Raw genomic sequence first — 57671 nt, forward strand, 5'->3', positions numbered from 1 at the left:
CTTATTGGTTGCTCTATAGTCAGTCCTAAATAAAAAAGATACGAATATGAACATGCGATACTGGCAACCATTTTCCTCGATTGCTGTACCGTTGCTGACAGAGGCGGCGCAAAATGTACGCCAGTATTACTGTATCTCTTTTATAGTGAATCGACTATATCATTTGCCAGATTAACAACAACTGATATAAAAGTTCAATAAAGCGCTTGACCCTAAAATTGATTTATTGTTATATTCAATAACGATACATAATAAATCATTTTAAAAAGTTGTTTTAAAGTTATTTCAAACATAGCTGGATTGATTAAAACTGACCTTTTTCAATTCTCGCCATGATTATAAAGGCGACTATTAACGGTCATCATGTAAAAAAGATAAGGATATCTTATGCACCACGTTCAGCAACTCATCAATGGTCAATTTACTCAGTCCAATACTGATGAATGGATTGACCTCACTGACCCTGCCACTCAAGAAGTCATTGCCAAAGTCCCGCAAACCACGGACGACGAAATCAATCAAGCCATTGCAGCGGCACAGACAGCGTTTGAAACATGGCGCAAAACACCCATTACCACACGCGCTCGGATATTTTTGACCTATCAAGCGCTCATTCGTAAGCATATGAATGAGTTGGCAGAGATTCTGACCGCTGAGCAAGGCAAAACCATCGCCGATGCGCGCGGTGATGTGTTTCGTGGTTTAGAAGTGGTTGAGCATGCAGCCGGTATTGCCAACTTACAAATTGGTGATTTTGTCGAAAACGTTGCCTCTTGCGTCGACACTTACAGTATTTGGCAGCCGCTTGGTGTTTGTGCGGGTATCACACCATTTAACTTTCCTGCCATGATTCCGTTGTGGATGTTTCCGATGGCAATTGCCACGGGTAATACTTTTATTCTAAAACCTTCTGAGCAAGATCCGATGGTAACCATGCGTTTGGTGGAACTCGCAGTGGAAGCGGGCGTACCTGAAGGAGTGTTAAATGTGGTTCATGGGGGTAAAGCAACAGTCGATGCCATCTGTGATCATCCAGACATCAAGGCCGTTTCTTTTGTTGGCTCGACCAGCGTTGGCAAACATGTTTATGAGCGCGCGAGCAAATCAGGTAAACGTGCCCAATGTATGATGGGTGCCAAAAATCATGGAGTCATTTTACCTGACGCCAACAAGGAGCAAACGCTCAATCAGTTGGCAGGCGCCGCCTTTGGTGCTGCTGGTCAACGCTGTATGGCATTGTCCGTGGTAGTGCTAGTAGGCGCCGCTGGAGAATGGATTGATGATATTAAAGCCAAAGCAGAGGCATTGGTGGTGTCAGCTGGCAAAAATGACAAGGATTTAGGCCCATTGATTTCTACTGCGGCCAAAGCGCGGGTCGAGCACTTGATTGGTACAGGCGTAGAGGAAGGGGCAAGCTTGATACTCGATGGGCGCGGCATCACGGTTGAAGGATTTGAAAAGGGCAACTTTGTGGGGCCTACTATTTTTGATAACGTCACAAGCGACATGCAAATTTATCAACAAGAAATATTCGGTCCCGTACTGTGCATTATGCGCGCTGAGAGCTTAGATGAAGCGATTGCACTGCTTAATGCCAATCCACACGGCAATGGTACCGCGATATTTACCCAGTCAGGCGCAGCGGCGCACAAGTTCCAACAAGACATTCAGGTTGGTCAAATTGGTATTAATTTACCCATTCCTGTGCCGTTACCGATGTTCTCATTTTCAGGTTCGCGCGCTAGCAAACTTGGTGATCTTGGGCCTTATGGCAAGCAAGCCGTGCAGTTTTATACACAAACGAAAACCGTCACTGCGCGTTGGTTCGATGATGAGGCAAGTCGCGGCGTCAATACCACTATTTCAATCTAATCGTTAATCCACTATATTAAATGGCTTTCACGATTGAATAATGACTGCTCTGGTCTTATTCGCCCTATTTGCTAGGCATGTACAAGGATGACACCATGGATTTTTCATTGACTGATGACCAGATTGCCTTTCGCCAAACGGCGAGACAGTTTGCACAAAAAGAGCTGAGACCAAACGCTGCCGAGTGGGATCGCAATTCCTACTTTCCAGTGGATGTAATAAAGAAGTCCGGCGAGCTTGGTTTTTTGGGATTGTATACCAACCCAGAGTATGACGGTTTGGGATTACCGCGCCTCGACTCTGCCATGGTGTTTGAAGAGTTGGCATGGGGCGACACGTCGGTAGCTGCTTATATTAGCATTCATAATATGGCAAGTTGGATGATTGGCGAGTATGGTAGTGACGGGTTATGTAAAAAGTATCTGCCTCAAATGGTGAGCGGTGAGTGGCTTGGCAGTTACTGTTTGACTGAGCCAAACGCGGGATCTGATGCCGCCTCATTACGCACCAAAGCGGACAAGCAAGGCGATTATTATATCCTGAATGGAGAGAAAACCTTTATATCAGGGGCAGGCTCGACCGATGTGTTGGTTGTCATGGCACGAACGGGTGGCGCAGGGCCAAAAGGGATATCTGCATTTGTCGTTGATGCTGATAGTGCGGGTATCGAATATGGTAAAAATGAGCATAAGATGGGCTGGAAGGCGCAGCCAACGCGGACCATTAGTTTTAAAGATGTCAAAGTACCTGTAGAAAACCTCATAGGCGAGGAAGGTCAAGGTTTTCGTATTGCGATGAAGGGATTGGATGGTGGACGGATCAATATCGGTATATGCGCGGTGGGTACGGCGCAGTCAGCGTTAGAGACGGCGACCAATTATGTACAAGAACGCAGTCAATTTGGCAGTCCAATTGCCAGCTTACAATCGGTGCAATTTAAGCTGGCGGACATGCTGACTCAAACCATTGCGGCGCGCCAAATGCTGTATTTAGCCGCAAGTAAAGTTGATAACAATGATGGGCAAGCGTCTACCTACTGCGCAATGGCAAAACGCTTATCAACCGATCTTTGCTTCGATGTGGCCAATGAAGCTCTGCAACTGCATGGCGGCTACGGCTACTTAAACGAATATCCACTTGAGCGTCATGTGCGAGATTTACGTGTGCACCAGATTTTAGAAGGCACCAATGAGATCATGCGAGTAATTGTCTCACGTCAATTGCTACAAGATGAAGCGCTGATTAAATTGCGCTAGTGTTTGCTCCTTTTATCGCCAATTCAACATAAAAGTTGGCACTACGGTGATATGCTCCACTGAGATGAATTTTCCTCGCTGGCGGTTCGCAGACGGGACAGGTGATTTGTAAAATTCATCCCAGTAGAACCGTACTCTTTATAATAAATAAAACCATGTCAAAACAAGGATGTTTTATGACGGATTATACCAACCTTAAACTATCAATCGATGGTCATACAGCCACTGTCACTTTGAACAATCCACCTGCGCATACATGGACGATGGAGAGTTTGCCAGCGCTTAAGCAACTGGTTGATGATCTGAATGCAAAAAAGGATGTTTATGCCTTAATCATTCATGGTGATGGCGAGAAGTTCTTTTCAGCGGGCGCAGATCTCAATAATTTTGCAGAAGGTAATAAGGGTCAGGCAATCAGTATGGCCATTGCTTTTGGTGAGGCTTTTGCAGCCTTGTCTGCGTATCGCGGTGTTAGTATCGCGGTTATCAACGGTTATGCCATGGGCGGCGGGCTTGAGTGTGCGCTGGCATGTGATATTCGGATTGCAGAAGAACATGCGCAGATGGCATTACCAGAGACAGGGGTTGGGTTGCTTCCTTGTGCGGGTGGCACACAAAATCTGCCTTGGCTCGTTGGCGAAGGCTGGGCAAAGCGTATGATACTATGCGGCGAGCGTATCGATGCCGAGACAGCATTACGTATTGGTTTGGTTGAAGAAATGACCGCCAAAGGTGAAGGTCTGGTAGCGGCACAAGCGTTGGCACAAAAAGTTGCTAAGCAATCGCCAGTTGCAGTGAGCGCTTCTAAAACCCTTATTCAAGCAGCCAGAAACACACCACCTGCGCAGAACCTGATCCATGAGCGTGAGGCCTTTGTTAAATTATTTGATACCCAAGATCAACGTGAAGGCGTGCAAGCATTCTTAGAGAAGCGTAAACCCACTTGGCAAAACAAATAAGCAAAATAAATAAGCAGAATAAAAAATAAGTAAGCAGAATAAACAGTATCAGGCTCAACCAGCATACGTTTTTTAACTTTGTAAGTTATTTTTAGGATAAAAGTAGATATGACAGAGATAAACAGGAAGGATGAGGCGAATAAGAAAACAGCGGTCGAACAACAAGCGCCCGTATTATTCGACACTGAACCCACAGAATGCGGTCATCTGATCGGAATCATGACATTAAACATGCCAAGCTCCTTAAATGCTTTAAGTGTTGAGATGTGCCAATTATTATCTGAGCAATTAGAGCAGTGGCAACAGGATGACCAAGTAGTTGCCCTAATATTGAAAGGGGCAGGCGATAAGGCGTTTTGTGCCGGTGGCGATATCCGCAGATTATATGACAGCATGTCTAACAGTGCGCCATTGCCGAATCCTTATGCAACAGAGTTTTTCAGTCATGAATATCGTTTATATCGACAAATGCATTTTTATTCCAAACCATTAATATTATGGGGCGATGGCATCATTATGGGCGGCGGCATGGGATTGATGGCAGGTTGTAGTCATCGTCTGGTTACCGAGCGTACGCGTTTTGCGATGCCTGAAGTGACCATTGGTTTGTTTCCTGATGCTTCAGGTAGCTGGTTTTTACAACGTATGCCCGCCAAAACAGGTTTGTTTTTGGGCCTGACTGGTGCGATGTGCAGTGGTAGTGATGCACTATTGACCAATTTGGCAGAATATGCGGTGGCCAGTAGTGATTATGACGCCATTATTCAGCGCTTAAAACAGAGCAATTGGCAACCAGCAGTCGGCGCGGGTCACATCGATAAATATGACAATAATAGTGCGCACAGTATTGCTAGTCGTGCGCTTGCTGCACAACCCGCCATAGATTTGCCGGATAGTAAGCTGGCTGCCTATTGGCGTCCCATTCAACAGCTAATGAACAAGGGTGGTTTGGCTGAGATTGATGCATTGTTACGAAGCGATGAGGCGCTCGCACAGCTGGATGCAGATTTTGCGGAAGATAGCTGGACACAGCGCGCGGTGGCAACGTACCGTCATGGCTGCCCAGTGACGGTAGCGTTGACGTATGCGCTTTATCAGAAAGTGACTGATTTGTCGCTTGAGCAAGTACTGTATTTAGAGACCAATGTGGCCGTACACTGTGCCGCCAATCCGGATTTCAAAGAAGGAGTAAGGGCGCTACTAATTGATAAAGACCGTAGTCCGCAGTGGTCACGCTCACTAGCCGATTGTTTGAATGCAGAAGGACACGCTTATATTCAGCAGCATTTTGACAACCCTTATCCCAAAGGTGATCATCCTTTAGAGGGTTGGTTGAGTGATAAAGCGCTAGGCAATCAGATAGTAAGTTAATACGTGGGCTTACTAGTCTTAGAGAATTATCCGATTTAAGCCACGTACAAAAACTGGAAGACTATATATCATATATAGCACGGTCTACATAAACAATCATCAAGGAGTGATGAGATGAGTACACAAGATAATAGTCAAACAAACCAAAGCACTAGTAAGCCAAATACAACCTTACCAAACATTGCCTTTATCGGACTGGGTAATATGGGCGCACCGATGGCGGAGAATTTATTGAAGGCAGGATATTCTCTGTCTGTCTATGACTTATCTGAAGCCGCAACCAAGCGCCTGCAGCAATCAGGAGCCAGCGTTGCTGATAGTCCTAAAGATGCCATACGCCACGCACAAGTTGTTATTAGTATGCTGCCGGCTGGCAAACATGTTCATTCTGTTTACTTGGGCGAAAACGGGGAGGATGGCTTGCTCTCAGAGTTACCTAAAGGCACGCTGGTCATCGATAGCAGTACGATAGCCGCCGCCGATGCTGTTACAGTGGCAAACGCGGCAAGTAAGCTTGGCTTAGAATTCTTAGATGCACCAGTCTCCGGCGGGACGGGTGGCGCAATCGCTGGGAGTTTAACCTTTATCGTTGGTGGCAGTAATAATGCCTTTGCCAAAGCTGAGCCGATACTCGCTGTCATGGGCAAAAACATTTTTCATGCTGGTGACCACGGTGCAGGACAAGTTGCAAAAATCTGCAACAATATGCTGCTGGGCATTCTCATGACAGGAACGGCAGAAGCGATCAATTTGGGTGTAAAAAACGGTTTAGACCCCAAAGTATTATCGGATATTATGCTACAAAGCTCAGGGCGCAATTGGACTCTAGAGGTCTACAATCCTTATCCGCAAGTCATGGAAAATGTGCCGTCTAGTAATGGCTACCAAGGCGGATTTATGAGTAAATTGATGCAAAAAGACTTGCACCTTGCGCTACAAACCGCTCAGGATACGCATGTCGAAACACCAATGGGTGCTAAAGCGACAGAGCTTTATGACGACCATGCCATAGAAAACGGCGATAAGGACTTTTCTAGCATCATGGGTCGTCACGATCATTCGGTACTGTCTTAGTATTCGTCTAGTCAGTTACTTGAGAGCCATCTATTCGCTAGGACATTATCGCTTTATATTGAGATAAAAAGTGTGTGTGAGATAACGCACTTAAAATATAAAGCAAAATATAAAGAATAAGAAGGCAAAAACAACAAAAGGTCTGTACGGATACGCCGTGCAGACCTTTTGTTGTTTATACTGGTATTTTTAACTTTGTAAATCGTATACAAGGGCTTGGATATCTTGCGCAGCTTTTTGCAAACGTGGCACATGAATCAGTAGCTCTTCTAACGACACTCGTATGGTCGGCGCGTGAATATAGAGTGACGCCAAATAGCGCGATTTTTTGTCTAATATAGGCACAGCGACCGCTACCATCTCAGAAATAAATTCTTCATTGTCTATTCCAATACCAGTCTTAGCGATACGATCAAGTTCAACATTTAACGCATCGATATCAGTGATGGTGTTCTTAGTGAACTTGTCGAGTGGTAAGCCTTGTAGAATTTTATTGCGACTGATGACAGACAGTTGGCTCAAATACAACTTACCCGTTGCCGTACACCACATGGGGGATTTTGCACCGACTGGTAAGTAGATTTGTAGCGGCAAGGTCGTTTGTGCTCGGTTGGTATAAATCATATGCATATGATGAGGAACCCCAATACCGCAGGTTTCTTTAACCTCGTCCACCAGCTTTTGCAAAATCATTTGGCGCTCATTAAAGAATAGTCGTTGCTGCCAAAGCTCTACACTTAGGTTTCGTACCCGCTTACCAGGAACGATGCCACCACCCATATCGACCATCAAAAACCCTTCATCAACCAAGTTTTGAATCAGCCTATGGATGGTTGGCTTAGGAATATCTAGATTTTGCGATAGCTCAAGTGGCGAGAGCGGTTGAGACGCATAAGATACCGCTTCTATAATCTCTAGCACACGGGTAATCGACGAAACTTTAGGCATATAGATGGCTCAATAATGGTAAAAAGAATAAAACATAGAACACTGCGACGCTTTCGTAATCAAAACAAACCGTCATAAAGTTAATCTTTTACTTCGCATAGTTTATTACTTGATGATGTTATGTGTACATATGGCTAATACTATTATATATCAACAATTGCTATACGTACTTACGTCATTAAAATTTTGTATACAAGTAATAATGGATACGTTAACTCACAAACTACAACAAACTGTATTATTAAGATATACAACTATTACTGAGTTGATTCCTAAAGTAGGTCATTATAATGACATATTTTGTAATACCCTTACATGAACATTAAGGGCTCAGGATTCATGTTTCGCCTTTTAAGTTACTTTAAGAGTATTCTGTAACAGAAAGTCGAAGTTTTACAGATTGGTGTAGTAATTATTACAATACCTATGCAATCTTTACACAACGGCAAATAAAAAGCGCGTCTATAGGGGTGACTTTTTGAGCCAAAATTGTTTTAATCTGCTCAACAAAATGATTGATTTAAAAAAAGCTAAATAATCATTTTTTATGGGCGATTTATTCCACACTTTAGGAGAGTACTTATGAAATTTATTAAATTAACAGCTATTTCTGCTGCCGTTTTGGCATCAACTGCTGCTTTGGCTGCTGAACCTGTTGTTGTCGTTGATGGTAACGATGCAGTTGTATATGAAGCAGAGCCTGTGGCAATGGGCTACGAAGCACAACAACCTGATGCTTACGCTTATAACGCTGATGCAGGCATCGTAAGCAACACAGCGGGTGCTGTTGTTGGTGGTACTAAGACTTTCTTCCAAACCGCTATTAACCCAGCATCTGTTAGTGCTGAAGTTGGTACTCTAGGTTACGGCGCTAACGTTGCTTGGGCAATGAACGAAAAAACTGAATTGCAAGCTGGTTGGGCAGGTGGCGATTCAGCTGACCTATTCGGCGGTGACTTTGATGCAGACGACATAAACTATGATGTTGATGCAGATTTTAGCAACCCGTATGTAGGCGTTCAGTACCGTCCTGCTGCTAACTGGTTCACAATGGGCGCTGGTGTTATCATTCCTGATAACGATATCGATGTACGTGCTAACGCCAATGATAGCAACTACAGAATTGATGATGTTGATTATGATGCAGATGAAGTTGGTACTCTAGAAGGTAACTTGGAGCACCGTAATAAATTAGCGCCTTATGCTACTATTGGTTTCCGTCCTAACATCACTAATAACTGGGGTGTATTTGGCGAACTAGGTGCAGCATATATGGGTAAAACGGATGCTACCGTACGTGCTGTTAACGGTACTGATACTGATACTGGTGCTAGTGCAGCCGCTGCTGCTGAACAAGAGCTAGAAGATAAAGATTACCTAGAGTGGTTCCCAATCGTTAAAATTGGTGCTACTTACCGTTTCTAATCTAACGACAGTTTAAATACTGTTATTAGATAAAGAACCAAAGTGTGAAAAACGACCCTTTTTAGGGTCGTTTTTTTTGGCTGAAATAAAGTAATTGTCTTCTTTTACGGTGCATAACGTAGTGATTATCTAAAAAACAACCACAGTTTGTTGGTCAGACAAAACGGTTATACGATAGTGCGACTTGGGATCAGAGATGATAGTTGGAGAAAGTGGCGCTTCTATGCTGCTAACTAAATCGGCAATAAGATAAGCGTAATCAATACCCAAGCCTTGCGCCAACGTATATTGATGGATTTTGATAAAACTCTCTTTTATCTGCCACAGTAATGTGGCAATCAGATCGCGTTGAGTGTTTGGTAGAGTACATATGGCTGCTAATTCATTATTTGAATAAAAACGCTTTGCTACCTTCCACACAACATTGTTACTTTCTATATCAATACCTGCAGGACGGTGGCCACTAATCACCACGGCTACCTCACTACTCATTAACTTATTAATTGTCTGAGCAGCATGTTTACTCACGCTATTCTTCTTATGGGCGCTTGTATGACTAAAACATACATAGTATCCACTATTGATAAGGCGATAGGGGAATGCTGACTCATTTAACGTATCAATGATTGTTAATTGATTAAGTAATTGTTTAAGCAACGATCGAACACCTTGGCGTTGCAATTGACGTTGTCTATGAGCGATTTGACGTATTGATAGAGGCAAAGGCGAGCAGTAGTGTTGCCAAATAAGTGAATTAAGCGCTAGAGGTAGCTCATTAGAATTTAACAACGCTGACGCTGTTCTATTTAAAACCTTGGAATGTGGGAATGATAATTCATTTACTTGCGCGCTGGCGCACCATGTCGTGGGACTTAGCTGAGTATAGCGAATATGAGTTAGGTTTAAGATTGGCATTATTGATGACATCGATGACGATTCATTATTTTAGCTGAGTAAAACGTAAAAAGCCCAGCAATAAAGTATCGTTGGGCTTTTATAAATCAGATAAGGCTTGGCGAGCTATTGCTGGTATGCTTTGTCTTAGTAAGACAATTCAGCGCGGCGATTTTGTGCATACGCTTCTTCAGTATTACCATTAGCAGCTGGACGCTCTTCACCGTAGCTAATCACACGGACGTTATTTACAGCGACGCCTTGAGCAGCAAGGTAGTTACGTGCTGCTTGAGCACGGCGCTCGCCCAATGCGACGTTATATTCGCGGCTACCACGCTCATCGGTGTGACCAGCGATCACAACCCCAGCATTTGGGTTTGAGCTGAGTAAGCTTGCATGTTGGTTAAGAACATTGGCCGCTTGAGCAGTGATTTCGCTGCTGTCAAACGCAAAATAGACAACCGCTTGCAGATTTTCTGCACCAGAGATGACTGTGCTTGCATTGTCAACAACAACCGCACCCGTATAACCTGCTTGGCCGCCTGGAATTCCTAATGGAGCGACGACAACTTCAGAGGTAGAACGCTTAGTAGCACAACCTGTGGTTAGGGCAACAGCACTTGATAATACAGCGAGAACGGCGATCTTAGAAAAACTAGTCGACATAATGAGCTCCTAAAATTTTAATTAAATTTGTTTTTTTTGAACTGCTTACGATAAAACTTAGGCAATTGCTATCTATAATATACTAAATGTTACTTTATGTAAGTAGTATTACTGTAAATAATGCTAGAACTTACAAATAGATATGGCCTATATCACCAGCGATTTTTATCCCAGTTTTCAGGGTTCGCCCAATAATCCGCATTGAGCCAATTGGGTAGTTTTTTATAGTCGTACAAATTAAACTGCCATAGTTTGGCTGGTGTTGCTGATGAATAAGATGAATCTGCTTGTTCAACTTGAATGTTGTTATTAATGTCTAGAGACTGCTCATTTAATATATCAAACGGGGTAAAACCATAAGCATTTAGATCGATACTGTTATCAAGTGCAATCAGTAGATGAGCTGCATAAAGGTCACGGTAGCGCATAATTAACGGGATATAATGCTGGAGGAGCTCAGAGGACAATGTCGGTAGCCAAAAGCAGGCCAGTGCGTAACGCTTAGTTGTCTGCTGTTGATTCAGTTCCAATACCGTAGATATCTGCGATTTTTGCGCGTCGTCTGTTGCTGTACGATTGTCTTGATTATTCATGTGGCTTTTTAGCGCTGATGTTAATGCCGAATGGGTATTTTTATCCTGTACTGCCCATAGTAGCTCCTTACTATGCTGCGACTGATTAGGTGCTGCGGTGTTATTTTGTATGGCGAGCGACGGCATAAGCGCATCAACATACTCGATCAGTAGGGGGAGCGTAATATCTGAGTGGGTGGCAGAGTGCTTTGTCATATAAAAGACCGTTTATTAAAGGTGAATCGTCAGTATGACCATTAAATCATTTTAATCGCCATTATCCAATGAACAGCGTATGCTAATTATTTTGTTGCTTTTCAAAATAGTGAGAGAGTGACGTTAAATTAAAGGCTTATCAAAAACCACAGGGTTGTTAACATTTGGCTATTTTAAAGCAAACCCTTGAAATTTGAGGTTTTAGGTCAATCTAACCATCAGTTTAGTGAGAGTAAACCATTGCAAATTCGTGCTACTATTTGCTTCTTTACTACTATTTGGTTCATTAAAGGGATGATGTCTCGGTATGGTTGGCGAACACCATATCATCATCCATCTAATTGTCTTATGACCCGTCTATCTCTTATAAATAATAATAGGAATTCATATGTCTATTGCTGAAACCGATACACAAATTATCAATCCAGATATGCCTGATGTACCGCCGCATGCGCCTAGTAAAATTAACTTAAAAGACTATAAAAAGCCAAGCTTCGATGTAGAAACCGTCGATTTAGACATCAAATTGTTTGAAGAGCACGCGCAGGTAGACAGTACGTTAACGATGGTGCGTCAAACCACAGGCGATCTGGTACTGTTTGGCGAAGACTTAGAACTGCTAACAATTACAATGAATGGCAAACCATTGATGCCCAAAGATTATCAGCAGGCGTCAGGTACGTTGACGGTCTTTGACGCGCCTGACGAGGTCAAGCTTGCGATTCAAGTGCGCATCTGTCCGCAGACCAATACAGCGCTTGAAGGGTTTTATAAAGCTGGAAGTGGAACTGATACGATGTTTGTCACTCAGTGTGAGCCAGAAGGCTTTCGTAAGATTACTTTTTATCCCGACCGTCCAGATGTGTTGGCTATTTTTACCACCCGTCTTGAGGCAGATAAGCGCTATGCGACGCTACTGGCCAATGGTAACTTGGTCGAAGCAGGGGATGTGACTGATGAGCCAAACCGTCATTATGCTATTTGGCATGATCCAACCAATAAACCAAGCTATCTGTTCGCCTGTGTGGTTGCTGATTTAGACGTGCTAACAGATGCTTATACCACGAGCGAAGGTCGAGAAGTCACGCTTGAGCTGTATGCCAAATCTGCTGATATTGATAAATGCGATGTTGGTATGCAAGCGCTAAAAGATGCCATGAAGTGGGATGAGGTCAACTATGGCCGCGCTTATGATTTGGATCGTTACATGATCGTTGCGGTCAGTCAGTTCAATATGGGCGCGATGGAAAACAAAGGGCTGAATATTTTTAATACCGCTTGCGTATTATCCAGTCCTGAAACCACAACCGATGCGCGTAGCTTTAGTGTTAAAGCCATTATTGCTCACGAATATTTCCATAACTGGACGGGCAATCGCATTACTTGCCGTGATTGGTTCCAGTTGTGTTTGAAGGAAGGCTTTACGGTGTATCGCGATCAGTCGTTTTCCGCAGATCAGCAGTCAAGCGCCGTACAGCGTATCGATGATGTCGCCACCTTGCGTGCGCATCAGTTTAGTGAAGATGCCGGGCCACTGGCGCATCCTGTACGTCCTGAGAGCTTTGTTGAGATTAATAATTTTTATACGACGACTGTTTATGAAAAAGGTGCAGAAATCGTACGCATGATTGCCAATACGCTTGGGCCTGATGATTTCCGCAAAGGAACAGATGAGTACTTCCGTCGTTATGATGGGCAAGCGGTCACGGTTGAGGACTTTTTATCGGCGCTTAGTATCACGGATGAGAAGATAGAGGATTTCATTGATTGGTATCGTCAGCCAGGTACGCCTGTGGTCTCAGGTCACCAAACTTATGATAGTGAGACAAAAACGCTTACCATTACCTTAAGTCAGAAAACCCGTCACGTGAGCGGTTTTGATGCACCAAAACCTTTACCAATTCCTGTAGCGACAGCATTGTTTGATAAAGACACAGGTAGCATTATCGCTGAGCGTATGTTGCTGCTGGATCAGGCAACGCAAACCTTTGTTTTTGAAGCGGTGGTGAGCGAGCCTGTGGTGTCGTTGCTGCGTGATTTTAGTGCGCCTGTACAGTTGAATTATGACTATCAGGACAAAGATTTGGCATTTTTGCTAACGCACGAAACCAATGGTTTTAATCGCTGGCAAGTAACGCAAATGCTGGTTAATCGTATTTTGCTGCAAGGTCAAGGCACAAAGAGCAGCCCTGACATATACTTGCAAGCGCTGGCGCAAACATTACCTGTGTTAGCCGCTGAAGATGCGATGTTGGCGGCGCGTTTGCTCGATATCCCGTCAGCGCAAGAATTGGCCTCTGCCATTCACAAAGACTATGATCCAGAATTGATCAAAGCGCAGCGTGAAGGTCTGTATCAACAAGTGGCAGAGATATTAAAAGATCAATGGACGACGCTTTATAAACAACTACCGATGCAGTCATATGAGGATAGTGCAGACGCTCGAGGCATACGTGCTTTACGCAATGTGGTACTCGACTTGGCCTTGACAGCCAAGGTGGAAGGGGCAATAGAGTGGGCACAGCAGCAGTATGACAAAGCCAGCTGTATGACTGAACGCTTTGGCGCGTTAAAAGCCATGGTCAACCACCAAGTTACAAACGCTGATGAGTATCTGGCCGATTTTTATAAACGCTTTCAAGCAAATGATTTGGTCATCGATTTATGGTTCAGTGTGCAAGCCTCTGCTGAGAGCGTGAATGCTGATCAGATACAAACATTGCTTGAGCATAAAGATTTCGATTGGAATACACCCAATCGCGTACGCTCAGTAGTGGGGGCATTTAGCGCGCAACCAACCGTATTGTGGACACAAGAAGGTCTCGATATTTATACCAGCGTGATTAAAAAGTTGGATGATAGCAATCCTGTACTGGCCTCACGCTTGCTGCAAGCATTAGCGCGTTGGAACACATTGGTTGAGCCACGACGTCAAATGGCTCATGACAGCTTGTTAGATTTACAGAAAAACGCCACTTCTAAGCACGTGCTTGAGAGTTTAAACAGTGTGTTAAATGCTGCAAATGGTTAACTTATAGTTATTCCCAAGGTGTAATCGGTTGAGTCAAATTTATTAATAACTACGTACGGCTGATATAAATTTTCTTTGCTTGCTGCTAAACAGAGGCTACAAAAAATTCATCCCAGCCGTACCGTATCAGTTTTAAAGTGTATCAACTGACGTCACTGCCTTTGTTAAGTACCAACAGTCAGTATAAAAAAGCCCGCCCGACAATCATATGTCAGGCGGGCTTTTTTATATATTAGTTATAGATATTACTTTATATAGCCAAGAGCAATTAATTAACGGTTAGGTAAAACGTCTTTTACCATGTCACGTAAACGATGCAGGGCCGTCACAGTGCTGTCCCAATCTAAACAGCCATCGGTGATAGATTTGCCATATTCGAGTGCATCCAAATCAGCGGTCAACTCTTGACGACCGCCTTTTAGGTGACTCTCGATCATCATACCAATAATGGATTTGTTGCCATTTTGGATTTGTTCTGCAACATTATTAATGACCATTGGCTGTAGGTAAGGGTCTTTGCCTGAGTTGGCATGGCTTGAGTCAATCATAATCTTGCTATTGGTTTTGCCTTTGGCTAGCTCATTTTCAGCTTGAGCAACCGCCGTTTCATCATAATTGGGTTTGCCGTTACCACCGCGAAGTACCACGTGGGCATACGGATTGCCTTTAGATTTGATGATAGAGACTTTGCCATCTGATGACAGACCTAGGAAGCTATGACCCGCTTTTACTGCTTGCATGGCGTTGACCGCAACCGTCATGCCGCCATCAGTACCGTTTTTGAAACCAACAGGACAAGACAAACCAGAACTCATTTCGCGGTGCGTTTGGCTCTCAGTGGTACGCGCGCCAATGGCTGACCAGCTAATCAAATCTTGCATGTATTGCGGCGTATTAGGGTCTAGTGCTTCAGTCGCACACGGCAAGCCTTTTTCATTTAAATCAAGCAATAGCTTACGCGCGGTACGCAGACCTTTTTCGATATCGAAGCTGTCGTTCATATCTGGGTCATTAATCATGCCTTTCCAACCAACCGTCGTACGCGGTTTTTCAAAATAAACGCGCATCACTACAAATACACTGTCTTCGATCTCTTTTGCCAATACGGCCAAGCGATCAGCATATTCATGAGCGGCTTTAATATCGTGGATAGAGCAGGGGCCAATGACCACAAACAGACGCTTATCTTTACCATCCAAGATGTCTTGAATAGTGTTGCGACCTTTTAGTACGGTGTCGTGCGCTTTTTCTGATAAAGGCAGCTCGGTTTTTAGTTCAGCGGGAGTGATCAAAGGAATGAACTTTTCAATATTCACGTCGTCAATATCTGCATTATGGGTAATTGATGTTGTCATGGTTATATATCATCTAGCTGATTTATAGGAATATTCATTATGCGGACAAAACGCTTGGTTGACAAGGGCAGTCGCGCAGTTAATTGACTGCTAACTGGAATGTGGAAACCAAAACTTAGTTATACCTGAGGGTTATTTAATCTTTAAAATAACAAATCGTCTGCAGTCATTATTCCAAAATTTTTACATATAGTTGATTCTAAATAAAACAGACACGTTATTTTATGGCGCGGAGCTAATGTAAATTTTTCTGGCTTGCTGTGCCTACACAGGCAAGGGCTACAAAAAATCCATATACGTCCCGCTGTATCGTTTTTATACCGAACTCACTATATTATGATGATATGTCAGCGTTTATTGGTAGATCATTTATCAAAGCACCGATGCGCGAGTTTCGCTATTTGTCCCATCGTCACGTATGATAGCCGCATAAAGGCTTTAATCTAAGCGCAATAAATGATGATGAGGCATATTTGGCTGAGCATCTTATCACTGATTGCGTGCATTATATTTTATAATGTCTATTTTGTATTACTTGTTATTTTGAATATTGAGAGCTTGTCATGAAAGATTCTGCTACGCCTGATAAAGATACCGACTTAACGGACCAGACAGCGACAAAGTATTTGCCTGACTCGCAAGCCAAGCCACAAGTCGAGACACAATTTGAGGCAAAGGCAGCGCCTCTTGTGATCGGTATCGTCGCAGGAGAAGTGTCGGGAGACAGTTTGGGTGCAGATTTTATGCAACAACTGAACAACCTGCGCGATGATATCGTTTGGGTAGGTGTGGGTGGTCCCAAGATGCAAGCGCAAGGGCTACAAAGCATTTTTCCGTTAGAGCGTTTGGCCGTGATGGGGCTGGTAGAGGTTATGTCTCAATTGCCTGATTTGCTCAAAGCGCGCCGTGAGCTATTAACGGCGTTCAAGGCGGCTGCTATTGATTGGTTTATTGGTATTGATGCGCCCGATTTTAATCTAAGAGTGTCTAAAAAGCTAAAGCCTCAAGGTATATTTTGCGTGCAATATGTCAGCCCCTCTATCTGGGCGTGGCGTGAGTCGCGGATTCATAACATCAAAGCGGCAACCGATCTGGTGTTGTGTTTATTCCCTTTTGAGTTGCCAGTCTATGAACGTCACAACCATCCAGCAATCTGTGTCGGTCATCCGCTACTTCGAACATTAGATCAAACGCTCATAGAGACGCCGATTAATCAGCGCCGTAGTGAGCTGGTCTGGCACAATGATGGCTTGCAGCAGTTTTTTATTGAGCGCTTCGACGATGTTAGCCAGCTTATTTGTGTCATGCCTGGGTCGAGACGCGGCGAAATTACCGCCATTTTACCCTTGATGCTAGATGGTATTCAAAAGCTCATACTATTGGATCCAAAGCTTTGTTTTATTATTCCGACCGTCGATCAAAATCATCAATATATTGTGCAAGAGGTTATTGATCAACGCTCAGAGCAGCTACGCTCTGCTATCGTTGTGGTCTATGATGACAGCCAGCCGACCTTTAGTCAGCAAGCGATGGCTGCATCAGATGTCGTTATGTTGGCGTCTGGTACGGCAACGCTTGAGGCCATGCTGCTTGAGCGACCAATGGTCGTGGTTTATCAACTAAATCAGATGACATATCAGATTGCCAAGCGGTTAGTCAAAGTACCCTATGTCGCCTTGCCCAATATTTTGGCAGGGACAGCGATTGTCCCTGAGCTTATCCAAGAGCAGGCGAGTGGGGATAACATTTGCCGTACGGTCATGCGTCTACTGCAACCTCGTGCTTATGCTGAGCAATTACGAGATCTTTTAGCGACTAAGCAAGCATTAGAGCAGCAGAGTAATCATGACCCTGCCAATAGCGTGATTGAACAGTGGTTTATGCAAAAGTTTATTCAAAGTCGCCATAAACCTTAAGTTATTATCGTTTCTCATTTATTTTAATTTAACAACCAAAAGATATCGTCATACCATGAGTAACCAGCACTTTGTAGAACACACTATTGCACCAATCGATACCTACGTTGAGCAAGTTGATATTCAAGGCCAATATATTCAGCTGGCCGCGCCTGTTCATTTATCTGGTCAATTAGATGCCACTGGGCTACTTGAGCAATCTTCAAGGAAGCCACAAACAGAATTAGAGCCGTCGATACTTCAGATTGGCGTTGATGAAGCGGGGCGTGGGCCACTATTAGGCAGTGTCACGGTTGCGGCTGCAATATTGCCCCAACATTGGTCAGGACTGATTGAGCATCAGCCGCTCAGTGGTACGCCATTATCCATACTGACAGACTCCAAACAACTGAGTGAAAAAAAGCGCGACCTTCTTTATCCTTTAGTGCAGCAATACGCGCTTGGTTATATTGTGGCTGACATACCAGCCGCCGTCATCGATCAAATCAATATATTGCAAGCGACGATGCTTGGCATGCGTTTATGTACAGAAGTACTGTTAGAGGCAGTGATTAGACATTTTGCGGCTGAAACAATCGTAATAGATGATACGGTAGCTCATCCGCGAATTCAGGTGTTATTCGATGGCAACCGTTGTCCTGAGCTGAACCATACAATGCTGGATAAAGTAGGGATCAAAAAAACAGCTATTGATTGCCAAGCTTGGGTCAAGGGAGATGCGCGTCATACCAGTATTGCCGCCGCCAGTGTATTGGCCAAGGTCAGCCGTGATAAAACCATGTATCTACTTGATACCGAGCATCCAGAATATGGTATCGCCAAGCATAAGGGTTATCCGACACGCGCTCATACGGAAGCTATCGAAATGCATGGTGTGCTGCCGACGCACAGACGTAGTTTTGCGCCCGTCAGAAAGGTAGTTGAGAATAAATTGAAGGGATAAGCATTAAAATGTTGTTACGAATTCCTATAAATAGCCTAAGCAAAGCGATATTGCTATTTAAAGTTCATTGTTAATAAGTGAATGTTTTTTATAGATAATTAGAGTATTTTTATGGAATATATTATACTTAATAATGGAATATCACATCATCGACTATTTTCTATATAGTAGGCGTGACGCTATATTACCCTTCATATATGTACGACTACTCTATAGGAAAAAAGTGATGCTTACTCTATCACAAAAAAACCTGGCTGCCATCCTTTGCTCAACCGTTCTATTAACCGCATGCGGTGGCGGCAGTGACTCTAATAGCGATGCTGATACTTCTGCGCCAAAACCGTTGCCACCCGTTATCGAGCCAAACGAGCAACCGAGTGATAACACGGGCGATCAGCCTGATAATTTAGTAGGCGCTAACGATACACAGGCCGCATTAATCGCCAATAATGCATTTAGTCTGGCAAGAACCAGTTGCGGCCTTGGTGGGCTTTCTGTCGATACAGCGCTAGATGATATTGCCATTCAACATGCCAATTATATTAGGCATGTTTTTGCCAAGAGCTCACCAACTGCATTTAATCCGCATTACGAAAATAAGATTGAAGACATCGCGGATGTTACCAGCACCAATAATCCCTTTTTTGGTGGGTTAGATTTTTCAGACCGCTTGCTAAATGCAAACTATACTAACGGGCGCTTTGGCGCGACTGAGAACATTGCACAGTCGACCTATTTTAATTCAGCGGGCAACCTGTTTAGCTCTGATGTGATGGCAAACTCAATGGCCAAGTCGTTGCTGTCTGCGCCTTACCATCTACGCTCATTGATGTTACCCAGCTCAAGCGTGACAGGTACAGGTATGGTTAGCTATACCCCTTATAACAAAGATGCTGCCACTAACAAAGGTTACATATTGGTCAATCATGCGGCAGGAACACAATCGAGCGCCAATAAAACAGTAGAAGGGGTATTTACTTATCCCTGTGAAGGCGTGACCGATACTATCACGGCGTTGTATAACGAGACGCCAGACCCAGTTAAACACACCGGTCGTGATTTGCGAGTGGATCCTATTGGTCAACCTATCTATGTCAACGTACCATCGGCTCAAACTATCAATATCAGTAATATCAAATTCCACGATATTCAACGTAATACCGATGTTCCGGTTGAATTGCTAGATTATCGTCAAGATCCATATGAAAAGACAGTGAATGCTTTGCCAGCAAATGAAGCGTTTATTTTGCCCATTACTGATAATTTAGAAAGCTGTACCATCAGTAGTAGAAGCGGTCAAAACTGCGGCTTGTATGGCAATAGCGACTATCGGGTTAGCTTTGATGTCCTAGTAGATAACAATGCAATAGAGCGTAAGAGCTTTACCTTTAAGACGGGTGCCGTCAATTATTAATAAACGGCACGTTTGAGAGCGGCTTATATTTTAGCCGATATCAGAATGACGAGTTAGGTTGCTGTAAAAAGGCTTCTTCTTTTTCTGTCGACTCGCGATCTAACACATCATTGCGATGTGGATAACGCTCAAATTGCGCGATAATGTCTTTGTGACGATGTTCGAAATCTAAGGTTTCAGCATCGTTTAGTTGTTTAAATAAAGGCAGATAACGTTCGTGAATCATCAACGATTCTGAATGCATAAATGGCATGATGATGAACTTACGCCATGCTGATGGCAGGGTGTCAAAATACGGCTGCTGTATGGCTTCTTGTGCTAAGACGATGGCCATATTGTCTTGCGCAAAAGCACAGGCTCGCCCGCGACATAGATTACGTGAAAACTGGTCTAATACAATGATTTCTGCCAAACGCCCAGCCAAAGACGTGACCGAGCTATTGCTGTCTTTCGCAGTCTCTGATAGCCGCCAAGTCACACACTCTCCTTTTTTTGCCGCTTGCCAAATTTTGCCAAACTTGTCTTCTATTTGCTGATCAAAATCATCGTTTTTTACAAACCAATATTGCTCATTATTTTTATCAAACCAAAAATCCAAGACCGCACGGGCATGAGGATCTAGGTGCTCTAGATTTATATTTTGGGTATCGAGTTGCGATAAATTGGCTTGGCTACGAGCGGTGGAATAATCGGTTGATAATGACATAAGATATTCTAATTATGATAAATTTAGTCTACTATAGCGCAAATATTTATATCTGTCATGATGCCCGTAGCGCTATTAGGTAACCTATTATGAATCCAAAAAACCCTGTAAAAACCACCAACGCTTCACTACCGCCCACACCTTATTATTTGCTTGATGAAGCCGCAATCGTTGCAAATATGCAGATTATTGCTCGGCTATGTGAACTATCAGGTGCCAAAGCTTTGCTTGCTTTAAAATGCTTTGCAACATGGGGTGTGTTCGATGTGATGCAGCCATATTTGCATGGTACCACCTCGTCATCGCTGAATGAAGTACGTTTGGGTTATGAGACTTTTGGTAACAATACTGGTAATAATGCTGGTAATAACAGCGAAGAAAATCGCGAGAATAAAAAAGAGACGCACGCGTATAGTGTGGCCTATAGCGCTGATGAAATCCCTGAAGTGCTGAGCTATGCTGATAAGATTATTTTTAATTCCATCTCACAGCTCAATGCCTTCAAAGATCAAGCGGCGGCAAAGAGCATTCCAGTTGGGTTGAGACTGAACCCTAAAACCAGTAATTCGTCGTTTATTATTGCTGATCCAGCGCGTCCTTTTAGCCGTCTTGGTGAGCACGATAAAGACAAAATTGCGGCAGTGCTTGCCGATATTACAGGCGTCATGATTCATAACAACTGCGAAAATGACAGCTTCGAAGCTTTTAGTGCGAGCTTGGCTGACATCGAGGCGCGATTTGGTGACGTGTTGCAGCAGCTTGAGTGGGTGAGTCTGGGCGGTGGTATTCACTTTATCGCACCTGACTATCCCCTAGAAAAATTGGCTGCAAGACTAAAAGCGTTTAGTGACACTTATGGCGTGCAAGTGTATCTTGAGCCAGGTGAGGCGAGCATTCATGATGCTGGCTCGTTGGTCACGACTGTGCTTGATACCATGCACAATGAAAAAAACCTTGCTGTCGTTGACGCCTCGATCGAAGCACATATGCTTGATTTGCTCATTTACCGCGAATCAGCACCGATTGCTGCGATTAATGACAAGTCTATTGATATCGCGCCTGTTATGTCTGCTAGCAATGACTCATCTGTGAAAGAGAGAGCGACTACCAAAACAAAGGGTCGAGCAGAGGAGCAAGCAGAAAATACCATTATCTATGGTCGCTCCTGTCTGGCTGGAGATATCTTTGGCGAGTATGAACTAGCAGACAATCTGCAAGTGGGAGATAGAGTGACCTTTGGTAATGCGGCAGGCTACACCATGGTGAAAAAGAATTGGTTTAATGGCGTCAACATGCCAGCGATTGTCATTCGTCGTCTAGACGGCAGTATTGAGGTACAACGCGAGTTTGACTATCAAGACTATAAAGCCAGTTTGTCTTAGTTTTAGTCCTAGAATCTTTGAGATAAAAAACTATTGGTTATCTTATCAATTAATTATTGCCGAAAGGCAGTTAAAAATTGCTATAATCGCCACGGGCAAAATAAGCCATATTTTGCCCGACGGGTGCGTGGGTTTTCCTCGGTCTTCCTTTTTAATTCACGCATATCATTCACTCGTTTCTGTTTTGCATAGCCACCATTGATGGTATCGACAGGGACACAAAGGAGGATTGTTCATTGAACACAAACCAACAAGACAAACCTAACAAAAAAAATGTACTCATCATCGGAGCAGGCGGCGTGGCCCAAGTGGTTGCGCATAAATGTGCGATGCATAATGATGTGCTGGGCGAGATTCATATCGCCTCGCGTACTTTAGATAAATGTAATGCTATCGCCCAAAGCGTGGTAGAAAAAGACAGTTTTAAAGCGCCTGCGGTATTGCATACGCATCAAGTCGATGCCATGGATACCCAAGCCTTAATCACACTGATTCAAGAAACAGGTGTACAGATCATCATTAATGTCGGCTCGGCCTTTATTAATATGACAGTACTGGAAGCCTGCATTGAGACGGGTGTCGCCTATATCGATACCGCTATTCATGAAGACCCACGCAAGATTTGCGAGACACCGCCATGGTATAACAACTATGAATGGCAACGTCGCGACCGCTGTGCCGCCAATAATGTTACCGCCATCTTGGGCGCGGGATTTGATCCCGGAATGGTCAATGCCTATGCGCGTCTCGGCTATGACATGATGGACAAAGGATCGGTCACTGATATTGATATTATCGATATCAACGCAGGCAGCCATGGCAAGTATTTTGCCACCAACTTCGATCCTGAGATCAACTTCCGTGAATTTACGGGTACGGTTTACTCATGGCAAGACAGCAAGTGGCAGTCTAATAAGATGTTTGAAGTAAAGCGTACTGATGATTTGCCAGTTGTTGGTGTACAAAACAGCTATTTGAGCGGTCATGATGAAGTGCATTCATTGTCTGCTAACTTGGATGTGCCGAACATCCGCTTTTGGATGGGTTTTGGTGAGCACTATATTAACGTCTTTACGGTTCTGCAAAATCTAGGTCTGTTGTCTGAGCAGCCTGTGATGACCGCCGAAGGTCAAGAAGTGGTGCCATTAAAGGTGGTAAAAGCAGTACTACCAGACCCAAGCTCGCTTGCACCGAACTATACGGGTCAAACGTGTATTGGTGACAAGGTTAAGGGCAAGATCAACGGCGTCGAGACCGAAGTATTTATCTATAATGTTTCAGATCACAAAGACGCTTATAATGAAGTGGGTAGTCAAGGTATCTCTTATACCGCAGGCGTGCCACCTGTCGCAGCTGCCATGCTGGTTGCAACGGGCGAGTGGGATGCAGGCAAAATGGTCAATGTCGAAGAGCTCGATGCCAAGCCATTTATCAATCTGTTGAATACGATTGGTTTACCGACTCGAATCAAGGATAGTGAAGGCGACAGAGCATTATCGTTTGCTATCTAACAGGCAATAGAGATTAAATAAGAGCGACTTATTAGTGCATTCAGTCTTAATATTTTGATTGCTGATCGATAAAGGACTGAACTCTGTATCACACAGGGTTCAGTCCTTTTTTTGAGTCTTACTATCTAGTAATATAATAGCCTTATTGTCTTGCTTTAGATTATAGCTTGGAGAAAAAGTTATGCGTGGGTACGACCAACGCTGCTGCTAATACGGCTTTGATGATGCCACCAATAATGAATGGATACAAACCAAATTGTAAAACCGTGCCTTCAGGTACAAAAAATGATAAATGGATCAGACCAAAGACAAAAGTAGCCGCCGTCGCAATCAACGCAACTACTGTGCTCATAAAATAACTTTTCAATATGCCTTTGTCACTGAAGTAACCCAAGATAGCTACGGTGGCAATGAACCCATACAAATAACCACCACTAGGGCCAAAGAATGCGGCCAGCCCTGCAGAGCCTGTGGCAAAAACAGGAAGACCAATCGCGCCTTGGAATAAATACAAAAGTACGGCTGAGATACCGGCCTTTCTACCTAACGACAGACCAACCACTGTAACCGCAAGGGTTTGCCCTGTGATAGGAACTGGAAACATGGGTACTGAAATCTGTGCAAATAAAGCAATCATCAAAGAGCCGAAGATGACTTTAATAAAAAAAGCGGCCTGTTCGTGAGTGATAAACCACTGTTTTGTTGACGTTAATACGGTTGCCATAAGTGTTCCTTACTTATTGATTTATAGTGTACGACTGTATACTAGGATTTAAAGTATACTATTGCTCACCCGGTTTCAACTTTTATTTTCATGCTAATAGGAATATCAATTCTATGACAAATACAATCACCGTTTGGGTGTATGACGATGAAGGCACAAGCGAGTTGAGCGTAAAGTCTGCATTGGCCACTGCCCAAACGAAACTGTCGGGGGCCTATACTATAGAGGTATGTAGCATCTCTAGCAAAGACATTCTTAGCAATATATTTGATGATAATATACTTGATGGCAATACAAAAAATAGAGGTGTCTTAATTATTCCGGGCGGCGCCGATTTGCCTTACTGTCAAAAATTAAACGGGCTTGGTAATGACATTATTCGCAGGTTTGTCAGTCGCGGTAATATCTATATTGGGATTTGTGCAGGTGGTTATTATGGTGCTCGCGACATTGAATTCTCAGGTGAAGGCTACGAGATTCACGGCGATCGCGAGTTGGCTTTTTTCCCAGGAACAGCAATTGGTAGCATACAATCATTAACCAATGAGCAGTTGTATGATGAGAAAGTTGGTTCTAAGGCTATCACAACATTAAACTACGCAGACGGACAACAGGACGATGTCTACTATCATGGCGGTGCATATTTTTTGGCTGATAAAGATGCTGTCTTTAATACATTAGCCACCTACTACAATGGCAAAAATGCCGTGGTTAGCGGTCATGTTGGCAAAGGGCAGTATCTGCTATCGGGTGTGCATTTCGAGCTGTGCCCGATCATTTATGAGAAATATGCAGTCGCACAAGCAAAGGCGTCTGATCTGGAAAAAGAAACACAGTTATTAGCAGCCATTCGTCATGAGCACTATGGCGTGCTTATTTACAAACAAATTGAGCGTATGATGGATGAGACGTTTGATATTTAGATGTGGTTAGATTTCACTATAGTTAGCAAATTTGATTCAATATCTGATTCAATAAAAAAGCCCATCTATGATAGACAGGCTTTTCTGGATTGAGACGAAATACCATACTCTAAAAAGTATTTAACCTATTGTGGTTTAGGCCACGCTTTCTACTATGCTTGATTGGGATTGTACTTACGCAATGCTTCAATTCGATCATCAAGCGTGGGATGTGAGCGGAAAAAGTTGGCGATACTAAAGCCAGTAGATTGTCCGGTTGAGATAGTAAAAGCTTTCATGTTCTCAGGCATTTGATCGGGACGTTGCTCAGCAGGACGCAAAGCATTCAATGCACTGATCATTTTTTCGCGGCTGGCAAGCTTAGCGCCCATTTCATCGGCACGAAATTCGCGCAAGCGTGAGAACCACATCACGATGGCCGACGCCAAGAAACCGAGCAGAATATCCATCGCGATACTGGTCACAAAGTAACCGATTCCCGGCGCGTCGCTTTCATTTTTAAAGACGGTACGATCAACGAAGTTACCAATAATACGGGCAAAGAACATGACAAAGGCGTTCACGACCCCTTGAATAAGCGCCAACGTGACCATGTCGCCGTTTGCTACGTGACCAATCTCATGCGCCAATACAGCTTCCACTTCATCGGCTGTCATGTTTTGTAGTAAGCCAGAAGACACGGCAACCAGCGCTTTGTTTTTATTCCAGCCAGTGGCAAAGGCATTTGGCTGTGAGTTATTAAAAATGCCTACTTCCGGCATGTCAATGTTTACGGCTCGCGCTTGTTTGGCAACGGTGTCCATCAGCCATTGTTCACTAGCATTTTTTGGGGTATCGATGACAACTGTTCCCGTTGATCGTTTGGCCATCCACTTTGAAATAAATAACGATACCATTGAGCCAATCATGCCGTATAGCCCGCACATGATGGCAAGGCTAGTGTAGTTGAGCCCGCCTGCGCTGTGGACGCCGCCAATCCCAAAGACTCTGGACAAAATACCAAAGACGATACTAAATACCACAATCACTGCTAAGTTGGTTAATAAAAATAATCCAATACGCATCATTACGCTAATTTCCTAATGAGAAATTTAAGTGCAACCTTAAGACAAACTTTCTTGATAGGTTGTTATGTATAACTTTATTTTATGTAAATGGCGTTATTTTGATAAATAACAATACTACTATCGGTTTAGATTAAGCTGTATTCTCAAAAAATACACAGACCAGCAAACGTTTATTAAAGATGCTAAAGTACTGCCGATAGTGAACGATATCACCATATAAATTATTAGAACGAGAACTGGCTATGCAACTAGAAATAAACGTCATCGATGCCTTTACCGATACGGTGTTTAAAGGTAACGCGGCTGCGGTCATTATAACGGATGATTGGTTGACTGAGGATTTAATGCAATCGATTGCCTTTGAGAACAATTTGTCTGAGACAGCATTTATCGTGGCTGATGATGAAGGGCTTTATCACATACGCTGGTTTTCACCTTTTACTGAGATTGCATTTTGTGGGCATGCGACCTTGGCCTCCGCTTTTGTTTTATTTAAAAAGAATCCTACAGTAGAGACTATTCAGTTTTCAGCCAAAGCCGTTGGCGTTTTAACGATAACGCAAACTGATACAGGCAAGATTCAAATGGATTTTCCCAATAGAATGCCTGAAAGAATTGATAATATCCCTGAGGCATTATCAGCGGGTCTCTCTATCGCACCTACGGCGGTGTATTGCAATGAACAGGCTTATTTCGTCGTTTATAACTCAGAATCTGATGTGCTAACTGTCGATCGTGATAATGAGAAATTGAAGGAGCTAGCGCCTCGGGACGTGGTTGTCACTTGCCAGCCTGAGTCGAAAGATTATAATCAATATGATTTTATATCCCGATACTTCTGGCCAGCGAACGGCGGTGACGAAGATCCAGTAACTGGCTCTGTGCATACGGGACTTGCGCCTTTTTGGGCACAGCGTTTGGGTAAAAATGAATTGTGTGCTTATCAAGCATCAAGCCGAGGCGGCGTGCTGGATTGTGTTGTTGTAGGGAACAGAGTGCTGATTTCTGGTAATGCCGTACAATATATGACAGGTTTTATCACGGTTGAAGGATAACAGGTTTTGACAGAATTAAAGACAGTAGGACTCTTTGCCCTGACTGCCCTTGCAGAGATTGTGGGATGTTATTTACCTTACCTATGGCTACGAGAAGGTAAGTCCATTTGGTTGCTGGTTCCGGCAGTGTGCAGTTTAGCCGCCTTTGTTTGGTTGCTGACTTTGCATCCTACTGCGGTCGGACGTGTTTATGCCGCTTATGGCGGGGTGTATGTCGTTATGGCAATTTTATGGCTATGGACGGTTGATGGTATCAGACCTACCACATGGGATATATTGGGTTCTGCGGTTGCGCTATGTGGCATGGCAATTATTATGTTTGCGCCGCGCAGTGCTTAATGCAAAAAACGCTTGGCGTAAAAGTTATTTAACTTAAAAAAGCCAATCAAACCATGGGGTTCAATTGGCTTTTTGAGACATACGATATTAGTGTTTGCCTAAGATACTACCATTGTCATCTTTCTTCGCTTGTTTGGCCGCTTTTTTCTCTTTTGCCGTTAATAGCGGTTTCTTTTTAACATTCTTCTTACTGTCTTGACCTTTACTCATCGCTTTTTCCTCTTGGAGTCGGGTAGGTTGCCTTATAAGTAAAATCCATTAGATTTGAAGACACACGCTACCCGTGACGTAGACACTGCGTACTTCATTGAGTATAAGCTTAAGAGTGAGTAATAGATAGCGTGCGCACAATTCACCTACGATGCCACTTTATTGATTCCGCTTTAGGCCACTGAGCTTCAATCCGATTGTTCTTACACACGCCATGTTGAGATGGGTCATACCGATCTTATTATATTGTCGATTCGTTCAATTAATAGGAGTATTCATAAGTGCTTACTTACGGATACATAGCGATTTGCTATAATGAGCCACAAGCCGATAAATAGAAGCGGCAACTTTTTATTTAGCACGACGATACTTACTGTTTTGGTTGATTATTATGCGTATCCGTAAACTTTTTAAATTTGAAAACGCTCACATTGTTCGTAACTGTAGCTCTGAGCGCTGCAAACATTCCATCCACGGCCACAGCTATCAGATTGAATTGATTCTTGAAGCAAAACGCTTAGACCATGGGCAAATGGTTTATGATTTTGGCTTATTAAAGTCCTCGATTAAAGACATTATTGACAGTTTCGATCATGCTATTTGTTTTTGGAGTAAAGACGATCCTGAATATATCGCCGCTTGCAAAAAGTTCAGTGCGCGTTGGATCAGTTTGCCAGTCTCACCCTCGGCTGAGCAGTTCTCCCGAGTGATTTTCTTTTGGGCGCAAGAGATCCTGCAACAAACCCAAATGCAAAATGGCGAGACGGATGTCAGCGTTTATTCGGTCATTGCCCACGAAACCGCCACGGGTTATGCGCAGTGCTTTGCTGACGATGTCGCCAATGATCAAATGGGCAAGCTGGTTCTAGAAGAGTTTGAATTTAGTGACCAAGTTCGCGCTGAATGGCATGACGCTGATCTGTATGCCAAATTGATTCGCGGTGAGAGTTTTGTCAATCCATCTGTCACGATGCAGGTTCAGACCGATGCATAGTGATCAAACTGAAACGAACACAAACGATCAGTATGTGCAAACCTTGACGCTACACTCTGAAGCCGACACACAAGCATTGGCCAAGCAGTTGGCGTCTTTGTCATTGACAGGCAGTGTTTGGCTGGCAGGAGATTTGGGGGCAGGCAAAACCACATTGACCCGCTATTGGTTACAGGCATTAGGGCATAAGGGAGCAGTCAAGAGTCCGACTTATACCTTGGTTGAGCCTTATCGTATTGAGCAAGAGAATGGGATAATCAAACCTGTCTATCATGCGGATTTATATCGCTTACAAGATCCGGAGGAGCTGTCATTTATCGGATTCGATGAATATCTAGATGAGCCAGAGGCGCTGGTAATTATTGAATGGGCCAGTCGAGCTGACAGTTACCTACCGCCGCCAACTTTGTTTATTGATATGACGCAAAGTAATGACCATGAAGGTAAAGAAGATCGTCTGGTTGAGCTACGATTGTCGAAGGCAGGTCAAGCACAAGGGTTCGATCTATCAGCTCTCACTATCTAACTTTCCCTGCACATAATTCATTACTCAAAAAATACATGACGTCTATCAATGTCCAATAACCACGCCGATACTCGTATTAAGAAACTGTCGCCGCTGCTCATCAATCAATTAGCAGCGGGAGAGGTAGTCACGCGTCCTGCAGCTGTGGTCAAAGAGCTGCTTGAGAATGCCATTGATGCCCATGCCACGGATATTGAGGTACATATTACCCAAGGTGGTATGGGATTGATCGAGGTGGTGGACAACGGGGTTGGTATTCATCCTGAGGATATGGTAATGGCCATTACCCGTCATGCGACCAGTAAAGTGGCTGACGTGGCCAATCTGCACGGTATCATGACGCTAGGCTTTCGGGGAGAAGCATTAGCCGCCACGGCTGCAGTTTCTCGTTTAACATTGGTTAGCAGTCACGATCATAGTGGCGTCGGTCGTCAATTACAGGTCGCGGGGGTATTGGCTGATGAATCAAAACTGCTACCAGTGGTGCGTAGCCGTGGTACGACGATTACGGTAAAGGATCTATACTTCAACGTGCCTGCTCGCCGGGGCAATTTAAAATCGATTGCCACTGAGTTCGGTCATATCGAAACCATCATTCGTGAAGTAGCTTTGGCACGAGCAGACATCACTATCAGTCTTTTTCATGACAAGAAAAAAAGGCTGTCACTATCTGCCAGTGCTACCGATAGCAATGGGCACAATCATTTGCCTTTATCACGGCTTGAGCAAGCAATGGCCAGCTCTTTGACGGATAATGCGATTGAGGTGGCTGTAGATCTATCAAACCTTATACAGCAGTCAACGATATACAATGACGGCAAAGACGCCGGTAGTCAGGCAAATATCAGTGGTTGGTTGTGGCCTATAGATGAGCAAAGAGAAGCCGTGCCAAAGCTCATTTATGTGAATGGTCGGTTGGTAAAAGAGGCGTTAATTAGCAATCAGCTACGTCAATTGGCTCAAAATGCACAGCTTGTAGGCGTTGGTTATGCACTCTATTTTAACTTGCCAACTGAGTGGCTTAATATCAATGTACACCCATCCAAGCAGCGTATCAAAATCAGTCCGCTTAATAATATTATGGCACACTTAAGCCATGCGCTACGCCCGAAACTGGAAGCGTTCAATACGAAAAACGCTACCAAACATGTGAAAAAAGCGCCAGATAAAGGCTCTTTGAATACTGATTCTTTAGATATAGGCTCTTTAGATAGCATTGCTTTAGCTGGTATTCTTTCAAATAGTGATGCTGCTATAAGCCAGTCACTTAATAAACCACGATCTAAGATGGATGTGGTCAATCATTTTGTCCAAAGTGGGCAAGTGCAATCGCCTAGACAGTCGTATCAGGGGCAGGGAGCAGTAAATAAACCCTCCTCTATAAGTGCCAAACCCTATATCGACAATCCTTTAAACCAAAAAACTAACGGGAAAGATCCCACCTCAACTGAGACCGCAGCAGTTTTGAGCGACGCGCTGCTTGAAGCAAAAGGTTTGCCGTACTGTCTAGAAGTCATTACCAGTTTGAGCGACATTGCGCCCGCATCTGCTCTTAGTTCATGTAGTCATGATAAATCCCTACCTTGGTTGCTTTTTCAACACCAACGCCAATACTTACTGATTGCTGTAGACGACTGGCAGTCAAAGATCGACTCGTTATTTGAGTCCAGTGTATTTGCGAATGCAGTTTCTCAAAAAGACAAAACGTCAGTTTATACCAGTGACGTCAATCGACAACTGGCTATTTTAAGCGCACAAATGACAACGCAGGATTTGATTGTATTTACGACAGACGTTGACGCACTGCTACGCAAAAATGCGATTAAGGTCATAGACCGTAAGCAGCTGTTAACATGGTTACTTTCATCTGCGCTTGAGCCGCCATTGCACTAAGCCCTAGCTATATTCTCGTTGTTTATCATACTTATCATTATTAAAGGCAATTCTATGAGACAGTCGTCTGATGGTTTATCTCATAATCTCACAGAAAACAGTGTGGTGTGTTTGATGGCACCAACCGCCAGTGGCAAAACCGCTTTGGCTTATGACTTGTACGATACAGGCCGTTATGAGCTGATCTCGGTAGATTCAGCGCTGATATATCAAGATATGAATGTCGGGACGGCAAAGCCAACGACGGCTGAGCTTGCACGCTATCCCCATCATTTAGTGGATATTGTTGATCCGATGCAAAGTTATAGTGTCGCGGAATTCGTAAGCGATGTTGCCCGTCTGATTGATGAGTGTCATCAAAAAGGAAAAATACCACTGCTTGTGGGCGGCACCATGATGTATTACATGGCATTACTCGACGGATTGTCCCCTGTACCAGATAGTGATGATAGCGTTCGCGCACGCGTAGAGCGGTGGCGACAGGACGAGGGTATCGGTGCGCTGCATGATTACCTTAGCAAAGTGGATTCAATCAGCCATCAACGCCTGAACGCGACAGATAGCCAGCGCATCACCCGTGCTGTAGAGGTCTACTTACAAACCAACATTCCAATCAGTGAGTGGCAACGTCAGCCCAAACAAGCATTGGCTCATAATCCACATCAAGTGTGGCATGCGTTATCAGTCATGCCTGATCGTCCATGGTTACATAAGCGTATTGAGCAGCGCTTAGACATTATGTGGACTGACGGTTTATTAAATGAAGTTATTGGTTTGCTTGAGACGTATCCGCTAACACCTAACTTGCCGTCTATGCGCTGCGTTGGTTATCGACAAGTATTAGAGTATTTGGTAAAAACCAAGCACCCAGTATTTGAACAACCGCATTTGGATAAAGACTCATTTTACGAAGCTTTTGCAGACAATGAAGATACCATTCATAAGAAAGATAAACTACAGGGCACACTTCAAGACCCATCTGAACTAGACATACAAAATGAGGCCAGCGAGGCCTTTGCTTGTCAGCAAATGCAAAATAAGGCATTATATGCTACAAGACAGCTTGCGAAGCGTCAGTACACTTGGTTGCGAAAAATAACTCAGTTGCCTACGGTATCGACAGAGTCGCCTTTAATGTCTAGCACAATTAAAAATAATGACTCTTATCATAATGATATACGCATAAAAACTTTTACGACGATGGCGCAGGCAAGACACTATCTTTTATAACAATGCTTACCTGAACAGCAATTATGAAACCAGTATGTTTTATGAGTAATGTCTTATAGTAAGAATTGTTATCAATACATAATAAAGTAGTGACAATTAGTTTCAAAGTAGGCTTTATATAACTGGTATACTTTAGACTATCATAGTAACATGCGCAATTTTAGCAAAATCAATTGTTTATTATTACTGATTAATATTTTTTGAGAAGAATTACTGACGAAACAAGTCGTTAATTAATGACTTTAATAGTTGATGGCAGTAGTTTGAAATCAATCAAGTGTAATCAGTGTTTATTTAGATACGTTTTAAAAACAAGACTTAGTACTGTATCTACCTATAGCCATTATAATCACATTCACACTTAGAATAATTGGCACTTAAAATATAACTATATAATATTTAGGAGAGATTTCATGTCAAAAGGACAAACTTTACAAGATCCGTTTTTGAACTCGCTGCGTAAAGATCGCATTCCTGTTTCTATTTTTTTGGTCAATGGTATCAAGCTGCAAGGTCAGATTGAATCATTTGATCAGTATGTGGTACTGCTTAAAAATACTGTCAGCCAAATGGTATACAAACATGCCATTTCAACCGTTGTACCAGCGCGCAATCCACGCAGTGCAACGACAGGAACGGGTAGCCAATCGCAAGGCATGGCGCCAACGGCTTACCAAGGCGGCGGTTTTGAGCGTGGGAGCAACCCTGCCAATGCTGGCGGCTTTGAAGAGCGCGGTTTTGCGGCCAATCGTAGTGGCTTTAATCGTGGCGGTTTTAGCCAAGGTCAAGAGCGTGGTTTTGAACGTGGCAGCTTTGGTCAAGGTCAAGAGCGTGGTTTTGAGCGTGGCGGTTTTGGTCAGGATCGTGGTTTTGAAACACCAGACAGCTCACGATTTGAAGACAAATCAAATGATGGATCTAACGACAGCAACGACTAAACACTGGTATGCATGATAGTGAAGGTGCATCGTTGAGACGTGACTTATTCGATCAAGACCTGCTTCTATAGTGGGTTTTTTTTGTCTAAATAAATATAGATATACCAGTTATTTACTATCAATAACTTAAGAAAAGCGGATTTGGTTTTTCGTTTATTGTTAATATGTGACATTATTAATATGTGACATAGTATAGTAAAATACGATACTGATTCATCATAAAATAGAGTGGATTCATGAGTAATACCCAAGTTGATTTAACTTACGAGCAATTTATTAGTACAGCGATTGATGCGATTAATACTGAGATATCGGCGTTGTCGTTATTGACCGAACAGATAGATGATAGGTTTGCACAGGCGTGTGATATTATTTTGGCGTGTAAAGGCCGAGTAGTCGTCACGGGTATGGGTAAATCTGGGTTGATTGGTCGCAAAATTGCAGCGACTTTTGCCTCGACGGGTACGCCTGCCTTTTTTATGCATCCTGGTGAAGCAGGTCATGGCGACTTGGGTATGTTGGTTAAGGGCGATGTGTTACTTGCCATCTCTAATTCTGGTGAATCAGATGAGATAAAAATGCTGTTACCAGTGGTAAAGCGTTTGGGTATTCCGCTGATTAGTATTAGCCGCGATAAGCGTGGTATGTTGCCCCATGCCGCTGATATTGTATTGACGCTTGGTAAATCTCAAGAAGCTTGTCCACTTAACCTTGCACCTACCTCAAGTACCACTGCTACGTTAGCGCTCGGAGATGCACTGGCGGTGGCCTTGGTGCATGCGCGCAATTTTACTTCAGAGGATTTTGCTTTATCGCACCCAGCAGGTGCATTGGGTCGTCAATTGTTAACGCGAGTTGAAGATTTGATGCATACCACTTCTGAGTATTTGCCGTTGATCCATAAAGATGCCCCGCTGCAAGAAGCGCTCTTTACCATGTCAGCAGGACGTTTGGGTATGACCGTCGTGATCGACGATAATGAGCAGGTCGTTGGCGTGTTTACCGATGGTGACTTACGCCGTGGTCTTGAAAAAGGCATCGATTTAAAAACGCCCATGAGTGAAGTAATGGTCAGTAATCCGCGCCATGTCAATAAAACCATGCGCGCCTCAGATGCGCTTAGTGTCATGAATGAAAGCGGTATCAGTCAGTTATTGATCATAGATGAAGACAATCGTTTAGAAGCCATTATTACGGTACATGACTTACTGCAAGCTGGTGTGAAATAAATAATCTCTAAAAACGACCTTTAATAAGAGATAACTAATAAGAGACAACGATGCAAGATTTAATCAAAAAAGCAGGACGAGTCAAGCTGTTGGTATTGGATGTTGATGGCATTTTATCGAATGGTCAAATTATTTATGACGCCAATGGTATCGAGACCAAAGCATTTTCAGTTCAAGACGGCATTGGTATCAAGTCTTTGGCGCGTTATGGTATTTTGACAGCCATTATTACAGGTCGTAGTAGCCCAATGGTTGATAAGCGCGCCGCAGAAATAGGTATCGATTATGTGGTACAGGGACGCGATGACAAATTGGTTGCTTTAAAAGAGCTGTTATCGACTCTCGATCCCGCGCTTAATATTACCGCAGCCGATTGTGCTTATATGGGCGATGATTTGCCAGATATTAAAGCGCTGCAAACAGTAGGATTTGCTGCAACCGTACCGAACGCTCATTCAGAAGTTATCAATCGCAGTGATATGGTAACCACCCGTGCAGGTGGCACTGGCGCTGTACGTGAAATATGTGATCTGATTTTGAAAGGTCATGGACACTATCAAGACTTTATCGCGCATTACACCCTTGATGAAACAAATACTCAGGATAATTTGTCGTGAATACTCGTGTTTTAATCGTTCTTGCATTGATTATTGCTGGTCTTGCAGGCTTGTTTTTTCGGCAGCAAGGGGAAGTAACACCGCCTGTCAGCATGGAAACCTCTGATGTTGATTATGAAGCATCAGACATAAAGGCTGTGCAAACTAACGAGGCAGGTAAAACGGAGTATGAACTGACGGCTGAATCGTTGACGCATAACCCAAAGACCAATCTTGACGAGATGTCAGGTATTACTATGAATTGGGAGCCATCAGCAGAGCAGCGCTATCGTATCGAGGCAGGCAGTGCTGCTATCAGTCAGCAGACAGGTGAACTTAACTTATCAGGTGGATTTACATTGATTAGTGAAGGCAATAAAGGCAATGCTGATATTGAACCCATCAAGGTGACTGGTAACACCCTCAAAGGCAACACCAAGTCAGGACAAGTTTACAGTGAAGAACCAGTAAAAATTGAACAAGGGATGAATCGGTTTGAAGCTTCAAGTATGACGGCGAATCTTGAAACAGGTGAGTACGAATTTGGTCAAGTTGCTGTCGCTTTTACGCCCTCTGAGCGTCAAGATAAAGCCCTGTTTTAAGCCCAACCCTTTCTATTGGCTACATACTAAAAACACATGAAAAAACCAGTCGCCAGCATGAAGTTTGCAAATCCTACTATTCCCTATAAAACGAGTGATTTTTATGAAATCTAAATTTTTGCCTGCTTTTTGCTCATTATCAATACGCGCAACTGTCATATCGCAGCGTTTGCGTCAATGGCAAGCGCTACCAGCGGTTATGTTGTTAGCATTACCGCTTTATAGCCATGCCTTACCATCAGATTCCAATCAAGAGATTAAGTTGTTAGCAGATAAAGCAACTTATAGCGAGCGAACAGGCGTCACCAGTTACTCAGGTAGTGTCATCATTACTCAAGGTACGTTTAAGATGACCGCGGATAATATCACGGTCAACCTATCGCAGCAGCGTAGTATCAATTCTGCTGTAGCAACCGGACGCCCAGCAACCATGCAACAGATTGTCACACAAGAAAAAGGCCTAGCAAAAGGGCAAGCCAACAAAATTGACTACAATGCGGTCACAGGCATTATTACGCTGACAGGCAATGCCAAGCTGGTTCAAAACGGCGCAAGCTTTGCTGGTAACGTCATTCGCTATAGCTTAAAAGCAGGCGATGTGGAAGCCACTGCTGGCGGCAATCAGCGCGTAGAACTGGTATTTCCGCCTAGCAGCAATAATAGCCAAAGTGGCATACGCTAAGCTAAATAGCCGTATCAATTTACCAATCAATATACAAACAAGTCTGACCACCCATATCAGTGCTTGTCTTTTGCAACAGTATGAGTAAGTTATGAGTGATAATAAAAACACAGCTTCTTTGGCAACCAATAATACAGCGCCTGTCGCCCGATTGACCATGCAAAATTTGGGCAAACGCTATGGCAAACGTTGGGTGGTGAAAGACGTCTCATTTTCTGTTGAACAAGGTCAAGTTGTTGGACTTTTGGGCCCAAACGGTGCTGGTAAAACCACCAGTTTTTATATGGTGGTTGGACTGGTTAATATGGATAAGGGGCGCGTGACCTTGGGTAAAATGGACTTGTCTAAGTATGCGATGCATGAGCGCGCGCGGGCAGGCATTGGTTATTTACCACAAGAGGCGTCTATTTTTCGCAAGTTAACGATTGAAGATAATATTCTAGCTATCTTGCAAACGCGTAAAGAGCTGAATGCTAGCCAGCAGAAGCAAGAGCTTGAAAAATTGATTGGCGAGTTCCATTTAGATCATGTAAGAAAATCACTAGGCATGAGTGTGTCAGGGGGCGAGCGTCGTCGTTGTGAGATTGCACGCGCCTTGGCAGCCGACCCGAAATTTATCTTATTAGATGAGCCTTTTGCTGGGGTTGACCCCATCTCCGTTGGTGATATTAAAGACGTTATTTTAACGCTAAAAAACCGAGGTATTGGTGTACTGATTACGGATCATAATGTCCGTGATACGTTGGCGATTTGTGAAAAGGCCTATATCGTATCAGAAGGTGCCATTATTGCCGAAGGCACCGCTTCTGAGGTCTTAGACAACGAACTGGTGAAATCGGTTTATTTGGGTAAGGATTTTCAAGTCTAACTCTGTGCTTTAAACATTTTCTGGCACTTATTTTACCAGCTGAATGCTGGTATTAAGGTTCTGATCTGAAGCCTTGAGCCAGCTGTCTTTGATTTTATTTTACTGAAACCTTTCCCATATCTAGTGCTATCTCTTCTATCAAACAAAGCGCGTTGACTTAACGACTGGCTTTTCTTAAAAAACATTCTTAAATAAACGCTCATCGAAGCGTCACAATACTCTATAAAAAATTCTACTCTATAAAGCATTCTATTTATTATGCTCGATTGATTATTTGGATAAGGCTGATACGTTATGGCAAAAAATAAAAGCAGTTACGTCTGTCAACATTGCGGTGCGCATTTTGGTAAATGGGCAGGGCAGTGTACTGACTGCGGCGAATGGAATAGCTTGGTTGAAGCCCCAAACGTTAGCATGCCGCATCACAATAAAAGCACGGCAAAGTCTAATACCAGTCGTGCCGCGCCTCGCAGTGCTAGTGCACCAGCGGGTAATTATGCCGGTACTCACAGTGCCGTCATGCCGCTTAATGCCGTTAGCGTCACTTTAGATACGCGCTTGCCGACGGGGATCAGTGAGTTTGATCGCGTCCTTGGCGGCGGCTTGGTGGCAGGGTCGGTTGTCTTAATCGGCGGTGACCCTGGTATTGGTAAATCGACCATTCTATTACAAACAGCAACCAACATGGCACGTGCAGATTCATTGGCAGGTAGTGCGCTTTATGTCACTGGTGAAGAGTCGCTTGCACAGGTTGCCATGCGCGCCAAACGGCTAGATTTACCTGCTGATAGGTTGCGAGTGCTCGCTGAAACCAATGTTGAGACCATTTGTGCGGCGCTGACGCAAGAGCAGCCAGCCATTGCTATTATTGACTCTATCCAGACTATTTATACTGACGCCATCAATTCAGCGCCAGGCGGGGTCAGTCAAATTCGTGAGTCGGCGGCGATTTTGACGCGCTACGCTAAGCAAACAGGCACAGCGCTATTTTTGGTGGGTCATGTCACCAAAGAAGGCACATTGGCAGGGCCGCGTGTTTTAGAGCATATGGTAGATACAGTCTTGTATTTTGAAGGTCAGTCCGACTCTCGCTTTCGCATGATCCGTGCGGTCAAAAACCGTTTTGGAGCGGTTAATGAGTTAGGTATTTTTGGTATGACCGATCTGGGGTTAAAAGAAGTTGCCAATCCATCGGCGATATTTTTAAGTCGTTATGATAAACCCGTGGCAGGTTCTGTGGTTATGGTTAGCCGCGAAGGTACAAGGCCGTTATTAGTCGAGGTACAAGCGCTGGTCGATGATTCACAAGGACAACCAAGACGCATGGCACTGGGATTAGATTTTCAGCGTTTATCTATGCTGCTGGCAGTCATGCATCGCCATGGCGGTATTCATACCAGTGGGCAAGATGTATACGTCAACGTGGTAGGCGGGGTTAAAGTTATAGAGACAGGCTCTGACTTGGCAGTGTTGTTGGCTTGTGCTTCTAGCATCAAAGAGAAAGCTTTGCCGTCTTCATTAGCGGTATTTGGTGAAGTTGGGTTGTCTGGTGAGATTCGTCCTGTACCGAATGGCCAAGAGCGTTTAAAAGAAGCGATGAAGCATGGGTTTAAACATGCCATTATCCCAAAAGCCAATGCGCCCGCTAAGGGCTCGCCTCAGTTCAAAGGTATTAACGTCATTGCGGTTGAACGTCTTGACGATGCTATTGAAAGCGCGTTCGAGCTATAAAGTCTGGATTTTTGCTATAATCAGCGAAAGTTTGAATTGCTAAATCGATAAATTATAGACTGCTGGTATAAACTTTCCTCGCTTGCTGTGCCTTCGCAGACAGAGGCTTCGAAAAATTCATCCCAGCAGTACCGTAGTTAATCTATTGTTCCTAGACTATATTGTGCATGCTCATTGGCGAGCATGACATAATACGTATGGCTTTTATGAATACTATAAATGTGACTCACAAAAAAGCGCCCAACGATTTATGATGTTGGGCGCTTTTTTGTGATTTAGATAGTGCTAGTAGGTTTGAGCTTAAGGACCTGAAACACGTTCAATAGAAACGTTACCAACACCTTTATTGGTAATGCCTAAACGTTTAGCAGCACCATAAGACAAGTCCATCACGCGGTTACCATGGAACGGTCCACGATCATTGACTTTGACTACGACACTCTTGCCGTTCGTCTTATTGGTCACTTTTACATAACAGTTTAGTGGTAATGAGCGATGCGCTGCCGTCAAACCATTCATGTCGAATGTCTCGCCACTCGCTGTTTTACGACCATGAAACTTGCGGCCATACCAAGATGCCAAACCAGTTTGCTTAAATTTGCTCACTGAGTTAGAAGCGACTGCTGTCAGACGTTCTAGGACATCTTCATCATTGCTTGCTTGGGCGGTATCACTGGCTAATAATGAGCTATTAAGTGCCAATGAAGTAGGTTGACGGGCTGATTTGACCAAACTTGATGCACCATCATGTTGACGGCTAAGCTCTCCAAGTACACGATCGATATGAGAGGCGTTGTCTTGCGAAATCATTGCAAGGGAGGTTTTTGCTTCTACAGCATTTGCATTAGTAGCCGCTGCAGCGCCAGCAAACAAGATCGCTGACATTGTAAGTAAACCAGATAAACGCTTATTCATGGATACCTCTATATAACTTATACATCAAAACCTAACTCTAATCATCTCATTTTAGATTGAGTGTAAAAGTGCTAGACCACTCTAACGCTTTCACAAGCTCTAAAGCCTTATCATCAATGACTTATAATTTATTGATGCAAAACAAAGGCTTTTATAGGTTTTAATATATGGTAATTTTTCATTTCATTATAATAAGTTCACGGTGATAGTACCGATGATACTTATAAAACGCTTAAACGACAGTTAGTAGATCAACAATCCCATCATCTGCAGACTGGGTAATGATTCTAATATAGATCGTATTTCAAAATTATTACATCTTTAAATTAATAACGGTTTTACGTAGTGCTTTGTTATCAAACCGTTAATTAAGTAGTGTATTTGAAATCTGTCAATCTACAGGTTGCTAACTATACGTACAAGCTATAACCAAACTATAATTAAATGCAAAGTTTTTTAGCAGCTATGTACGGGTTATGTATCAAACTACTACAAAACGAGGGTAACGCAATTATTTGTAAAAAACAAGGAATAAAAACAGTCAATACTTATTTGAAGTCACTTAATTGTAATAAGAGTTTTATGGAATTGACGCAATTATCAGCCATAAAGCAGTTATCGATAATGAGTGTTTTTAGCAGACAAAAGAAGCGAAGCGCTTATATGGCGACATGCGAGGCGCAATTCATAAGGTATCAATACCGAGTAGGAGTCACTACATTGCCACTCCTAAATGCATAATTCTTGCTAAAACAAAACCTTGCCCAGCATTTATATTATATTTGAGAGGTCTATATAAGGCTTTCTTGATGCATTTCAAGTTCTAAATGACACTGATATTCAGGCAAGATATTGATTTGATAAGCAATTTTTTTGAAAAAACTAACTGGCTTTATGAGTGTGAATGGACATCAACAGGCCAAATCCAGCCATCAAAGTAACGATAGCCGTCCCGCCATAACTAATAAAAGGCAATGGCACCCCAACCACAGGCAATAAACCGCTGACCATGCCAACGTTGACGAATACATAAACGAAAAAGGACATGGCAATCGCACCCGCCAACAATCTACTGTAGGCATCAGGGTGAGTAAAGGCAATGTACAAAGCGCGCATTAACAAACAAGAATAAATGAACATTAATAACATCACGCCCAATAGACCAAATTCTTCTGAGAAGGCGGCGATAATAAAGTCAGTATGACCCTCTGGCAGAAAGTGCAAATGTGATTGTGTGCCTTCTAAATAGCCCTTGCCAGTCAGGCCGCCTGCGCCAATAGCTGTCTTAGACTGAACGATGTTCCAGCCCGCGCCTTGCACATCGGCTTCAGGATTGAGAAAGGTTAAGACACGCGTACGCTGGTAGTCGTGTAACAAAAAATTCCAAGCAAAAGCGATAAAGGGCACTGCTAAAATCGCAGCGGCTGAAATCAAGCGCCAAGACAAACCGGCTAAAAACAACACAAAGATGCCACTGGCTGCCACCAATAATGAGGTGCCAAGATCCGGCTCTTTAGCAATTAATAAAACAGGGACAACGATTAATGCTAGGGTGATAGCGATGCTGGAGAGAGAAGGGGGTAGATCACGTTTAGATAAAAACCAAGCACACATCATTGGCATGCCAAGTTTCATAAATTCGGACGGCTGTACGCTACCAAAGCCCGGTAAGTTAATCCAGCGCTGCGCGCCCATACGCACCTCACCAATGGTGTCTACCAAAATCAGCAGTATTAAGCCAAGCACATAAAAAATAGGCGTAAAACTACGGTAAATACTGGGCGGTATCTGTGCCATGGTAAACATCACCGTAAAGGCTACACCATAACTGACCATTTGGCGTAAAACCATACCCACTTCTTGACCAGAAGCACTATATAAAATCGTCAGGCCAATGCAGCAAACCGTTAATAAAAGAAGCGTCAACCACGGATCTATATGTATACGTTGCCATAATGTCGGAGCGTGACCTTGACCGAAGTGGTGGCTTTGACGTGAAAAACGATATTGTAGGTTAGAAGACATAGGCAAAGTGTGGCTAACAGTTGACGGAGAAGGAAGGGCTTTTCTAAAGAATGCGGTTTTGAATATAACGTTATTGTGTCTATTCTAATGCAACCTAAACCATAAGGTAACACATGAGCACTAAAGTCACATGATTATAAAAATCATAAGGATAAGTGTTAATTAATAACATCTGACCTATAATTGAAGGCGATAGTTTAGCCTGATTATCGAAAATTTGATAGTATCGATAAAACCTTTTTAGCGGTAGCTTCTTGCAATGACAAACACAAAACAATCTGCCTATAGCCAAATGCAAAGACCAATGATTGCCTTGTTGGTGTGTGCCAGTAGTATCTCTGCTCATGCCGCGTTGTTGAGCGACAGCAGTGAGCGCCGTATTCAAGTACGGCATAGTGCTAATAACGACAGTAGTAACGCTTACATCCAGCCCTCTGCAAAGACCTCAAATCACCGTCCTGGCGTTACTATCTTAAGCGGTGCAAATGCAACAAGCGGCGATAGTATGCAAGGATTGATTGCTCAAAAACAGCGCGAGTTTGTACCCAATTCTAGTCTCTCTATCGAAGAGAATAAACAGGTGAATATCAATCGACGGCCGCCTACTTATAATACGACTTACAATAAATATAACACAGCAAGTAATACCTATAATGGTGCTAACAATGATTTCAACAATATGGATTTTAATGCGTGGCTAAACAGCAATAGCTACCGTGCCCAGCAAGTCGCCCAATATCAGAGCTATCTGATTACAAGAGTGGGCGCTCAAAACGTGCCGCCGCTGTCTCAATTACTTACGACTGCTCGTAGTTGGGATAAATGTGGTTATGAGCCGTATCAGTTACCGCCGCAAGAGCTGTGGGCCAATATCGTCCCGACATTACGTTTATACAGTCAGCTTAAATATCAAGGGATCATACCCGCGAGTACCGAGATACGTTCGGTGTATCGCAACCCTGGACTCAATAGTTGTGCGGGCGGTGCTGATAGTAGTAAGCATATGACAGGAGGGGCTATGGATATTTGGGTACCAGAATATGAGGGCAACTTATGGCAACTCAGCAATATGCAAGATGGCTTATGTCAGTTTTGGCAATATCAAGGAAAAGAGTATAACTTTGGCTTAGGTTTGTACGCGACGGGTGCCATCCATTTGGATACAGAAGGTTATCGCAAATGGGGTTTTAACCATGCCAGCAGCAGCTCTTCTTGTCGTTACTAGTTTGGTCATTACTAGCCTGTCATTATTTATCATGGGGGAAGCAAAAAGTTTTCAGCTATACAGACAAAATTAGATGGCAAACAAGAAGGCATTTGAGCTTAAAAATGAGCGGTTAAATTATCACAAACTTTGTTACTAAAAACTTTCTAGTATTAGTAAATTGTGTTCTAATAGCAGCCTTTTATCCGTCTTTATATTATCTAATTTATAAAGCAAAAAATAGTGTTTGTGATGAGCAGGGTTTATGAAAAAGCAGGATGCAAAGATAGACAAAATGGACAATGTCAATAAATCAAAAAAGAGTTTTTTGCGGCTAAATAACGTATGTATAGGCTTGTGTGTTTTGACCTTTTCGCTCTTAGTATTTATGAGTGCTTGCAGTCCTGAGATGTCTTCTGAGGAAGGTTTCTTTGATGCAAATGAGTCTAAGACCGATTTGGCTAGAAAGTCACAAAATGCTGAAGAAATTGAAGAAAATATTAGAAACTCTTATGCAAGACTGGCCGCTAGGCGCGATGATGTTTGTCCGAAATTGATACAAGAAGAGATTGGCAGCAACGTCATTGAACGTACGGCAGAAGTTATGAGAGATGATTATTGCGACTATTTTCTGTATCCACGCAGTGGTCAAGATATTTCAGTTAAGGTGAACGATAGTCAAATTGAAGCCTTATTAATAGTGCCCATGTTGCATAACTTTGCTAATGGAGATTATCAAGTAAAGTCCTACGACAAGCATGTGATTCGATTGGCCTATAATGGCATCGATTATAAACCGGAAAATCTCACTTACGATGTAGAAGTGACGGTGGTTAATTAAGGGTTTCTGACTCAGTGGCAATTTAGAGTAAGCATTATGAATTTCTGAGATGAGAAGGTTTTATAATATATTCTAAAAAAGAAAAGGGGCGATGCTAACTGGCATGGCCCCTTTTTTATATGGTTGGCGAAAGGAAATAAGCTTGGATTGCTAAAATTGATGTCTTAGCGATTACTTAGTTTTTTTTAATTTGGTTTCTTTGATTTAGTTTCTTTTATTTATTTTCTTTGTCCTCCCAAGGATCGTTTTGACCGACGGTCACAATCAAGAAGTCATCAGGCTTGAGTGTCTCTCGCAGGGTTTGATTGACGCCTGTCAGTTTTACTTGGTCGATACGCTTGATGTAATCGTTTAGATAGCTGTTTGGTAACTGATAAAAAGTCATCATGCCGAGTAAACTATTGATGCCAGCGTTACTGGCAAAGCTCATAGGAAAGCTGTTTTTAAGATTGTCAGTCGTCAAACGCATCTCGCTACTCGTAATACCTTTGTCCAAAGTATCGTTAATGACCGCTAAGCTTGCATCAATGGCTGCGCGCGCTTTGTCATTACGGGTTGAAAAACCAATCTGATACGGGCCTTTTTCTAGCATTGGCGTCATAGAACCTGTGATGCCATAGGTGTAACCAAGATTTTGTCGCACCTCAGTCATGAGCCGTGCATTAAAATTGCCGCCAGCCATGACCTCATTACCGACAGCAAAATTGGTTTGCTGCTGCTGATCTTGTGGATTGGTCGCTCGTTTGTTGCCCAATTGACCCATCAATATGGTGGTCTGCGTACTTGGAAAAGGAATATGAATGTTTTTTGCTTGGTCAAGGGGTTTTGGCTCAGGTAGCGCTGCCGCCTTTTGGCCTGCTGGCAAGCCCGTGGTGATGTCTTCGGCCAGTTTCTTTGCTTGACTTAAGGTTAGGTTGCCTGTCATCGCGATAGAGGCATTGGCGGCAACCAAGTAACGATTTTTAAACTCGAGCAACTGCTGTCTGTCGATATTCGGTACACTGTCAAGCGTACCGGGTGTTTGATGAGCGTAGGGATGTTCGCCATATAACGCTTGGTTAAAGGCGATGCTTGCTAGACTGCCGGGGTCTTGTTTTTGCTGCTGTAAACCAACCAACAGTCGCGCTTTGTCACGCGCTAAAATCTGTTCATCAAAAGCAGGGTCGCTTAGCATTTGAGTCATCAAATCAATAGCAGGCAAAAGATGTTTGTCATCCGATAAGCTGCGTAAGGACACCACAAACATGTCTTTATAGGCGCTGCTATTCAGATCGATACCCAAAGTTTCACCAGCTTGAGTAAATGCATTTTCGTCTAACTGTTTAGTGCCTTGGGTAAGCATGGTGGCGGTCATGTTGGCAATGCCGAAACCTTCTTTGCGTATGCTACCGTCACGGGCACTACCAGCGTTAAAGCGTAGGTCAATATCAACGATAGGTAAGGCCGTTGTTTGTACAAAAGCTACAGGCACGCCCACTTTGGTTTTGAATTCTTGAATCGTTGGGACAGTTACCTTAAGTGGTTTGGTGTCATCCAAGCTGGTCAGTTTTGATAGTGCGGCAATTGGTGCGCTCGTATCCACCAAAGCGGCAGAACCACGAGACTCTTCAATGCCCGTGGTTTCCGCTTGAGCGGTCATCGACACTGTTGTTAAACCTAGCAATATAGCAATGCTAAGATGGGATAACTTATTGTAGGTGAAAGACTTGTCGGTAAGAGACTTACAGATAAGAGACGTGTTCGACGTTGATCGACGCGCACGGTCTGAGGGCTGTTTTTTTGTTTGCAATATATCGCTACTTTGAGTCATGGTTTTCTTCTTATCAATAAAATATTTGGCGTTGGTATAGGCACTTGACATAAGCCGCAGAACATAGGATATGGAAATAGGGCGTCTCTATTCTTCCTTCTGATCAGCTTTGTCTTTAGGCGGTACGATATGCATCACGGTTAAATTGTCTTTGACCAAATATTTTTTACTTGCTGCTTGTATGTCGGCGATCGTTACTTCATCCAGTTTGGCGGGTAGGTTGTTAAGCAGTCTGTCATCCAAACCGATAGATTGTAACGAGCCAATCATACGTGCTTGACCTTCCATACTGTCTTGCGCGTAGATAAGCCCTGTGACGGTATTGGTTTTGGCGCGGCTGATTTCGTCGGCGGCAATGGGGTCCGTCTTGAGCTTGTCTATCTCAGCGATGATGGCTTGCTGCGCTTGTACTAAGCTTACACCTTCGCGCGGGGTTGCCTGAATTAAAAACAGACCATCGCCGCGATCGAGTAAGTCGTACGAGGTACCTACTGTCGTCAGCAAACCTTTATCACGTATCAAGCGACTCTCTAAACGTGCGGACAGCCCGCCATCTAGTACATCTTGTGCGAGTGAGAGCGCGTACGCTTGTTTTTCATTATTTGCGCCTGCGGTTACAAGACTTGGTACGTTGTAACCCATTAATAGTACCGGCACTTGTACTGCTTGCTCAGAGTCAACCTGTTGATAACCACGGAAACCTTTTTGATTGACAGTAGGGCGAGCGGGGAGTTTGCTTGGTGTTAGCTCGCCAAAGTAACGTTTGACTTGCGTCAAGACGTCGTTTGGGTCTACGTCACCGACGATAACCAAGGTTGCATTGTTTGGAGCGTACCATGTCTGATACCAATCTTTTAAAGCCGGCAGCGTGATTGAGGCAAGCTCATCCATAGGGCCAATGACAGACTCGCCTTTAGGGCTATCGGGTAGGGCAAGTAAACGAAAGGATTCGTAAGCTTTGGCAAGTGGGTTGTCATCGGTACGTTGGCGACGCTCCTCCATGACCACTTGATGCTCTTTGGCAAAAGCATCATCATTGAAAGTGAGGTTCTTCATACGATCAGCTTCTAGCTCTAGCGCTAGAGGAAAGCGATTGGCAGGGAACAGCTCGTAATAGCCCGTATAGTCGTAACTGGTAAACGCGTTATTGACGCCGCCAAATTTAGCAATTAAACGCTCATAATCATCGCTTGAAACATCAGCCGTTCCCTTAAACATCATATGCTCAAGCAGATGAGAGATGCCGCCTTTATCCGCCGGCTCGTCTGTTGAACCCACCCGATACCAAATCTGCGTCATTACCACAGGGGCACGATGATCTTCTTTTACCACTACTTTCAAGCCGTTTTCTAACTGATACTCGTGTCGACCGGACGTATCCATTGTTAAAGTGGAAGACGGTTGAGTATCTTGACTTTGTTGATTTTGGCGTGCGCTGTTTTGAGCAGCAGTATCTTGCGTGACTGGATTCTTGAGCGTCGGCGATGGATTAGTATTAAGCGCACTGGTCTGGCAAGCAGTAAGCGTTGTGGCCATAGCCAATGCACACGCGATGCGTAGGGATAGAGTAGATAGTGGTAAAGACGATGACATGGTAGGTTCTACTTATATAAAATGATGCATTGTAGATTGATGTGTGAACGTATCAGTTTCAAGGACAACAGAATGATTATAACGGTTTATGCGCGCCCGCCAGCACACTGGCTGTTGGTTTGAATTCTTGCGTGGTAGTACAACCCGACACGGCTGATAGCATCATTGTTGATAATAATAAAGCTGACGTAATGGCCGCTGTTTTTTTACCTTGGTTTTTATAAGTACGAGAGCGTGATGACATAGATAATCTCCAAAAAGTGAGTATCGAATGATAGGTAAATAAAGCTTATTAGAGTAGGCGAAGTTCGACAGACAACAGGTCAGATTTTTGTGTCCAAACCTTAAGCAAAACTTGCGCAAATACGAACGTCAACTTTCAAACTGATCGATTTTGACGATACGCTACGATGGTAAGGTCTGAGTGCCACTTGAATTATGCTAAACTAGGCTAAAAATTATCGGTCTTAAGATAAGAAATCTATAACGGCATACCAACCTATTTAGAATAAACGAATAATTAACAATGATAACTTTTAGGGCAAACTTATGAACAACCCAAATAATAGCAATCGTGTGGTCATCAACCTTGATGGCGATCTTGACGACTTAGATGACGATGATATTACCTTACCCAATCTCACGGCGCAATCTGTGCTCATCGTCGATGAAACTGAACAGGTTGTTTCAGTTGATACTGCCGATGACAACAAGGTAGCAGGACAACGTAAGAATGACACACTGAATCAGGATATCATAGAAGCTGATGAGTCGAACACGGTGGCGCTAGGGACGCCAATTGGACTGACAGAAGCGCAAAAACCTGCTCAAGACAGTGCTTCTGAAGACAATATTTCACAAGATAATACTTCTAAAGACAACAGTCCTCGAAACAATGGATCGCAAAATACAGTTGAAAGCTTCTCGACTGCTAAAGATAAAGAAGAGAATACCAATGCTAATGTGGTCTCTAATATCCCAGCCATGCCTCTACAAGAGCAGTTGGGAGATATACCTAGTGTTACCCCTGCGGACAACGAAACTCGTCCCACCCATCAGCAGACCCCTGAAGTAGAGTCGAAAGAAACGCAAGAAAATAAAAAGTCAGGTAGCTGGTTCAACCGGATGAAAACGGGTCTCAGTAAGTCGCGTAAGAATTTGGCTGAAGGAATGGTCAGTATCCTGATCGGTGGCAAAGAGATTGATGATGAGCTATTAGAGGAAGTGGAAGATCAGTTACTGGTCGCTGATATTGGCGTCAGTGCAACCAATCGCATCATTAAAAGCTTGACCGAACAGACGGCTCGTGGCGATCTGATTTATGCCCACTCATTGTATAAAGCGTTGCAAAGTGAGCTGGTTGATATCTTGACACCAAAAGTTGCGCCATTGGTGATTGATACCAGCAAAAAACCGTTTGTTATTTTAGTCGTAGGCGTTAATGGAGTAGGTAAGACCACAACCATCGGTAAACTGGCCAAGCGTTTGCAAGGCGAGGGCAAGTCAGTCATGCTGGCGGCAGGCGATACGTTCCGTGCGGCAGCGACTGAGCAGCTACAGATTTGGGGTGAGCGCAATGATATTCCTGTTGTCGCGCAAGGTCATGGCTCTGATAGCGCGTCGGTTATTTTCGATGCCATGCAATCTGCCAAAGCCAAAAACATCGATGTGTTAATCGCAGATACGGCAGGACGTTTGCAAAACAAGACGCACCTCATGTCAGAGCTTGAAAAAGTGGTGCGCGTCATGCGTAAAGCCGACCCAAGTGCGCCGCACGAAGGCATGATTGTGCTTGATGCGGGCACGGGCCAAAACGCCATTAACCAAGTAGAATTGTTTAATAAGGTCGTCCCATTGACAGGTATCACCATCACCAAATTGGACGGCACCGCTAAAGGGGGTGTGGTCTTTAATATTGCTGAAACCACGGATGTGCCTATTCGCTATATTGGTGTTGGTGAGTCCATTGATGACTTACGCTCTTTTAGTCCAAAACAGTTCGTTGCCGCCTTGTTTGAGACAGATGATAAAGAATAATTAATAAGGCTGTTAGCAATCAAGTAATATGAAAGGAATCAATATTATGATCGTCACTAGTATTTCATTATCCAACATTGCTCATGAAAAATTGTCCTCACCTAATGCTGCTTTGTTGCTGGCGAGCCAGACATTAAACGGTACAGCAAAGCTTGTTTGGTGTAATTGGTTAGAGCATGATGAGCATTGGCAGGACAAAATTAAATTGGACAGGCTGGCTAAGCATTACAAGTTTAATGTTAATGAAGCCAAATTCATAGCCGCAGAGCATTTGGATGCTAGTAATGATGAGCAGCAATTGTTATTGACAAGTGCAGCGCAGATACAGCATTACATGCAAGGACTACGCGATAATTTTGACTTGCCAATCGATACAAGTTTGGGGACGGATTTTCAACAACAGGTTTGGCAAGCGCTACGAGAGATTGGGTATGGCGAGACCATCAGCTATGCAACGCTCGCTCAGCGCGTGAACAATCCTAAAGGCTTTCGTGCCGTGGCAAACGCGAATGGCAAAAACCCCTTTAGCGTGATTGTACCTTGTCATAGAGTGATTGCGAGTGATGGTAAGCTTGGCGGTTACACAGGCGGGCTGGATAAAAAAGAATACTTGCTGGCGCTAGAAGGCGTCACTTGTAAACCTTAGCTTGAATAAGCGCTTCTTATAGATGAGCAAGCATAAACAAGTATAAATAAAAAAGGCCAAGCGTTAAGTACGTTTGGCCTTTTTGATGACTGCGCGATAAATGACTGATAGACATAACTACTGCTAGACATAGCTATTACGAGACATAGCTATTACGAGACATAGCTATTACGAGACATAGCTATTACGAGATAACATTATTGCTCAAGCTGCGTCATGACCTCAGCAGAGAAGTTAACGTTAGTATAAACCTCTTGCACATCATCAGCATCTTCTAACATATCGATCATTTTTAGAATTTTTTCGGCATCGTCCACATTGTCTATTTCAGCGGTGGTTGATGGCGACATAGTGACTTCCGCATTGTCAGAGACAAGGCCAGCCGCATTAAGCGCGTCTTGCACTTGACCCAAATGTTCCCATTCAGTGATGACCAGTAAGGTTTCGCCATCGTTTTCGATATCGAGAGCGCCCGCATCTAGTGCAACCAGCATGACGTCTTCTTCTAAGCTTATATCATTAAAACTGATTTCACCACGTTTGGTAAACAGATAAGCCACTGACCCTGACGTACCCAAATTACCATCATTTTTTGTAAATGCATGACGTACTTCGCTGACCGTACGATTAAGGTTGTCAGTCATGGTTTCAACCAGTACCGCCACGCCGCCAACCCCATAACCCTCATAGCTGACTTCTTCCATGTTTTCATTATCGCCGCCGCCAGTACCACGATCGACTGCGCGATTGATGGTATCTCGTGTCATATTGACTGATAGCGCTTTTTCGATGACAGCACGTAGGCGTGGGTTTTTGTCAGGGTCAGGATCCCCTTGCTTGGCAGCAGAAACGATTTCACGAATAATTTTGGTAAATATCTTACCTTTTACCGCATCCTGACGGGCTTTGCGGTGTTTAATATTTGCCCATTTTGAATGGCCTGCCATATAACATCCTTAATTTGTGCGTACTATTTATTATGCTTAAAAAAAGTGTTTGATAACACCCTCAAACGTGCGACGACATTTTTTAGAGTAGCATTTCTCTTTATACGTAGGGCAATGACGCTACCGATACGTTAATGTTTTGTATGTCGTTGAGGATGCTTTTTTGCTACACTGTGGCAACTTATAGATTGCATTCATGCTGATAAGTGCGCAATATTATAAACCAGTTTCATGTATTTTAACTAACTTGCCCTTATCTATCACATTTTAAGTCATTAGGTGCGATCAAGCCATTGACTTTATAAAGTTACTGACTCTATGAACCAACCAACTGCTGAAGCCATTACACACTTACGTAACCGCATTCATATCATTATTGAAGGCACAGATACCCGCTTGGGTAAGCTCTTTGATATCGTCTTATTGATTGCGATTTTGGCCAGTGTGGGCGTGGTCATGCTCGATAGTGTGTTGTTTGTGCGTTTACAATACGGCACGATATTTTTTTATGCAGAATGGTTTTTTACCATTTTATTTACGCTTGAGTATTTGTTAAGACTGTTTTCAGCGCCCAATCGCTTTCGCTATGCGTTTAGTTTTTTTGGCGTGGTGGATTTGTTGTCTATCCTGCCTAGCTATTTGAGTCTCGTATTTGGCGGCGTACAGTACCTTATTGTTATACGTATCTTACGTCTTTTACGCGTATTTCGAGTGCTTAAGCTCAAAGGTTATATGCAGCAGGCGGGTTTTTTGGCTTCTGCGCTAAAAACCAGTCAGCAAAAAATAACGGTCTTTTTCTTGTCACTCGTGCTTTTGGTGACTATTTACGGCTCCATCGTCTACGTGGTGGAAGGCCCAGAAAACGGCTTTACCAGTATTCCTATCTCTATTTATTGGGCGGTTGTGACCTTGACTACAGTAGGCTATGGGGATATCTCGCCCAAAACGCCGCTCGGTCAAGCCATTGCAACGATGGTTATGATTACAGGTTATGCCGTCATTGCCGTACCAACAGGGATTTTTACCTCAGAGTTGACACGTAACATGCGCCCACAGCTCAATCCTGTTACTTGTCCGAACTGCGGTAAGTTTGGTCATGCCGTAGGGGCAGAGTTTTGCGATCGCTGTGGTCATGCGCTGCATATTTAGCGTTTGTTCATCGTTTTACGCTGGTTTAAACGTTAATGTATTCGTTAACGAGCGGCGATAGATCGGTCTCAACCCCTAGATTGACCAAGTTCCAATACTGTCCTGATATGGTACGATCCAGCATCATGGTCGTGGCAGAGGGTTGGAATTGACCAAAATACTTCAAAGAAGTACGCATTTGGGCGATGGCTTCATGATGTATTTGGCTACGACCAAAATCAAAGCTGCCATCCTGATAAGGTTTGATGGACAAAGGCTTTAAACCAATGGATAGCCATTTTTCATAAAACTCGCCTGGAATGTTTTTATCGTCATCGCGGCGAATGTCTAAAGCGATTAGATCATGTTCAAGTGCGGTCACATCACCTTTGATTGCATGTTTTGCAAACTGACGAAACAGTTGCACCTCGCTGTCACTATAACTACGAATACCGCCAAAATCATAAGCCACGACGCTGCCATCACGTCTAAAAGCAAAGTTACCGGGATGTGGGTCACAGTGCATACGATACAAGCCAAACAGCTGTCCTGCGGTAAAGTGGAATAGGCGCTCGGCGATTTTTTGTTTGATGTCATTATCCCATGTTGCCGCGACTGTCAATGTTTCGCCCATCTCCTCTGTCAGAGTTAAAATCCGCTTAGAAGAATGACTGGTAATGACTTTAGGGATGATCAAACCTTCATCTTGTGTATGAAACGCCCCAAACACGCGTAGGTTGTGCGCTTCTTTAGTATAGTCAAGCTCGTCATGGAGGCTTTGGCGAATCTCATTAAACAACTGCTCTTGTAGCTGCTTGCTCATATTGAGCACGCCTGCGATTTTCAGAGCCATGCGAACTTGTTTTAGATCACTATCGCAGTTTTCATCAACATCTGGATACTGGACTTTGACCACCACCTTTTGTCCAGTTAATAAAACCGCTTTATGTACTTGTCCAATAGAGGCGGCGGCAAACGGCATTTCTTCAAATTCACGAAACAGCTCACTGACCGGTGCTTTTAGCTCACGCTCAATTTGTGCGCGTATTTGCGCATAAGGCATCGGCGGCGCATCTTTTTGTAGTTTTTCTAACGCGGTGGCCACTTCCGGCGGAAACACATCTTTGTACTGCGAGGCGATTTGACCCACTTTCATCACAGCGCCTTTCATTTCGCCTAACGTTTCGGCTATCTGAATACCCACATCCTGCATCAACTCTGAGCGCGCTTGCAATCGTTTTTCTTCGTCGCTTGAGAGATGTTTAAATGAGTTTTTAGCAGCTTTGCCGGCAATACTTGCTGTCATGCCAGCGAGTTTCATGAAGCGCTTTCCAGACGATTTTGCCATTCATATCACCATATAGTGGGTTGTTTGCTCAGCCGTAATTTTAGTGTTTTAATCAAACAATTGCTGTTTAACTCGTGTGCTGATCAGCAAGCTGCTTGAGATCAAGCACAGTTTTTTGCTCTATACTCACATGCCGCACTCAAAACTCTGGAGTAAAACCGTCAACGTTTGGGTTTAATTATTGTGATGGTCAGCGTATAGATTATCAAGCCAATAAGTCAACGCCATCTGATAGCCGAGATGTCCAAGACCGCAAATGACACCCACGGCCACGTCACTTAGATACGAGTGATGACGAAAAGATTCGCGCGCATGAACGTTAGATAAATGCACTTCGATAAATGGCTTTTGTGTGGCCAGTAGAGCATCGCGCAACGCAACAGAGGTGTGAGTAAAGGCGGCGGGATTAATAATGATGGCATCTACCTGCGCCGCCTTATCGAGCAATAGTCCATAGTGCTGAATCTCATCAATAAGCTTGCCCTCATGATTTGACTGTATGCAAATCAGCTCAACACCATGCTGAGCGGCCCGTGCTATCAGACGTTCTTCAATATCTGCCAGCGTCATATGACCATAAATTTCAGGTTCACGCTTACCTAATAAGTTTAGATTGGCACCATTCACCAATAATAACTTATGGTTGATGGCGGCAGGCGTGTTTTGACCAAAAGGTTTAACAGCGGTGGATGGAGCGGGGGTCGTCATAATGGTCTCTATAGCAATTGAGCGGTAATAAATTATAATTTATTATAAAGTATGATAGGTGTAAAAAAGAACAATGAAATTATCTAATCGTGTTTAGCGTTTCATAATAACAGTTTGTATAAAGCGATATAAAAAAGTTACATGAAAAAGTAAATTATGGGTAAAAAAACATGTGAAAAGTCTTTATGTTGCTAAAAACCCGTGCTATGATATTTTTTATGCAACAATTATTGCAAGTTTGTTACTGTTATTATGACAGGCTATTAGAGAAAACAATCGTTTAGTATAAAGTTGATTGTCTGCGCTAAAAGTTATGGACTAATAATCGTAATGAAAGTAGTACTCTTAAGTTTTTGATTTCATAATCTTAGATCCCGTTTGTATGCAATGTTGCAAAGGAATTTGGGGCTAAGCAGACTTTTTTAGGAAGTAATATTATGTCAGCTCGTGAGCAAGGTATCGTTAAGTGGTTTAATGACTCAAAAGGCTTTGGTTTCATTCAACGTGAAAGCGGAGAAGATATTTTTGTCCATTTTCGCGCGATTCAAGGAGACGGTTATCGCTCTTTGAAAGATGGCGAAAAGGTTGAATTTAGCGTAGTAGAAGGCGATAAAGGCCTTCAAGCTGAAGAAGTCAGAAAAGTAGAAGAGTAATCTATCCAGTCATTAGCGTGGTTTAGCTATAATGTCTGTATACACTACTGATATACTACTAAGTCAAGCCTGTCTTATCTTACCTATGCTGACTAAAAATCAGCATACTTAGTAAGATTAAGTGTTGGGCTTGGCTTTTTTTATGCGTGTTTTTTGTATTTGGTGTGCCGAAAAAACAGTATTATGCCGCATCTAATCAGGCCATGCTTTTATCATAAGTTACTCTGATGATGGTTTAAGAAAAACTCACTCATAATCGATAACGAATAAGCAGTTAATTTAAAAGGATATTTTTTTGAGTAATTTTACAACTTTTACTGATTTGCCACTATCGGCATCGACTTTACGCGCCATCAAAGATTTAGGTTTTACTGCCCTAACACCCATTCAAGCAAAAATACTACCTCATACTTTGGCCAACCAAGATGCCATTGGACAGGCACAGACAGGGACTGGTAAAACGGCAACGTTTTTATTGACGATCATGGAGGCGCTACTTAAGCGTCCTTTTACCAATGATGAAGAGCGTTACTTAGGTGAGCCACGTGCCGTGATCATGGCACCAACTCGTGAACTTGCTCAGCAAATATTTGAAGACTGTCTTGCCTTAACCAAATACACCTCATTACACAGCGTCTGTATCATGGGTGGCACCAATTACGAAACCCAGCAACATGAGCTTGACCGTCAATACGTCGATATTTTGGTGGCGACTCCTGGCCGTCTGATTGATCTTGCCAATAAGGGCATGGTCTTTTTAGATCGAGTGGAGGTGTTGGTGCTGGATGAAGCCGATCGCATGCTAGACATGGGTTTTATTCCAGATATCAAGCGTTTGGTCGGTCGGATGCCTGCCAACACTGATCGTCAAAGTTTGTTATTTTCTGCCACTTTTAACCAAGATGTGATGAATCTGGCCTACCGCTGGTTACACGAACCCCAGTTTGTTGAGATTGAACCTGAGCATAAAACCAGTGAGCTGGTGGATCAGCACTTTTATTTATTGACTGAAGATCAAAAGTTAGATGCCTTACAACGTATCATTGGTGATGCGGCCGTGGATAAAGTAATCGTCTTTGCCAATCGCAAAGATCAAGTAAAACGTCTTTATCATAAGCTACGCCAAGCCCACAAAATCGTTATGTTATCAGGCGATGTTATTCAACAAAAACGTGAAAAGTACTTACAACGTTTTAAAGATGGACATGCGTCTATCTTGGTTGCGACCGATGTGGCAGGTCGCGGTATTCATGTCGATGATATCAGTCATGTGGTCAATTACACTTTGCCAGATCAACCGGATGATTACGTACATCGCATTGGTCGTACTGGCCGAGCAGGGCAGACGGGTATTAGTATTAGCTTTGTCAGTGAAGATGATGCTTTTAACATACCCGCGTTAGAAGCCCATCTGGACACCAAGTTCACGCTTGAGCAGTGGCAAGAATAATTGCTATAGTCAATCCTAAATAAAATACACCTATTATCATCCGCTACTGAAACAAAGTTTTTTGCGTGCTATGCCTTTGCAGATAGAGGCGGCGCAAAATTTACCTCAGTAGCGCTGTATGTATTTTATAGTGGATCAACTATATAAAATGCGTATCGCTGCACAAAAAAAGTTCTTACTATCAGAAATGAGAGTAGGAACTTTTTTTGTTTTTGGCAAAATAGGGTGTCATCGGCTAAAAGAATACTTAAAAATTAATGAGCGTGATGCATAGCGTTGTTATCATCACCCATATCATGCGTACTATGATCCATCTCTGGCATCGTGTTGTGATCCATCTGGCTCATATCGTGAGGCGAAGCGTTAGTATCAGACATCATAGCAGAGTGGCTACCGTGATCCATATGTCCATGCATATTGGACATCGCTAAGGGGACAAAAACTACTGCCAAGCCCGAGACGACCATTATCGCGCCATTGAGTTGCCTTAAGCGAAAACGCCCAATCTTGTCTCTTAACCAGCCGACTGTTTCGTGGGTGGCAACCAGCATTGGTACGGTTCCTAAGCCAAAGGCAAACATAAGCGCCGCCCCGCTTAGTGGATTGTGCGCCACGACGGCAATAAGTAAGGCTCCATATACCAAACCACACGGCAAAAACCCCCAAAGCAGTCCTGCTGTGAGAGCGCGTGGGAAGGTGTTTAGCGGAAAAACTTTTTGACGAAGCGGGCTTAAATATTGCCAAAAGCGCATACCAAAACGCTCAAGTTTGTTTAAAAAGGGCGCACCCAGCATGGTGACACCGACAAACACCAACACTAAACCCAATAAAATACGGGGCAGATTGTTGCCAGTCATAAACGGCGCTAACACAGTCGTACCAATAAGCCCTGCGAGTAAACCTAAAAGCGCGTAACTGCTTAAACGTCCGATGTGATAAGTGATAACAAGCGCACGGCGCTTGGCAGGACTGACTTCTTTCATCGACAGTCCAAACGCGGTCACCAAACCACCGCACATGCCCAAACAATGGGGTGAACCAAAAAATCCCATCAGTAATGCCGCAACGAGTAAAGCTGTGGTCATAGGGTGCGTCTCCTAAAAAAGGACGAATACAGTGGTGTTTGTACTTTTAAGAAAGAGGGATTGGTAGACTATAGATCATTACTATGCACTTTGTTGTCTGATCTTTTATCTACCTTGTTATCGACTATGTCAGTGTCAGTCATAGTATTAGGCTCAGAGTTAC

53 protein-coding genes (1 of these 53 only partly in view) are annotated in these 57671 nt (G+C 43.5%); 34 read left to right on the plus strand and 19 right to left on the minus strand.

The window, feature by feature from the left end; translation table 11 throughout:
- Positions 1–387 precede the first annotated feature (387 nt).
- The 5 genes from AAJP47_RS07055 to mmsB all read left to right on the plus strand — a co-directional run bounded on the left by AAJP47_RS07055 (position 388) and on the right by mmsB (position 6532).
- Positions 388–1872 carry a CoA-acylating methylmalonate-semialdehyde dehydrogenase gene (locus AAJP47_RS07055; RefSeq protein WP_346717204.1) on the plus strand — a complete coding sequence of 495 codons (1485 nt, stop codon included), beginning with the start codon at positions 388–390 and terminating at the stop codon, positions 1870–1872.
- A 95-nt stretch (positions 1873–1967) separates the two neighbouring features.
- Positions 1968–3128, plus strand: a complete 1161-nt coding sequence (locus AAJP47_RS07060; protein ID WP_346717205.1) for an acyl-CoA dehydrogenase family protein — start codon at positions 1968–1970, stop codon at positions 3126–3128.
- Between the two features lie 176 nt (positions 3129–3304).
- Positions 3305–4087: an enoyl-CoA hydratase gene (locus AAJP47_RS07065; protein WP_346717206.1), complete on the plus strand. Its 783-nt coding sequence runs from the start codon at positions 3305–3307 to the stop codon at positions 4085–4087.
- A gap of 108 nt (positions 4088–4195) precedes the next feature.
- On the plus strand, positions 4196–5458 hold the full coding sequence (locus AAJP47_RS07070; RefSeq protein ID WP_346717207.1) for an enoyl-CoA hydratase/isomerase family protein: 1263 nt from the start codon (positions 4196–4198) through the stop codon (positions 5456–5458).
- 114 nt (positions 5459–5572) lie between these two features.
- Positions 5573–6532 carry a 3-hydroxyisobutyrate dehydrogenase gene (gene mmsB / locus AAJP47_RS07075; protein ID WP_346717208.1) on the plus strand — a complete coding sequence of 320 codons (960 nt, stop codon included), beginning with the start codon at positions 5573–5575 and terminating at the stop codon, positions 6530–6532.
- A 189-nt stretch (positions 6533–6721) separates the two neighbouring features.
- Here mmsB and AAJP47_RS07080 read toward each other — a convergent pair whose 3' ends face one another.
- Positions 6722–7480, minus strand: coding sequence for an IclR family transcriptional regulator (locus tag AAJP47_RS07080; RefSeq protein ID WP_346717209.1), 759 nt, complete (start codon positions 7478–7480; stop codon positions 6722–6724).
- Between the two features lie 582 nt (positions 7481–8062).
- Between AAJP47_RS07080 and AAJP47_RS07085 the strand changes: the two genes are divergently transcribed.
- On the plus strand, positions 8063–8905 hold the full coding sequence (locus tag AAJP47_RS07085) for a hypothetical protein (protein WP_346717210.1): 843 nt from the start codon (positions 8063–8065) through the stop codon (positions 8903–8905).
- 129 nt (positions 8906–9034) lie between these two features.
- Here AAJP47_RS07085 and AAJP47_RS07090 read toward each other — a convergent pair whose 3' ends face one another.
- Positions 9035–9562, minus strand: coding sequence for a 4'-phosphopantetheinyl transferase family protein (locus tag AAJP47_RS07090; protein ID WP_346717211.1), 528 nt, complete (start codon positions 9560–9562; stop codon positions 9035–9037).
- 170 nt (positions 9563–9732) lie between these two features.
- Here AAJP47_RS07090 and AAJP47_RS07095 point away from each other — a divergent pair, with 170 nt between their 5' ends.
- The gene (locus tag AAJP47_RS07095; protein ID WP_346717212.1) at positions 9733–9858 is read left to right on the plus strand and encodes a hypothetical protein; all 126 of its coding nucleotides are present in this window, start codon (positions 9733–9735) and stop codon (positions 9856–9858) included.
- A gap of 88 nt (positions 9859–9946) precedes the next feature.
- Here the strand turns inward: AAJP47_RS07095 and pal are convergent, their stop codons facing one another.
- On the minus strand, positions 9947–10465 hold the full coding sequence (gene pal / locus AAJP47_RS07100; protein WP_346717213.1) for a peptidoglycan-associated lipoprotein Pal: 519 nt from the start codon (positions 10463–10465) through the stop codon (positions 9947–9949).
- 152 nt (positions 10466–10617) lie between these two features.
- On the minus strand, positions 10618–11253 hold the full coding sequence (locus AAJP47_RS07105; RefSeq protein WP_346717214.1) for a DUF6231 family protein: 636 nt from the start codon (positions 11251–11253) through the stop codon (positions 10618–10620).
- Between the two features lie 430 nt (positions 11254–11683).
- Here AAJP47_RS07105 and pepN point away from each other — a divergent pair, with 430 nt between their 5' ends.
- A complete protein-coding gene (gene pepN, locus AAJP47_RS07110; protein ID WP_346717460.1) occupies positions 11684–14284 on the plus strand; it encodes an aminopeptidase N in 2601 nt (866 codons plus the stop codon).
- Between the two features lie 272 nt (positions 14285–14556).
- On the opposite strand, the gene AAJP47_RS07115 is transcribed toward pepN, so the two are convergent.
- Positions 14557–15639: a 3-deoxy-7-phosphoheptulonate synthase gene (locus tag AAJP47_RS07115; RefSeq protein WP_346717215.1), complete on the minus strand. Its 1083-nt coding sequence runs from the start codon at positions 15637–15639 to the stop codon at positions 14557–14559.
- A 563-nt stretch (positions 15640–16202) separates the two neighbouring features.
- Here AAJP47_RS07115 and lpxB point away from each other — a divergent pair.
- The 3 genes from lpxB to AAJP47_RS07130 all read left to right on the plus strand — a co-directional run bounded on the left by lpxB (position 16203) and on the right by AAJP47_RS07130 (position 19912).
- Positions 16203–17555: a lipid-A-disaccharide synthase gene (gene lpxB, locus AAJP47_RS07120; protein ID WP_346717216.1), complete on the plus strand. Its 1353-nt coding sequence runs from the start codon at positions 16203–16205 to the stop codon at positions 17553–17555.
- A gap of 55 nt (positions 17556–17610) precedes the next feature.
- On the plus strand, positions 17611–18498 hold the full coding sequence (gene rnhB, locus AAJP47_RS07125; protein WP_346717217.1) for a ribonuclease HII: 888 nt from the start codon (positions 17611–17613) through the stop codon (positions 18496–18498).
- A 226-nt stretch (positions 18499–18724) separates the two neighbouring features.
- Entirely contained in the window at positions 18725–19912 is a 1188-nt protein-coding gene (locus AAJP47_RS07130) for a CAP domain-containing protein (RefSeq protein WP_346717218.1), read from the plus strand.
- Between the two features lie 40 nt (positions 19913–19952).
- Here the strand turns inward: AAJP47_RS07130 and AAJP47_RS07135 are convergent, their stop codons facing one another.
- On the minus strand, positions 19953–20618 hold the full coding sequence (locus tag AAJP47_RS07135; RefSeq protein WP_346717219.1) for a DUF924 family protein: 666 nt from the start codon (positions 20616–20618) through the stop codon (positions 19953–19955).
- Positions 20619–20707: 89 nt separating this feature from the next.
- Here AAJP47_RS07135 and AAJP47_RS07140 point away from each other — a divergent pair, with 89 nt between their 5' ends.
- Positions 20708–22000, plus strand: coding sequence for a carboxynorspermidine decarboxylase (locus tag AAJP47_RS07140; protein ID WP_346717220.1), 1293 nt, complete (start codon positions 20708–20710; stop codon positions 21998–22000).
- 236 nt (positions 22001–22236) lie between these two features.
- A complete protein-coding gene (locus AAJP47_RS07145) occupies positions 22237–23511 on the plus strand; it encodes a saccharopine dehydrogenase family protein (RefSeq protein ID WP_346717221.1) in 1275 nt (424 codons plus the stop codon).
- A gap of 160 nt (positions 23512–23671) precedes the next feature.
- On the opposite strand, the gene AAJP47_RS07150 is transcribed toward AAJP47_RS07145, so the two are convergent.
- Positions 23672–24235 (minus strand): biotin transporter BioY, encoded by a 564-nt coding sequence (locus AAJP47_RS07150; RefSeq protein ID WP_346717222.1) that lies wholly within the window; start codon positions 24233–24235, stop codon positions 23672–23674.
- Positions 24236–24348: 113 nt separating this feature from the next.
- Here AAJP47_RS07150 and AAJP47_RS07155 point away from each other — a divergent pair, with 113 nt between their 5' ends.
- A complete protein-coding gene (locus tag AAJP47_RS07155) occupies positions 24349–25158 on the plus strand; it encodes a BPL-N domain-containing protein (protein WP_346717223.1) in 810 nt (269 codons plus the stop codon).
- 152 nt (positions 25159–25310) lie between these two features.
- Here the strand turns inward: AAJP47_RS07155 and htpX are convergent, their stop codons facing one another.
- The gene (gene htpX / locus AAJP47_RS07160; RefSeq protein ID WP_346717224.1) at positions 25311–26225 is read right to left on the minus strand and encodes a protease HtpX; all 915 of its coding nucleotides are present in this window, start codon (positions 26223–26225) and stop codon (positions 25311–25313) included.
- A 242-nt stretch (positions 26226–26467) separates the two neighbouring features.
- On the opposite strand from htpX, the gene AAJP47_RS07165 reads away from it, so the two are divergent.
- Both AAJP47_RS07165 and AAJP47_RS07170 read left to right on the plus strand, forming a co-directional pair.
- Complete coding sequence (locus AAJP47_RS07165) at positions 26468–27280, plus strand: PhzF family phenazine biosynthesis protein (protein WP_346717225.1); 813 nt, start codon at positions 26468–26470, stop codon at positions 27278–27280.
- Between the two features lie 6 nt (positions 27281–27286).
- The gene (locus tag AAJP47_RS07170; protein ID WP_346717226.1) at positions 27287–27619 is read left to right on the plus strand and encodes a YnfA family protein; all 333 of its coding nucleotides are present in this window, start codon (positions 27287–27289) and stop codon (positions 27617–27619) included.
- A gap of 87 nt (positions 27620–27706) precedes the next feature.
- Here AAJP47_RS07170 and AAJP47_RS07175 read toward each other — a convergent pair whose 3' ends face one another.
- Complete coding sequence (locus AAJP47_RS07175; protein ID WP_021815223.1) at positions 27707–27829, minus strand: hypothetical protein; 123 nt, start codon at positions 27827–27829, stop codon at positions 27707–27709.
- Between the two features lie 391 nt (positions 27830–28220).
- Here AAJP47_RS07175 and AAJP47_RS07180 point away from each other — a divergent pair, with 391 nt between their 5' ends.
- From AAJP47_RS07180 to radA, 11 genes are all read left to right on the plus strand, one after another.
- On the plus strand, positions 28221–28823 hold the full coding sequence (locus AAJP47_RS07180; RefSeq protein ID WP_346717227.1) for a 6-pyruvoyl trahydropterin synthase family protein: 603 nt from the start codon (positions 28221–28223) through the stop codon (positions 28821–28823).
- Complete coding sequence (gene tsaE, locus AAJP47_RS07185; protein ID WP_346717228.1) at positions 28816–29349, plus strand: tRNA (adenosine(37)-N6)-threonylcarbamoyltransferase complex ATPase subunit type 1 TsaE; 534 nt, start codon at positions 28816–28818, stop codon at positions 29347–29349. Before AAJP47_RS07180 ends, tsaE begins: the two co-directional genes overlap by 8 nt.
- Before the next feature lie 48 nt (positions 29350–29397).
- The gene (gene mutL / locus AAJP47_RS07190; protein ID WP_346717229.1) at positions 29398–31242 is read left to right on the plus strand and encodes a DNA mismatch repair endonuclease MutL; all 1845 of its coding nucleotides are present in this window, start codon (positions 29398–29400) and stop codon (positions 31240–31242) included.
- A gap of 54 nt (positions 31243–31296) precedes the next feature.
- Positions 31297–32472, plus strand: a complete 1176-nt coding sequence (miaA, locus tag AAJP47_RS07195) for a tRNA (adenosine(37)-N6)-dimethylallyltransferase MiaA (RefSeq protein ID WP_346717230.1) — start codon at positions 31297–31299, stop codon at positions 32470–32472.
- A gap of 413 nt (positions 32473–32885) precedes the next feature.
- A complete protein-coding gene (gene hfq, locus AAJP47_RS07200; protein WP_346717231.1) occupies positions 32886–33410 on the plus strand; it encodes an RNA chaperone Hfq in 525 nt (174 codons plus the stop codon).
- A 236-nt stretch (positions 33411–33646) separates the two neighbouring features.
- Complete coding sequence (locus AAJP47_RS07205; RefSeq protein ID WP_346717232.1) at positions 33647–34639, plus strand: KpsF/GutQ family sugar-phosphate isomerase; 993 nt, start codon at positions 33647–33649, stop codon at positions 34637–34639.
- A gap of 50 nt (positions 34640–34689) precedes the next feature.
- Complete coding sequence (locus AAJP47_RS07210; protein ID WP_346717233.1) at positions 34690–35256, plus strand: KdsC family phosphatase; 567 nt, start codon at positions 34690–34692, stop codon at positions 35254–35256.
- Complete coding sequence (gene lptC / locus AAJP47_RS07215; RefSeq protein WP_346717234.1) at positions 35253–35837, plus strand: LPS export ABC transporter periplasmic protein LptC; 585 nt, start codon at positions 35253–35255, stop codon at positions 35835–35837. The genes AAJP47_RS07210 and lptC overlap by 4 nt, the downstream gene beginning before the upstream one ends.
- 199 nt (positions 35838–36036) lie before the next feature.
- On the plus strand, positions 36037–36519 hold the full coding sequence (gene lptA / locus AAJP47_RS07220) for a lipopolysaccharide transport periplasmic protein LptA (RefSeq protein WP_346717461.1): 483 nt from the start codon (positions 36037–36039) through the stop codon (positions 36517–36519).
- 91 nt (positions 36520–36610) lie between these two features.
- A complete protein-coding gene (gene lptB, locus AAJP47_RS07225; RefSeq protein WP_346717235.1) occupies positions 36611–37387 on the plus strand; it encodes an LPS export ABC transporter ATP-binding protein in 777 nt (258 codons plus the stop codon).
- A gap of 294 nt (positions 37388–37681) precedes the next feature.
- On the plus strand, positions 37682–39118 hold the full coding sequence (radA, locus tag AAJP47_RS07230; protein WP_346717236.1) for a DNA repair protein RadA: 1437 nt from the start codon (positions 37682–37684) through the stop codon (positions 39116–39118).
- Positions 39119–39418: 300 nt separating this feature from the next.
- On the opposite strand, the gene AAJP47_RS07235 is transcribed toward radA, so the two are convergent.
- Together AAJP47_RS07235 and rodA are read right to left on the minus strand one after the other, a co-directional pair.
- Entirely contained in the window at positions 39419–40033 is a 615-nt protein-coding gene (locus AAJP47_RS07235; RefSeq protein ID WP_346717237.1) for a septal ring lytic transglycosylase RlpA family protein, read from the minus strand.
- Between the two features lie 882 nt (positions 40034–40915).
- Positions 40916–42058 (minus strand): rod shape-determining protein RodA, encoded by a 1143-nt coding sequence (gene rodA / locus AAJP47_RS07240; protein WP_346717238.1) that lies wholly within the window; start codon positions 42056–42058, stop codon positions 40916–40918.
- Between the two features lie 259 nt (positions 42059–42317).
- Between rodA and AAJP47_RS07245 the strand changes: the two genes are divergently transcribed.
- The gene (locus tag AAJP47_RS07245) at positions 42318–43283 is read left to right on the plus strand and encodes a D-Ala-D-Ala carboxypeptidase family metallohydrolase (protein ID WP_346717239.1); all 966 of its coding nucleotides are present in this window, start codon (positions 42318–42320) and stop codon (positions 43281–43283) included.
- A gap of 244 nt (positions 43284–43527) precedes the next feature.
- Positions 43528–44103 (plus strand): hypothetical protein, encoded by a 576-nt coding sequence (locus AAJP47_RS07250; RefSeq protein ID WP_346717240.1) that lies wholly within the window; start codon positions 43528–43530, stop codon positions 44101–44103.
- A 214-nt stretch (positions 44104–44317) separates the two neighbouring features.
- On the opposite strand, the gene AAJP47_RS07255 is transcribed toward AAJP47_RS07250, so the two are convergent.
- From AAJP47_RS07255 to AAJP47_RS07265, 3 genes are all read right to left on the minus strand, one after another.
- A complete protein-coding gene (locus AAJP47_RS07255; protein ID WP_346717241.1) occupies positions 44318–45964 on the minus strand; it encodes a M16 family metallopeptidase in 1647 nt (548 codons plus the stop codon).
- A gap of 36 nt (positions 45965–46000) precedes the next feature.
- Positions 46001–47506 carry a M16 family metallopeptidase gene (locus tag AAJP47_RS07260; protein WP_346717242.1) on the minus strand — a complete coding sequence of 502 codons (1506 nt, stop codon included), beginning with the start codon at positions 47504–47506 and terminating at the stop codon, positions 46001–46003.
- 76 nt (positions 47507–47582) lie between these two features.
- Complete coding sequence (locus tag AAJP47_RS07265; RefSeq protein WP_346717243.1) at positions 47583–47750, minus strand: hypothetical protein; 168 nt, start codon at positions 47748–47750, stop codon at positions 47583–47585.
- Between the two features lie 881 nt (positions 47751–48631).
- Between AAJP47_RS07265 and ftsY the strand changes: the two genes are divergently transcribed.
- The gene (gene ftsY / locus AAJP47_RS07270; protein ID WP_346717462.1) at positions 48632–49543 is read left to right on the plus strand and encodes a signal recognition particle-docking protein FtsY; all 912 of its coding nucleotides are present in this window, start codon (positions 48632–48634) and stop codon (positions 49541–49543) included.
- Positions 49544–49589: 46 nt separating this feature from the next.
- A complete protein-coding gene (locus AAJP47_RS07275; RefSeq protein ID WP_346717244.1) occupies positions 49590–50189 on the plus strand; it encodes a methylated-DNA--[protein]-cysteine S-methyltransferase in 600 nt (199 codons plus the stop codon).
- A 197-nt stretch (positions 50190–50386) separates the two neighbouring features.
- Here the strand turns inward: AAJP47_RS07275 and AAJP47_RS07280 are convergent, their stop codons facing one another.
- Positions 50387–51136 (minus strand): YebC/PmpR family DNA-binding transcriptional regulator, encoded by a 750-nt coding sequence (locus AAJP47_RS07280; protein WP_346717245.1) that lies wholly within the window; start codon positions 51134–51136, stop codon positions 50387–50389.
- Between the two features lie 318 nt (positions 51137–51454).
- Here AAJP47_RS07280 and AAJP47_RS07285 point away from each other — a divergent pair, with 318 nt between their 5' ends.
- Positions 51455–52285 (plus strand): ion transporter, encoded by an 831-nt coding sequence (locus tag AAJP47_RS07285; RefSeq protein WP_346717246.1) that lies wholly within the window; start codon positions 51455–51457, stop codon positions 52283–52285.
- Between the two features lie 25 nt (positions 52286–52310).
- On the opposite strand, the gene AAJP47_RS07290 is transcribed toward AAJP47_RS07285, so the two are convergent.
- A complete protein-coding gene (locus AAJP47_RS07290; RefSeq protein WP_346717247.1) occupies positions 52311–53612 on the minus strand; it encodes an ABC1 kinase family protein in 1302 nt (433 codons plus the stop codon).
- Between the two features lie 174 nt (positions 53613–53786).
- Positions 53787–54320, minus strand: a complete 534-nt coding sequence (gene aroQ / locus AAJP47_RS07295) for a type II 3-dehydroquinate dehydratase (RefSeq protein ID WP_346717248.1) — start codon at positions 54318–54320, stop codon at positions 53787–53789.
- A gap of 437 nt (positions 54321–54757) precedes the next feature.
- Between aroQ and AAJP47_RS07300 the strand changes: the two genes are divergently transcribed.
- Together AAJP47_RS07300 and AAJP47_RS07305 are read left to right on the plus strand one after the other, a co-directional pair.
- Entirely contained in the window at positions 54758–54973 is a 216-nt protein-coding gene (locus AAJP47_RS07300; protein WP_346717249.1) for a cold-shock protein, read from the plus strand.
- Positions 54974–55268: 295 nt separating this feature from the next.
- Positions 55269–56423: a DEAD/DEAH box helicase gene (locus AAJP47_RS07305; protein ID WP_346717250.1), complete on the plus strand. Its 1155-nt coding sequence runs from the start codon at positions 55269–55271 to the stop codon at positions 56421–56423.
- A 254-nt stretch (positions 56424–56677) separates the two neighbouring features.
- On the opposite strand, the gene AAJP47_RS07310 is transcribed toward AAJP47_RS07305, so the two are convergent.
- Both AAJP47_RS07310 and ccoS read right to left on the minus strand, forming a co-directional pair.
- A complete protein-coding gene (locus AAJP47_RS07310; RefSeq protein WP_346717251.1) occupies positions 56678–57508 on the minus strand; it encodes a sulfite exporter TauE/SafE family protein in 831 nt (276 codons plus the stop codon).
- 68 nt (positions 57509–57576) lie between these two features.
- Positions 57577–57671 carry the 3' portion of a cbb3-type cytochrome oxidase assembly protein CcoS gene (ccoS, locus tag AAJP47_RS07315; RefSeq protein ID WP_346717252.1) on the minus strand. The gene runs 217 nt beyond the window's last position, so 95 of the gene's 312 nt are visible here — the last part of the coding sequence; its start codon lies off the right edge, out of view — the gene reads right to left on this strand; it ends in the stop codon at positions 57577–57579.

Source organism: Psychrobacter halotolerans (assembly GCF_039680845.1).
Taxonomy (GTDB): Bacteria; Pseudomonadota; Gammaproteobacteria; order Pseudomonadales; family Moraxellaceae; genus Psychrobacter.

What these genes read in the sequence shown, in the direction of transcription:
- AAJP47_RS07180 (WP_346717227.1), top strand. Translation starts at nt 28,221, where the DNA reads ATGCGTATCCGTAAACTTTTTAAATTTGAAAACGCTCACATTGTTCGT.
- AAJP47_RS07250 (WP_346717240.1), top strand. Translation starts at nt 43,528, where the DNA reads ATGAAAAAGCAGGATGCAAAGATAGACAAAATGGACAATGTCAATAAA.
- rodA (WP_346717238.1), bottom strand. Translation starts at nt 42,058, where the DNA reads ATGTCTTCTAACCTACAATATCGTTTTTCACGTCAAAGCCACCACTTC.
- AAJP47_RS07205 (WP_346717232.1), top strand. Translation starts at nt 33,647, where the DNA reads ATGAGTAATACCCAAGTTGATTTAACTTACGAGCAATTTATTAGTACA.
- AAJP47_RS07055 (WP_346717204.1), top strand. Translation starts at nt 388, where the DNA reads ATGCACCACGTTCAGCAACTCATCAATGGTCAATTTACTCAGTCCAAT.
- aroQ (WP_346717248.1), bottom strand. Translation starts at nt 54,320, where the DNA reads ATGACGACCCCCGCTCCATCCACCGCTGTTAAACCTTTTGGTCAAAAC.
- AAJP47_RS07130 (WP_346717218.1), top strand. Translation starts at nt 18,725, where the DNA reads ATGCTTACTCTATCACAAAAAAACCTGGCTGCCATCCTTTGCTCAACC.
- AAJP47_RS07060 (WP_346717205.1), top strand. Translation starts at nt 1,968, where the DNA reads ATGGATTTTTCATTGACTGATGACCAGATTGCCTTTCGCCAAACGGCG.
- miaA (WP_346717230.1), top strand. Translation starts at nt 31,297, where the DNA reads ATGAGACAGTCGTCTGATGGTTTATCTCATAATCTCACAGAAAACAGT.
- AAJP47_RS07155 (WP_346717223.1), top strand. Translation starts at nt 24,349, where the DNA reads ATGACAAATACAATCACCGTTTGGGTGTATGACGATGAAGGCACAAGC.
- AAJP47_RS07065 (WP_346717206.1), top strand. Translation starts at nt 3,305, where the DNA reads ATGACGGATTATACCAACCTTAAACTATCAATCGATGGTCATACAGCC.
- AAJP47_RS07235 (WP_346717237.1), bottom strand. Translation starts at nt 40,033, where the DNA reads ATGAATAAGCGTTTATCTGGTTTACTTACAATGTCAGCGATCTTGTTT.
- lptB (WP_346717235.1), top strand. Translation starts at nt 36,611, where the DNA reads ATGAGTGATAATAAAAACACAGCTTCTTTGGCAACCAATAATACAGCG.
- AAJP47_RS07280 (WP_346717245.1), bottom strand. Translation starts at nt 51,136, where the DNA reads ATGGCAGGCCATTCAAAATGGGCAAATATTAAACACCGCAAAGCCCGT.
- AAJP47_RS07150 (WP_346717222.1), bottom strand. Translation starts at nt 24,235, where the DNA reads ATGGCAACCGTATTAACGTCAACAAAACAGTGGTTTATCACTCACGAA.
- AAJP47_RS07115 (WP_346717215.1), bottom strand. Translation starts at nt 15,639, where the DNA reads ATGACAACATCAATTACCCATAATGCAGATATTGACGACGTGAATATT.
- pal (WP_346717213.1), bottom strand. Translation starts at nt 10,465, where the DNA reads ATGTCGACTAGTTTTTCTAAGATCGCCGTTCTCGCTGTATTATCAAGT.
- lpxB (WP_346717216.1), top strand. Translation starts at nt 16,203, where the DNA reads ATGAAAGATTCTGCTACGCCTGATAAAGATACCGACTTAACGGACCAG.
- AAJP47_RS07165 (WP_346717225.1), top strand. Translation starts at nt 26,468, where the DNA reads ATGCAACTAGAAATAAACGTCATCGATGCCTTTACCGATACGGTGTTT.
- pepN (WP_346717460.1), top strand. Translation starts at nt 11,684, where the DNA reads ATGCCTGATGTACCGCCGCATGCGCCTAGTAAAATTAACTTAAAAGAC.
- AAJP47_RS07070 (WP_346717207.1), top strand. Translation starts at nt 4,196, where the DNA reads ATGACAGAGATAAACAGGAAGGATGAGGCGAATAAGAAAACAGCGGTC.
- AAJP47_RS07135 (WP_346717219.1), bottom strand. Translation starts at nt 20,618, where the DNA reads ATGTCATTATCAACCGATTATTCCACCGCTCGTAGCCAAGCCAATTTA.
- AAJP47_RS07140 (WP_346717220.1), top strand. Translation starts at nt 20,708, where the DNA reads ATGAATCCAAAAAACCCTGTAAAAACCACCAACGCTTCACTACCGCCC.
- lptA (WP_346717461.1), top strand. Translation starts at nt 36,037, where the DNA reads ATGTTGTTAGCATTACCGCTTTATAGCCATGCCTTACCATCAGATTCC.
- tsaE (WP_346717228.1), top strand. Translation starts at nt 28,816, where the DNA reads ATGCATAGTGATCAAACTGAAACGAACACAAACGATCAGTATGTGCAA.
- AAJP47_RS07105 (WP_346717214.1), bottom strand. Translation starts at nt 11,253, where the DNA reads ATGACAAAGCACTCTGCCACCCACTCAGATATTACGCTCCCCCTACTG.
- radA (WP_346717236.1), top strand. Translation starts at nt 37,682, where the DNA reads ATGGCAAAAAATAAAAGCAGTTACGTCTGTCAACATTGCGGTGCGCAT.
- AAJP47_RS07310 (WP_346717251.1), bottom strand. Translation starts at nt 57,508, where the DNA reads ATGACCACAGCTTTACTCGTTGCGGCATTACTGATGGGATTTTTTGGT.
- AAJP47_RS07210 (WP_346717233.1), top strand. Translation starts at nt 34,690, where the DNA reads ATGCAAGATTTAATCAAAAAAGCAGGACGAGTCAAGCTGTTGGTATTG.
- AAJP47_RS07275 (WP_346717244.1), top strand. Translation starts at nt 49,590, where the DNA reads ATGATCGTCACTAGTATTTCATTATCCAACATTGCTCATGAAAAATTG.
- rnhB (WP_346717217.1), top strand. Translation starts at nt 17,611, where the DNA reads ATGAGTAACCAGCACTTTGTAGAACACACTATTGCACCAATCGATACC.
- AAJP47_RS07260 (WP_346717242.1), bottom strand. Translation starts at nt 47,506, where the DNA reads ATGTCATCGTCTTTACCACTATCTACTCTATCCCTACGCATCGCGTGT.
- AAJP47_RS07175 (WP_021815223.1), bottom strand. Translation starts at nt 27,829, where the DNA reads ATGAGTAAAGGTCAAGACAGTAAGAAGAATGTTAAAAAGAAACCGCTA.
- AAJP47_RS07080 (WP_346717209.1), bottom strand. Translation starts at nt 7,480, where the DNA reads ATGCCTAAAGTTTCGTCGATTACCCGTGTGCTAGAGATTATAGAAGCG.
- hfq (WP_346717231.1), top strand. Translation starts at nt 32,886, where the DNA reads ATGTCAAAAGGACAAACTTTACAAGATCCGTTTTTGAACTCGCTGCGT.
- AAJP47_RS07095 (WP_346717212.1), top strand. Translation starts at nt 9,733, where the DNA reads ATGATAATTCATTTACTTGCGCGCTGGCGCACCATGTCGTGGGACTTA.
- AAJP47_RS07300 (WP_346717249.1), top strand. Translation starts at nt 54,758, where the DNA reads ATGTCAGCTCGTGAGCAAGGTATCGTTAAGTGGTTTAATGACTCAAAA.
- ftsY (WP_346717462.1), top strand. Translation starts at nt 48,632, where the DNA reads ATGAAAACGGGTCTCAGTAAGTCGCGTAAGAATTTGGCTGAAGGAATG.
- AAJP47_RS07245 (WP_346717239.1), top strand. Translation starts at nt 42,318, where the DNA reads ATGACAAACACAAAACAATCTGCCTATAGCCAAATGCAAAGACCAATG.
- mutL (WP_346717229.1), top strand. Translation starts at nt 29,398, where the DNA reads ATGTCCAATAACCACGCCGATACTCGTATTAAGAAACTGTCGCCGCTG.
- AAJP47_RS07255 (WP_346717241.1), bottom strand. Translation starts at nt 45,964, where the DNA reads ATGTCAAGTGCCTATACCAACGCCAAATATTTTATTGATAAGAAGAAA.
- AAJP47_RS07290 (WP_346717247.1), bottom strand. Translation starts at nt 53,612, where the DNA reads ATGGCAAAATCGTCTGGAAAGCGCTTCATGAAACTCGCTGGCATGACA.
- AAJP47_RS07285 (WP_346717246.1), top strand. Translation starts at nt 51,455, where the DNA reads ATGAACCAACCAACTGCTGAAGCCATTACACACTTACGTAACCGCATT.
- htpX (WP_346717224.1), bottom strand. Translation starts at nt 26,225, where the DNA reads ATGATGCGTATTGGATTATTTTTATTAACCAACTTAGCAGTGATTGTG.
- mmsB (WP_346717208.1), top strand. Translation starts at nt 5,573, where the DNA reads ATGAGTACACAAGATAATAGTCAAACAAACCAAAGCACTAGTAAGCCA.
- AAJP47_RS07085 (WP_346717210.1), top strand. Translation starts at nt 8,063, where the DNA reads ATGAAATTTATTAAATTAACAGCTATTTCTGCTGCCGTTTTGGCATCA.
- AAJP47_RS07265 (WP_346717243.1), bottom strand. Translation starts at nt 47,750, where the DNA reads ATGTCATCACGCTCTCGTACTTATAAAAACCAAGGTAAAAAAACAGCG.